Below are 56000 nucleotides of genomic sequence, written 5' to 3'. Positions count from 1 at the left end.
CGGCATTGCCCATCGCTTCGGCTGGAATGCGACCCTGCTGCGGGTGATCTACGTGCTGGTTTCGCTGGCCTCCGCCGCCTTCCCTGGCATCCTGGTCTACCTGATCCTGTGGCTCCTGATCCCCAACGAGGCCGATTGAAGACTGGAGCAACGCCCTGGCCGATCTGGCTGCGCGCGCTGCAGGTGCTGGGCGCGGTGTGGACGTTACCCAATTCCCTGCTCGGCGTGATCGGCGGCCTGGCCGGCATGCTCGGCGGCGCGACATTGCGCTGGAGCGGGCGTGACTGCGCGCTGGTGTTCGACCACTGGCCGTGGGGGCCAGGCGGGGCGATCACCCTGGGGAACGTGATCCTGCACACCGGCCATGACCTGGGCATTTCCTGCCGCACCTATGCGCATCAGGCAGGGTGGGGCGTGGAGCCGCTGATCCGGCTGGATGATCACGAACGGGCGCACGTGTACCAGTACATGGTGCTGGGCCCGCTGTACCTGCCGGTGTACCTGCTGTGCGGCGGGGTGAGTGCGCGCAATCCGTTCGAACGGGCGGCCGATCATTTCGCCCGGTTCGGGCGTGGCTGGTGGCCGTAGTTTCCAGCCAACGGCGCAGCCCCTCGTGGCTTGGTCGCGGAATGCCTGCTTCCTGGGGGCTGGCCGGGTGGGTGGGGCCGGCGGGGACGCCGTGAACCCATCCATGGGGGCTTAGCCGCGGCATCCATGCCGCGGATACCCCGCCACCCCCACCCACCCGGCCGCTGACAGTTCCCGTGCGCGCCAAGCCACGGAAGAGAATAAAGAACAGCAAAAGCGGGTCGCGCGCTGCGCTTGCTCGCGATCCGAGCATGGCTGGTCTCTACAGGAAGCAACAAATCAGCCGGCCAACCCGTTTTTGCTTTTGATCTTCTCTTTTCTTTTCCGTGGGTGAACGTGCCCGAAAAACTGTCAGGGGCCGGGCGGGGTGGGTGCGCGGGACCGTTGGCGCCATGGATGGCGCCATCGAGCCCCCAGGGACGGGTTCACGGCGTGTCCTGCGCACCCACCCCGCCCGGCCCAATCACATGAAACGCGTTACACGACCACCCACGAGGGGCTGCGCCGTTGGCGGGAATCCCCCCACGGATTCGTTAGCCGGAAGTTAAAGATCCGTAAGCATTCTGCTGCGATCCCGCAGTCATCTGCATGCAACCGATCGTCATTAGCCTTCGTGACGTTCCAGTCAGGTTCGACGCAGTAAGCTCTCCCTCGATGAGCTCGCAGCATCGTTCATCGAGTGCAGTACGCAGTAGCAATTTGGAGGAATACATCACATGGCAATCGTTCTTTATGTCGGTGGTAGCAAGGATGGCGAGAAGGGCGTGGTGCCCTACGGCTTCAGCAAATCCCGCGCCGACACCGCGCTGGGGCCGGAGTTCTACACGGAGCGGTTCATGGAACTGCAGGGTGTCGGCAAGGTCCGCCTGATGGCCCTGGAAGGCATGCGTGACGAGATCGTCATGCAGCGCGCCGCCCGCCACTACCGCTGACCTTCGCAACACGCGGCAGGGCGCGCCCACCATCGCGCGCCCGCGCCGGCATCCCAGCCCAGGGCCAGTCCGAGCCCTCTCTCCGCCAGGATGCCGGCGTCCACTCCGGCCCCGCCGCTGAACCTCGCCCCCTGTCAATGCCTTGTCCGGCTCCGTCGTGGATTGCCAGAATGGGATCTTCCCGTACCGCGGCACAGACCTGAAGCAATGCACGACGCCAAGAACGCCCAGAGCGCGCTCGCCCAGCAGATCGCCCAGACCATCGCCGACGAGATCGGTGCCCAGTCCGCCCAGGTGCGCGCCGCCGTCGGCCTGCTCGACGAGGGCGCCAGCGTTCCGTTCATCGCGCGCTACCGCAAGGAAGTGACCGGGGGCCTGGACGACACCCAGCTGCGCAGCCTGGAAGTGCGCTTGACCTACCTGCGCGAGCTGGAGGACCGCCGCGCGGCGGTGCTGGCCAGCATCGGCGAACAGGGCAAGCTCAGCGACGAACTGCGCAACGATATCCTGGCCGCCGACACCAAGAGCCGGCTGGAAGACCTGTACCTGCCGTACAAGCCCAAGCGCCGTACCCGCGCCCAGATCGCCCGCGAGGCCGGTCTCGAGCCGCTGGCCGATGGACTGCTGGCCGATCCCACGCAGGACCCGCAGGCCTTCGCGGCCGCCTTCGTCAACACCGACAAGGGCGTGGCCGACACCAAGGCCGCGCTGGAAGGTGCGCGCGCGATCCTGATGGAGCGCTGGGGCGAGGACGCCGCGCTGGTCGGCGAGCTGCGCACCTGGCTGGGAGAGAACGGCGTGATCCGTGCCCGCGTGGCCGAGGGCAAGGAAACCGAAGGCGCCAAGTACCGCGACTATTTCGAACATGCCGAATCTCTGGCGAAGATTCCTTCGCACCGGTTGCTGGCGCTGTTCCGCGCGCGCCGCGAAGAGATCCTGTTCCTGGAACTGGACCCGGGCAGCGATGCCGAGGCCGGCCACCAGTACGCCGAAGGCCGCGTGGCGCGCAGGGCCGGCATCGCCGACCGGGGCCGCGCCGCCGATCGCTGGCTGCTGGACGCCTGCCGCCTGACCTGGCGCGCCAAGCTGCACACCCATCTGCTGCTGGACCTGTTCAACCAGGCCCGCGAGAAGGCCGAGGCTGAGGCCATCGCGGTGTTCGGCGACAACCTGAAGGATCTGCTGCTGGCCGCACCGGCGGGCCCGAAGACCGTGCTTGGGCTGGACCCGGGCATCCGCACCGGCTGCAAGATCGCCGTGGTCGATGCCACAGGCAAGCTGGTGGCCACCGACACCATCTACCCGCATGAGCCACGTCGCCAGTGGGACCAGTCGGTGCAGACGATCAAGCAACTGTGCGCCAAGCACAACGTTGAACTGATCGCGATCGGCAACGGCACCGCCAGCCGCGAAACCGACAAGCTGGCCGGCGAAGCGATCAAGGCTGCCGCCAACCCGAAGCTGCAGAAGGTCGTGGTCAGCGAGGCGGGCGCCTCGGTGTACTCGGCCTCCGAGTTCGCGGCCAAGGAGTTCCCGGGGCTGGACGTGTCGCTGCGTGGCGCGGTGTCGATCGCGCGTCGCCTGCAGGACCCGCTGGCCGAACTGGTCAAGATCGAACCCAAGGCGATCGGTGTCGGCCAGTACCAGCACGATGTGGACCAGTACCGGCTGGCGCGGGCGCTGGACGCGCGCGTGGAGGACTGCGTGAACGCCGTGGGCGTGTACGTGAACACCGCATCGGCCGCGCTGCTGTCGCGGGTGTCCGGCCTGTCGGCCACGGTGGCCGAGAACATCGTGCGCCATCGTGACGAGAACGGCCCGTTCAAGCGCCGCAAGGATCTGCTGAAGGTCGCGCGCCTGGGCGAGAAGACCTTCGAACAGTGCGCCGGCTTCCTGCGCATCGCCGACGGCGACCAGCCGCTGGATGCTTCGGCGGTGCACCCCGAAGCCTATCCGGTGGTCGAGCGCATCGTGGCCAGCACCGCACGCCCGATCAAGGCGCTGATCGGTGATGGCAGCTTCCTGCGTGGCCTGAAGGCCGAGCAGTTCACCGATGACACCTTCGGCTTGCCGACCGTGCGCGACATCCTGAAGGAACTGGAGAAGCCGGGCCGCGACCCGCGTCCGGAGTTCAAGGCTGCGCGCTTCGCCGAAGGCGTGGAGGACATCAAGGACCTGCGCGAGGGCATGGTGCTGGAAGGCGTGGTGAGCAACGTGGCGGCCTTCGGTGCCTTCGTCGATATCGGCGTGCACCAGGACGGCCTGATCCACATTTCGGCGTTGTCCGATACCTTCGTGAAGGACCCGCGTGACGTGGTCAAGGCTGGCGACATCGTCAAGGTGAAGGTGCTGGAGGTGGACGTGGCGCGCAAGCGCATTGCCCTGACCCGGCGTCTGGACGATACCCCCGGGCAGGCCACCAGCCGCCCGGGCCAGCGTGATGAGCGCGGCCATGGGCAGGGTCCGCGCCGGGATGCAGGCGGCCAGAACCGCGGGCCGAACCGGGGCCAGGGCAATGGCGGCCGTCCCGCCGCGTCCGTGCCGCCGGCCAACAACGCCCTGGCCGAGGCCTTTGCCCGCGCCAAGCGTAGTTGAGGACCGTGTTCCCCGTCACGCTTGATTCGTGGCGGGGGACTTGTCGATTTTCCCCGTGATTGCGCACACTTGCGCTTGAGGGGAGGCGTCCGGCCACCCCGCTGTCGCTGGGGAGGGCCATGACGCCAGCAGGACCCGTCGTCTTCGTTGAGGTCTGCAGCGTCGCGCTGCGGCCGCTGCCTGCCTGCGCGGGCCGGGGGCAGCGGTGATGGCGGGCCAGGGCACCAACGGCAACGGGTTGCTGGAGCGCCGCCTGCAGGCGCTGGCCGAAGAGCGTCGGCGGCTGGCGATGATCATCGATGGCACCGCCGCGGGCACCTGGGAATGGAACGTGCAGAATGGCGAGATGCGGGTCAACGCGCGCTGGGCCGAGATTGTGGGTTACCGCCTGGAAGAGCTGGAGCCGGTCTGCCAGAAGACATTCCTGAAGCTGGTCCATCCCGATGACATAGCGCTGTCGGACGCGGCACTGGACGAGCATTTCGAGGGGCGCACCGACAACTACGCGTGCCTGCTGCGGATGCGCCACAAGAATGGCCAGTGGATATGGATCCAGGACCGTGGCCGCGTCTTCGAATGGGACGCGCAGGGCAAGCCATTGTGGATGGCCGGCGCGCATGCCGACGTGACCGAGCTGCAGCAGGCCCGACAGGATGCAGCCGAAACACGGCAACGCCTGCAGGCCGTGGTCGATGCCTCCGACGAGGTGGCGGTGATCGCCACCGATATCGATGGCACCATCACCCTGTTCAACACGGGCGCGCAACGCCTGCTGGGCTACAGCGCGGCGGATGTGGTCGGCCAGCGCCGGCTGGATGCCTTCCACGATCCGCAGGAACTGAATGCCTGGCTGCGACCGCTGGCCGATGCCGATGGCCAACTGCCAGATGTGTTCGAGGCACTCAGTGCGCGTGCCGATGGCCAGACCTATTCGCGGCAATGGACGCTGCTGCGCAAGGACGGCCAGCCACGCCAGGTACGCCTCTCGATCAGCCGCATGGACGGAGCCGATGGTGTACGCATCGGCTATGTCGGGATGGCCATCGACATCACCGAGATCCTGCAGGCGAGGGCCGAAGCGCGCTTGTCCGCGGAGAAGTTCGCCGGTGCGTTCACCTCGGCTGCGCTGGGCATGGCGCTGGTGTCACTGGAAGGGCGATGGCTGGACGTCAACGATGCGCTGTGCCGGATCCTCGGCTATCCGCGGGAAGAACTGCTGCAGGTGGATTTCCAGCGTCTCACCCATCCTGATGACCTGCAGACCGACCTGGCCCTGGTGCAGGACCTGCTGGCCGGGCGTCGCAGCCACTACCACCTGGAAAAGCGTTATCTCGATCGCGATGGCAAGGTCATCTGGGCCCGATTGTCGGTCTCGCTGGTGCGCAACGAGCATGGCGAGCCGTTGCATTTCGTGTCGCAGATCCAGGACATCACCGCCCAGCGCAGCAGCGAGCAGCGGCTGTTCGAGAGCGAACAGCGCAGCCGCATCACCCTGGATGCCGTGGCCGACCTGGTGCTGAGCGTCAGCCTCGATGGCCGTATCGATTACGCCAATGCCGCTGCAGTACGCACGTTGGCCGGCGATGGCGCGTTGTCGCTGGCCGGACACAAGGTGCAGGATGTGCTGGCGCTGACCACCGAATACGCGCCGGGTTCGGTGCTGGACGTGTCGGTACTGCTGGATCCGGACAGCAATGCGGTCGACCTGCATGCCGACCTGCTGCTGCGCCTGGGTGCCGCCACGGTGCCGGTGGACCTGACCCGCGCCTGGTTGCGCGATGACGAGGGCCATGTGCGAGGCGCGGTCTGGGTGCTGCGCGACGATACCCAGCAGCGTGCCCGCCAGCGCGAGGCGCGTCATCTGGCCGAGATCGACCCGCTGACCGAACTGAGCAACCGCCGTGGCTTCGAGGTGCATCTGCAGCAGGCGATCACCCGTGTCGAACGTACCGGCCAGGCCGCGTCGCTGATGTACATCGATCTGGATCGGTTCAAGCCGATCAACGATACCTGGGGCCATCTGGCTGGCGATGCGGTGCTCTGGGCGGTGGCCAGCGTTCTGCGTCACGGGGTGCGCGATTCGGATGTGGTGGCGCGGCTGGGCGGCGATGAGTTCGCGGTGATCCTGTCCGGTTGCACGCCGCGTCGTGCAGCGCGCATTGGCGGCGAGCTGCTGCATACCCTGGCGTCGCTGTCGATTCCGTGGGACCAGGACCGGTTGCGGGTAGGGGCCAGCATCGGCATCGCGCCGCTGGCCGGAGGGATGAGCGTGGACCAGGCGGTGGCCGCGGCCGATGCCCAGTGTTACCGGGCCAAGGCGATGGGCCGCAACAACGTGCAGGTGCAGGGCGAGGCCAGTGAGCTGCCGGGCGATGATTCCGAGGTCGTCGAGGGCTGATCTCAGCCTGTGAGAGGGCGGGCGCAAATACTCCGCGCACCTCCTCTCTTACAGGTGATCCCATGAATGTCTGCAACCCGATGGCGGTGCGTGCCTTCGCCCCGGCCCTGGTCGGCTGGTGCCTCGCGCTGGCCGCCTGCCTGCGTACGGAACAGCTGCGCGGCGACCTGCACGCGCAGGCCTTGCTGCCGGTGCTACAGGGCGGGGCGGTCGCCCTGCTAGTGTTCACGCTGTCCTGCATCGGTGCCGCCAGCATCGTGCTGTGGCGGGCGGGCAGGAAGGAAGTACCGCCTCATGCTTTTGATGCTCAGGCCCATGCTTCACGGGAAGGCGCAGAGATCACCTGAAGGGAAAGAGATGTTACCTGTCGATATAACGCCTGCAACACCACCCTTTGCATTGATGCCGTTGCAGTTTCCAACACCCAAGCGACGATTCTGAATGAACCGGTTGGAGCGGAATGTTGCCGTGGTACCGCCCGATGTCTCAAACACCGCCCCACCATAGTTCGCACCGCTTACAGCATTGTTTTCTGCAAGAAAGCGCTGTGAACCCTGTACGACGTCGATACCCCATTCGCCAGGGCGTTCAATCACCGAGTTCTTGATGGTGCAGTCGACGCAGTTCACCAGATAGATGGCGCTGGCGCCGGAGTCGATGACGCGGGCGCCATCAATCATGACGTTGCTCGAGTTGTAGATGGCCATCTCGCCATCGCCCCCCGGGCCATCCTTGCGGCCGGTCAGCTGCCCATAGAGGATGGTGACGTCGCGGGAATCGGTGATCCACAGATTCGGGTCTGCCACATTGTTGCCCGCTATGCCGTTGGCACGCATGAAGGTGTCCCATATATCCACACCTTTCCCGCCCACGACACCAGTGCTGATCTGGAAGCCGACGATATCGAGGCTCCAGATGATGATGCGGTCCTGATGATAGGCCAGTACACCGAAGTTTCCGCCTGTACCGGTGGACAATGTGAAGTTGTGCAGCATGGTGCCGCTGCCGAGCCCGATTGCCTTCTGTGGGGAGCCATGGGCGGAGATCACGACGTCGGCCATGCTCGCACCCAATCCCTCGATGGTCGTGCCGGAGGGTACTTCAAGTGGTGCAGGCCCAGTGACGTAGGCGCCAGGCCGCAGGCAGATTTTCTTGCCAGGTGCGGCTGTCACTGCGGCAGCAAGGTCACCACCACTGTCGAGAGTGAGATCGCATGCCGAGGCCTGCGCAGCACCGGTCAGGCCTATGGCAAAGAGTACGGCGGAAATGCGTTGTTTCATTATGGGTTCCTTCCGTGGAGTGGTTGAAGTTGCATCCAAGATACCGCAGCCGACCGGCTTGACGTCAACGCAGAACTTCATCCGCACTGACCAGCTGCACATCGTGCATCTGGTTGAGGTAAGCCTCGTAGTAGCCCTTGTGCGAGGCACCGACGATGGTCAGCATGCGGGTGCCCGGGTGCTGGCCGAGCACGTCGCGCATGTTGGCGACCATGCGCAGGTTGCGGGTTTCCCAGTAGCCCACGTAGTTGCGGCCGAAGCCTTCCGGCGAGGGTTCGACGAGCGTCGCGCCGAAATCGCTGTTGAAGGCCAGCATCGCGGCCTCGGGTGCGTTGTAGGCGCGATACATCGCGAGCAACCCATCCGGTCGAGCAAGATTGGCTTCCAGTCGTTCATCGGCCGCCCTGCGCGCTTTGACGAAGGAATTGTCCCAGGCACCGCGTATGGCGGCAGCGTAGGCCTTCTGCTGCGATTCCGGTGTAGGCGAATCCGCAGTGTGGTCGTCGACCGCCCACAGCCGCTCCAGCCCCAGGCGCGCGGCGAGGACGCCGGCCACCAGGCCGGCCTCGTTGCGGCGTGCCATGCGCGTGTCGAGGAACTGCACCAGCTCCGGTGTCAGGCTGTCCGAGGCACGTCGCTCTTCCCTGGGCAGCCGCAGCCATTGGACGACTGCCGAGCTGCTCTCGCCCGCAGCCAGGAACACTGCGGCCAATCGGCGTCGCTGGGCAGCGGTTGGCGCCTTCGGCCAATCCGCAAGCAGGCGTTCCATCTCCACGTTGGCGCTGGGCACGTCCAGGCCGGTGGCGGCCTGCGCCGGTGCCGGATCGACGCAGTAGTCCGCTACGCTCTCGGCGTAGCGGGCCGGATTGCGGCGCATGAAGTCACACTGCAGGCCGGACAGGTTCTCCACTGCGATCGCGGTGGGCCGCCAGGCTTCCAGACGCTGCAGCAGAGGTTCCAGCATCGCCGGCGTGAAGGTCTCCGGCAGGCTGGACAGGTGCGGGCTGCCCAGCACCAGCACTTCGTTCGGGCGCCCTGCGGGCGGTCCCTTCAGCTGGTCCGGGTGGAAGGCCGGTCGATAGGCGGTGTCGTTGGCCAGCGCGCTGCTGCTGCACACGGCCAGGAAGAGAAGGCTGGCAAAGCGAGGGAACATGCGATCTCCATGTCGATGAGCATCCTGCGGGACCTTCATGCTGGTCATATTCTCCTGCCGCGGAATCCCGCATTGGTCATGTAAACCTTTTTGCCTTGAGCTGCATCCTTCTGCTGAGCGATGCTGTACCCAGCGCTCAGGCAATGCAGAACATGACGTCCGACGACTGGACCATCGACAGTCCGCGGCTGCACCTCCGGCCATTCACGCCCGGTGACGCCGACGAGGCATTTGCGGGAATCACCCCCGGGCTGACCCGCTACATGTCCTTCGAGCCGCCGCCGTCGAAGGAGGCGTTTGCTGCTGTCTGGCGAACGTGGCTGCCCACCATCGCCGACGGGACCGACATCACGTTCGTGATCCGCAGGCGCGAGGATGGTGTATTCCTTGGCCTGGCAGGCCTGCATCGAGCCCGTGACGCAGAACCCGAACTGGGCATCTGGATCGCAGAAATGATGCATGGGCACGGCTATGGTCGCGAAGCCGTGGCGGCGGTGTGGTCGGCCGCCTCAGGGCGCCTGCGCTGTGCTGCGTTCCGCTATCCGGTGGCCGAGCAGAACCGGTCCAGTCGTTCCCTCGCTGAGTCCCTCGGGGGACTGCCTGTAACACGTGAGCAGGGCGTGAAGTACACGGCAATCGTCTACCGCATTCCGGCTGCAATGCACGGAGTTGCGACGGACGTCGCGGAATCCCGCTAAAGCGGCTGACGGCATCGCCGATACTCCCTCTGGATCCCGCTCCAGTCACCCGCCGCAGGACCCCAGGCTGCCCCCGATGGGCGGTCCGCGCAGTGTGTTCCGCCGCTCCCAGATGCCGATCGCACCCGCAGCAGACGTTCTTGGCAGTCGCTCGAGAGGTGCCGTTGGCACCTGTAGTCCCTGGCAACTGATGTTGCCGCCGGGCATCCCGCCCGTCGGGTCACAACCGCTTACCGGACACCGAGGATCAGACAATGCTCATTCCAGGCTTCACGGCAGGCGCGCAGGCGCCGGCCGAGCTGCACACCCGTTGGTCGCCGTGGCGTGCGCTGCTTGGCGTACTGGCGCCGCAGCAACGCACCAGCACAGAGAAGGCGATGACCGACCGCACCGAGCTGGAAGCGCAGGTGGCCGCGCTGCATCGCGTGCAGGCCGTCATCGAGTTCGCGCTCGACGGCACCATCCTGCAGGCCAATGACAATTTCCTGCAGGCGATGGGCTACCGGCTGGAGGAGATCCAGGGCAAGCATCATTCCCTGTTTGTCGACCCCGAGCTGGCGCGCAGCGCCGAATACCGCGACTTCTGGGCGCGCTTGGGGCGCGGCGAATACGACGCCGGACAGTACCGCCGCTTCGGCAAGGGCCAGCGCGAGATCTGGATCCAGGCCTCGTACAACCCGGTACTGGACCGCCAGGGGCGGCCGTACAAGGTGGTCAAGTTCGCGACCGACATCACCGCGCAGAAGCTGCAGGCGGCCGACTCGGCGGGGCAACTGGCCGCGATCGCCAAGTCGCAGGCGGTGATCGAGTTCAGCATGGATGGCCGCATCCTGTCGGCCAACGACAATTTCCTGGCCGCCACCGGCTACAGCCTGGACGAAGTGCGCGGGCAGCACCATTCGTTGTTTGTCGAGCCCGAGCATCGCAGCAGCATCGAATATCGCCAGTTCTGGGAGAAACTCGGGCGCGGCGAATATGACGCCGGCCAGTATCGGCGCCTTGGCAAAGGCGGGCGTGAGGTCTGGATCCAGGCATCCTACAACCCGATCCTGGACCTCAATGGCAAGCCGTTCAAGGTCGTCAAGTACGCCACCGACATCACCGCGCCGGTGCATGAAAACCAGGCCATGCAGCGCGCGGTGGCGCAGACCCGCGAGGTGGTGGCCGCGGCCAAGCAGGGCGATCTGACCCAGCGCGTGGCCACCGCCGACAAGAATGGCTCGATCGCCGAACTGTGCGAAGGCGTGAATTCGCTGGTGGAGGCGATGGCCGCGATCATCGGCCAGATCAAGTTCGCCGCGGACACCATCGCGGTCGGCGCGACTGAAATCGCACAGGGCAACAGCGACCTCTCGCAGCGCACCGAGCAGCAGGCGGCTTCGCTCGAGGAAACCGCGGTGTCGATGAAGGGCCTGGCCGAGACCGTGCAGCGCACCGCCACCAACGCGCGCCAGGCGAGCCAGCTGGCCGGTGGAGCCGCCGATGTCGCTGCGCGCGGCGGCAGTGTGGTGCATGAGGTGGTCGAGACGATGGCGGTGATCAATGCCTCGTCGCGGCGCATCGTCGACATCATCGGGGTGATCGACGGCATCGCCTTCCAGACCAACATTCTCGCGCTGAACGCAGCGGTGGAGGCGGCGCGTGCCGGTGAACACGGCCGTGGATTTGCCGTGGTTGCCACCGAGATCCGCGAGCTGTCGCAGCGTTCGGCCAGCGCAGCGAAGGAGATCAAGCACCTGATCGATGAGTCGGTTGCCAATGTGGGTGCCGGTACGGCGCAGGTTGAGAGCGCGGGCCGCACCATGGACGAGATCGTGACCAACGTGCGCCGGGTGAGCGACCTGATGACCGAAATCAGCACTGCCTCGCAGCAGCAGAGCGACGACATCCAGCAGATGAACCAGGCCGTCGATCTGATCGACCAGGGCACCCAGCAGAACGCGGCCTTGGTCGAGGAGGCGTCGGCGGCGGCGCGCAGCATGGAAGAGCAGTCGGCGCAGCTGCTGCAGACGGTGGCCAGCTTCCGCTTGCAGGGCGGCGCCGGGCACCGGCACGGAGCGGCGGCGCTGCATGCGGTCTAGGCGCGGCGACCGGACTGTTCTTCCTTGGTTTCGGTGTCGCCGCGTACGCAGTTGCGACCGGCATGCTTGGCGCGATACAGGGCCTGGTCGGCGCGTTCGACCAGCCCGCGCGGATCGCCGTCTTCGCCGGGTGCCTGCCAGGCCACGCCGATGCTGATGGTGACGGTGGCCACGGGGGCGGGCAGGGCTGCGGCTTCGACCGAAGCGCGCAGCCGTTCGCCCAGGCCCAGGGCGTGGGTGGCATCGGGCGAGGGCAGGGCGGCGATGAACTCTTCGCCGCCATAGCGGGCCAGCAGATCGTCGCCCCGTTGCAGGCAGCCATCGAGGATGCCGGCGACGGCACGCAGGCGCCGATCACCTTCCGGATGGCCGTAGGTGTCGTTCAGCCGTTTGAAGTGGTCGATGTCGATCATCAGTACCGCCAGGCCCTGGCCCTGGCGGCGCGCGCGGCGGTGGGCCCGATCCAGCGACTCATCGAAGCTGCGCCGGTTGCCCAGTCCGGTCAGCGGATCGCGCCGTGCCAGCGTTTCCAGTTCATCGCGCTGGCGCTGGATCTCGACCTGGCTCAGCACGCTGCGCAGCGCATAGCCGAGCAGGGAGCCGATGAAGCCGACCGTGGCCAGGGTCGGCTGCAGGCGCGCGACCAGAAGCGCCACCAGCATCAGCAGCAAGGGCAGCATCAGTGGTACGCCGGCATCGACGATGCGCCGCAGGCTGCGGGATACCTCCACTGCCGGGCAGCGACGATGGCTGCCCGCCAGGGTGGCCAGCAGCACGAACAGTCCACTGATCAGCAGGTCGCCCCAATTGCCGTCGGGCACCTGCGGCTGATAGGTATTGATGTAGAAGGCCAGCAGGAAGTAGCCCAGCGCGTAGATCGTCAGCGTCCGGAAAAAATCGCGGCGGTCCGGATCGTCCTCGGCCAGGAAACGGATCAGTGCGAAGCAGAACACCAGGCTGTTCTGCACGCCGCTCATGGTGTTCAGGCACTGCGTCCACAAGGCGGTGTTCAGCGGCGCCATGGCCCGCGCATGCAGGTAGTACGGCAGCCAAAGCAGGGCAATGATCCCGAGGTCCACCGCACGGATGTAGCGGTTCCCGCCGCCCGGGCTTGCAGCGACGTAGGTCAGGGGGATCCGGTAGAACACGTACAGGATCAGTGTTGAGGCGGTCATCTGCGCAGGGGCGAGGCCGGCCACATTGCGGTACAGCAGGTCCAGCAGCGCGAGAGAGAACAGGCCGACGGCCGCGCCGAGCAGTCGCCACTGGCAGGCCGCCTGGCTGACGCGTGCACGCCGTACGCAGGCCAGTGCAGCCAGCAGCGGGGCGGTGATCAGCATCAGGTAGGAGCCGACCGGGTCCTGCGGGCCGACAAAGGCAATGACGAGCGCGTGCGTGACGAGAAAAAACAGTGCAGCACGCAACGTCATGCAGTCCCCCACCCCCGGATCCGGCGGGATCACGATAGGCAGATGTACGTGAGGCTGGCAAGAAAAGTGTGCACTACGTCTAGCGACAACCCTGTCAGCGGTCGCAGTTTTGCGTCAGCACAGTGACACCGGAGCGGCTACATGGGCCTGCATCGCCCGAAAAGCAAAAGGCCAGGTCATGGACCTGGCCTTTGATGCTGTGGTGCCGGTGAAAGGACTCGAACCTTCATGGGGTCACCCCCGGCTGATTTTGAGTCAGCTGCGTATACCATTCCGCCACACCGGCAGGCAGCGTGTGAGTGTAACCGAGGAGGGCAGGGCTTTCATAGGGGCAAGGCAGATCGAGGCGTTTCCTGTCGGCATCGGCTCTGCGATGGCTATACTGCGCCGGCTTGAATGCCTCCAGGAGCCATAGCCGATGACAGTGTTGCAGGACCTGAGGGTGCTGGTGGTCGAGAACGACGAGATGAGCGCAGCCTTGCTGCAGATGCAGCTGGTGCATGCCGGCGCGACCGTGGTCGGGTTGGCGGCGAGCGTGGCTGAAGCATTGCGCGTGCTGGAAGACTCGGTCCCCGATGTGGCCCTGCTGGACTATCGCCTGGCCCGCAACGAGACCAGCGCGCCGGTGGCGGCAGCATTGTCGGCGCGAGGCGTACCGTTCGTGCTTGCCACCGGAATGCTGGCTGAGCAGCTGCCCGAGTCCATGCTGTCCGGAGTACTGCTGGTCAAGCCATATCTGTCGGCGGACCTGACCCGGGCGCTGAGCCGTGCGGTGGGCCGTTCCAGCGCAACGGCGTGAGAACGGCGCTTCAGCCGGCCTCCTCGTACAGGTAACGGATGTCCTCGCGGTCGTCGAGGATGCTGTACTGCCCGGCCAGGTTGTCCGGATCGGGGTTGAGCCACGCATCGAGATGCTCCCTGCGGATCGGTATCACGCCGCGATCGTGACCTGCCGCGGCGACATCGCGTGGCGGGGTGTCGGTGATCGTGGCGAATGAGAGCAGGCGTCCTTCCGGTCCCTCCCATTCCGCCCAAAGGCAGGCCAGAAGCAGGTCGCGGGGCGGGTCGGGGCGAAACTCCAGCACCACATCCTGTTCCTTTTCACTGGCGCCAAGCGCGCGCCCTGCGATCGCGTGGCGTGGTACGTGCTCATAGAACGCCCGCACCACGACAACGCCGTGGCGAAGGCCGAACGCGCCGCGCCAATAGCCTTCCAGGCTGTCGCGTCGTGCGTTGTAGGTGCCGGGGTAGAGCACGTCGTTGCGTGCCGGCTTGTCCGGCAGCCGGCATTGGTAGCGCATCGGCTTGATCACCCGTCGGCCGCTCTCGCTGACCATCACCGGCGCGTAGGTGCCGGGAAAAATGCGGTTGTCGCGCGGCAGTAGTTGTACCCGGTGCAGGTCCTCAAGCCGGGCCTGGGCGCGCTCGATGCGGTTGCCGGCCACGCGCAGGTCGTTGCGTGCCTTCTGGGTGGGGCGGGTGGCGAGCGTCGCGTGGGCGATATCGCGGCGCTCGCGTTGGCGGGCCAGCTCCGCCTCCAGAGCCTGGCGTTCCTGCGCATGCCACTGCTGGATCTTCGCGACGATGTCGCGACCCTGTTCGGTGCGCGCGCCGGCAAAGCCGTCGTCCATGGCCTTGGGGGTGTTCGGCCGCTTCTTGCCGGGATCGTGCGCGTACAGTTCGGCGAACTCCTCCAGCGACAGGATGGCACCGAACTCGCGGACCAGCTTGGCGTAGTCAGCGCGGATCAGGGCGGAATAGCACATGGGAACTCTGCAGGCCTGGGTCGCAGTCGTTGCGACGTGGATGCGGCAGGATAGCCCGACCTACAGGGAGATACCGCATGAATGATTCTGTCAGCTGCCAGTTCCGCGAGGCTGTCCCCACGGTCGAAGACTATTGCCAGCTGCGTGTGCTGGCGGGCCTCAGTGCCAAGAGCCAGGAGGCGGCGGCACGCGCGCTGCCCAATACCCTGTATGGCGTGTGCGCCTACCAGGGCAATGAGCTGGTAGCGATGGGCCGCATCGTCGGCGATGGTGGGTGCCACCTGCAGGTCTGTGATATCGCGGTGCTGCCGCGCCTGCAGGGGCAGGGCCTGGGCAAGGAAGTGATGCGTCGCCTGGATGGCTGGATGCAGGCGAACCTGCCGCCGTCTGCATACGTCAGCCTTCTGGCCGATGGTGAAGCGCACCGGTTGTACGCGCAGTTTGGTTTCGCACCCACCGCACCTGCATCGATCGGGATGTATCGCCGGTTCTGAGGTGTGTTCAGGCTGAGGCCATCCATGCGTGGCATGGATCTACTGGGCCAACCGGCCGCCGGATCCATCCCGGCTCTGCAGTAGATCCACGCCATGCGTGGACAGGGCTTTCACGGGAATCTCAGGCAAAGAAAAACCCCGGCCGAAGCCAGGGTTTTCAAGAGTTGGCGTCCCCACGGGGATTCGAACCCCGGTCGCCACCGTGAAAGGGTGATGTCCTAGGCCTCTAGACGATGGGGACGCACGAAAACTTCAAGTTGTAGATCCTTCGACGGCCTAATTTCGAAGTGGTGGAGCCAAGCGGGATCGAACCGCTGACCTCCTGCATGCCATGCAGGCGCTCTCCCAGCTGAGCTATGGCCCCATGAAACTCCGGATGATCTGCCGGGAGCAGAGTCCGTTTTGAAACTGGCGTCCCCACGGGGATTCGAACCCCGGTCGCCACCGTGAAAGGGTGATGTCCTAGGCCTCTAGACGATGGGGACGCACGAAAAACTTCAAGTTGTAGAACCTTCGACGGCCTAATGTCGAAAGTGGTGGAGCCAAGCGGGATCGAACCGCTGACCTCCTGCATGCCATGCAGGCGCTCTCCCAGCTGAGCTATGGCCCCGTGTTACCGAGCCGCCTATCATACCTGCGTGTTCACGTTTGTGGAAGTCTTTTTTTGAACTTTTTTCGTTCCGGTTCAACCGCAGCCACGAGGGCAGGGGAACCGCAACGCCACACCCTGAATGCCGGTAGGCGGTGAACAAAAAAGACCCGGTTATCGGCCGGGTCCTCGTTGTTCGTGATGAGTGGCGTCCCCACGGGGATTCGAACCCCGGTCGCCACCGTGAAAGGGTGATGTCCTAGGCCTCTAGACGATGGGGACGCAATTCTCATCAATGTTCTTTAGCGACCTTTCGACGGCCTAATGCCGAAAGATTGGTGGAGCCAAGCGGGATCGAACCGCTGACCTCCTGCATGCCATGCAGGCGCTCTCCCAGCTGAGCTATGGCCCCACGTCGCTGAGGAGCGAAATAATAGCCTTGCCCCAGGGGGTTGGCAAGCATTTGTTGCACTTTTCTTCACGCGTGTTGCGAAGCCGATGTCAGTCGCCTGCGGCCGTGGTGTCGTCGGTCAGAGCGGCCAGGATCGGGCACTGGTCCAGCGCGCCATGGCCGGGGCAGGCGTCGACCAGCTGCGACAGCGCGATGTGCATGCGCTGCAGTTCGGCCAACCGTTGTGCGATGTCCTGCAGGCGGGCCTGCGCGGTGTCACGCACGCTGCCCATGTCCTGCTGGTGGTGATCACTGAGCGCGAGCAGCTCTCCGATTTCCTCCAGGCTGAAGCCCAGTGCCTTGGCGCGGCGGATGAAGCGCAGCCGGCGCAGATCCGGCTCGCCGAAGATGCGGTAACCCCCGGCCGAGCGCGCCGCCGTCGGCAGCAGCTGCTGCCGTTCGTAATAGCGGACCGTATCGATCGGCACGCCCGCCTGACGGGCCAGTTGTCCAATGTTCATGGCAGCTTTCCTGCGGATCCTGCCGGCCATTGTGAAGCCTGGAGTCTGGTCGAGAGTCAAGGCTTCAGCTCGGTGCGCGCATTCAGCCCACTTTGCAACTTTCTTCATAGCCCCGCAGATGGGCCTGTTCCTACCCTTCGCCTGAACCGGCCGTTCGATGGCCTGCAACGAACCGAGGAGGTGGTCTGTGGAGGGGGTCAGGAACGAAGCATTCGTAGAGGTTGCGGTGGTCGAATATCCGGGAGGGGACCCCTCCGCCGCCTCTGTGCTGGCCGAAATGGCCCACGTCGCCAACCGCCTGGCCCAACAGCAGCGCCGACCCTTCAAGCGTGTGCTTGTCACCCGCTGGATCGTTCCCGCCAGCCAGACCGGCGTACACCGCATCGCGGGTGCTGAAATGCTCGACGCCGCCATTCCCGCGGTGATCGCGGTTCCCGGCCAGATCAGCCCCGGAGCCTGTCTGCGCGCCGAAGAGGTCCTGCTGGACTGGTTGCGGGCCCATTACGACGGGGGCAGCCTGCTGGCTGCTGCCAGCGACGGGGTCGGTGTACTGGCCCGTGCGGGACTGCTGGCCGGAAGAACGGTCAGCGGCCCCGATCTGGGGCGACATCCAGGGCTGCAGGCGCAGGCGGTGAGCTGGGTGCCCAGTGAGCGGGCGCTGGTCGACGATGGCGATCTGCTGACGGTTGGCGGATCGCAGGCCTGGCGTTTCCTCGGGTTGCGTTTGCTGTACCGGCTGCACGGGCAGGGCGTGGCGAGCGCGGTCGCGCAACAGCTCGGGATCGTCGTGCCCGCAGGAATCCAGCAGGATCTTGAGCGTTTCAGTGCCAACTTCGCCCACGGTGACCGCGATGTACTGAAGGCCCAGCGCTGGCTGCATACCACTGCGGCACGAGGAGCCACTCTGGCCGCAATCTGCGAGGTTTCCGGATTGGAACCGCGCACCCTGCAGCGGCGCTTCCTCCGGGCGACCGGTCTGCGGCCGATCGAATACTGCCAACGGCTGCGCATTGCCAAGGCGCAGACCCTGCTGCAGCAGGGCGCAGGCATCGAGGAGGTGGCCTGGGGGGTGGGCTACGCTGATCAGAGCGCGTTCCGGCGTCTGTTCCTCCGCATCGTGGGCATGACACCGGCCAACTATCGCCGCCACGTCAACTGCAAGCGGCGGGAGCGACCGTTGATGCCGTCGGTGGCCGGAAGTCTGCGCGGCCTGCAGGCGTCCCCCGGAATGCAGTTGGGGCGGAGTGCGGCCTGACCATGGGTGGCGGGCGAGCGCTTGCAACCTGGGCGTGACGCTTTGACCATGCAGGCAGTGGAACTTGAACAGGTGGGCTGATGTCGAGTGTTGGACCGGTACCGATGCCGGTGGTGTTGATCCTGATGTGCACATTGCTGGCCATGATCGTTGCCCGTCTTTGGCCGCGCAGGGCAGTGGGAATGCCGCTGCCGTCGGCAGCAGGCATGGTGCTGGACATGCTGCTGGTCGGCCTGCTGTGTGGTCGTGTCAGTTTTGTTGTGCTGAATTTCGCGCTCTATCGTTCGGAGCCCTGGAGCATTCTGCAGGTCACCGATGGTGGCTATCACCTGATGGTGGTGCTGGTGGCCGGGCTGTCGTGGGGATTATGGCGTCTGCGGCCGTGGCGTCAGTTGCGTGCACCGGTGCTGACGAGCGCACTGGTGGGTGCGTTGTTCTGGGTCGCTGGTGGCCAGTTGCTGTCGGCATGGCAGGAGCGGCAGATGCCGTTGCCGGCGCTGCAGGTGGCGGACCTTCAAGGCGATCGTATCGATCTGCAGCAGTTCCGCGGCAAGCCGCTGGTGCTGAATCTGTGGGCCACATGGTGCGGGCCCTGCCGCCGTGAGATGCCGGTGCTGGCGACGGCACAACAGGCACATGATGACGTGCAGTTCGTATTCCTCAACCAGGGCGAAACCCTGGATGAGGTGCAGGGTTTCCTGGCCGGCGAACGACTGATGCTGGGCAACGTGCTGCTGGATGATGACGCTGCTGCTTCCACCGTGCTCGGCGTTCAGGCATATCCTTCCACGCTCTTTTTCGACGCCGATGGGCGCCTGCGTGAACTGCACCTGGGCGAACTGACTGCGGCCGGCCTTGAACACAAACTGCGCCGGCTGCGGTAGCCTGCGCAGGCATCTCACTACGGAGTTCCCATGTTGTCGATTTCCCTGCGCACCGCCCCGGCGGTGCTCCTGCTGCCGGTCATGCTGGCATTGGCCGCCTGCAGCCAGGCACAGACGCCGCCGGGCAAGGCCGCTACGGCGTCGGCGACGACTGCTCCGGCATCTGCCGCCAAGGGCGACCGTCCAGCGGTGCTGAAGGGCATCGAGAAGCACGGCTTCGAGGTCGTTGCCGAGTTCGATGCGCCGGACGGCCTGCGCGGTTTTGCTGGCGTGGTGGGAGGGCAGCAGCCTGCAGCGGCCTATGTCACGGCCGATGGCAAGCACGTACTGGTGGGCAGCCTGTTCGATGCCGAAGGTAATGATGTGGCTGCCGAAGCGGTCGAGAAGCTGGTTGCCGCACCGATGTCGGTCAAAATGTGGACCAAGCTCGAAGCCAGCGCCTGGGTACGTGATGGCAAGGCCGACGCGCCCCGCGTGGTCTATACCTTCAGCGATGCCAACTGCCCGTATTGCCACAAGTTCTGGGAGGCGGCCCGTCCGTGGGTCGACGCCGGCAAGGTACAGCTGCGCCACATCATGGTGGGTGTGATCCGCGAGGACAGTCCGGCCAAGGCCGCAGCCATCCTCTCCGCACGTGATCCGAGCGCGGCGCTGCTGGAGAACGAACACCAGTTCGACCGTGGCGGTATCAAAGCGCTGCCGAACATCAGCCGCGAGATCGCCGGCAAGCTCGACGCCAACCAGGTGTTGATGCTGGAAATGGGGTTCCAGGGCACCCCGGGCATCCTGTTCCAGGATGCACAGGGCCAGGTGCAGCGCCGGGCCGGATTGCCGCAGGGCGACGACCTGCAGACGGTGCTTGGTCCGCGCTGATCCACGCCTGCATGATGATGTAGACCACAGGCCCGCATGGTGACATGCGGGCCTGTTGCGTTCCTGCCCCAGGCGAACACAATCGCTTGCGCATTGTCTGTTCGTCGTCACGTCTGAATCGTGACTGAGATCAAGCATCGTGCCTTGATTCCAATCAAGGTCAAAAGCGACAAACGGACTAGCCTTTGACGCATGGAATACAGCGTCAATGCGCGATGGATGCCGCGCTCGCCACGCCCTGATCAGGGTCGGCCGGCACAGCCATTCACGACACTCTCACTCTGTGCTTGTTACCCAGACCGCTGCGGTCGCCACCTCTCTGGCAGCGCGGCCTTGATGGAGTCGACATGGGTGCAGGCGGGGCAGTGTCATCGTCCTGTTGCCTGCCGTGCGCAGGCTGGCCGATGTCGTCGACGCAGTACCCGCATTTCCAGCAACGGCAACGCGAAGCCAGAGCGGCGCATGAATGCGCTCCGGAACCGTGATGCGAGTGTTCGTCAGGGGAGGATGCAATGCGTTTGGCCGTACTGAGTCTGGCATGCCTGGGGGCACTGGCGATCACGCCGGCGTACGCTCAACAGGGTGATGCAGAGGATGCGCAGGCATTGCGGAGCGAGATGGCCGCCATGCGCCAGGCGCTGGAACGCATGCAGCAACGGCTGGACCGGCTTGAGCAGCGTGATGCTGCGCCTGTGCAGGCAACAGCCGCGCCTGCAATGGCGCCGATGGCCTCTGCCGCCCCTTCCGACGTGATCCATCGCACCCAGGTGCCGGGTGTGGCGCAGCCGGTACTCCCGCAGCGCGATTCGGTCGCTGATCCGTCCACTGCGGCATCGCGACCGGACAGTGCGGCGGGCCCGACCGATCCGGATCTGAAGGGGTTCTTTGCCATACCCGGCACTGATACGGTGATCCGCATCGGCGGTTACGCCAAGCTGGATGCCATCGCCGATTCGCGCGCGGCCGGCGACGGGGATCAGTTCATTCCTTCGTCGATGCCGGTGGGCGGCAGCCACCGCGATGTCTCCAACTTCAACATCCACGCCAAGCAGACCCGCTTCAGCTTCGAGGCGCGGCGTCCAACCACGCACGGCAACCTGCGCTTCTATCTGGAGAACGACTTCTTCGGCAGCAGCGATGGCTACGAGTTCCGCCTGCGGCATGCGTATGGACAGCTCGGCAATACCTATGCCGGCTATGGCTACTCCAGCTTCATGGACCCGGACAGCCTGCCCGACACGCTGGACTTCGCCGGGCCGGGCGGCGCCGGCTATCTGCTGGTGGCCGGCATCCACCACAGCTTCACGATGGGCAAGGGCAACACGCTGACCGTGGCGGCCGAAGACCCGAAGACTGAACTTGCCGGTGCCAGTGATGAGCGGGCTGCGGTGAACCGTCTGCCGGACGTAACCGTGACCGCGCGCATGGAGCGCGACTGGGGCCACCTGCAGGTGGGCGCGGTGGCGCGCAGCCTGGCCTATGACGGCGATGGCGAGCGCGACCGGCGAATGGCCGGCGGCCTGCAGCTGAGTGGCTCGGCCTCGGTGGGCGAGCGCGACCTGCTGCTGTTCGGTGCGCTGGGAGGACGCGGCCTCAGCCGCTATACCGCCGACCTGACCGGCTCCGGGCTGGACGCGGTGGTCGGTGCCGATGGCCGCCTCGACGCGTTGGACCTGCACGGCGGCTTCGTCGGCTATACCCACTACTGGTCCGAGTTGTGGCGATCGAACCTGATCTTCGGCCAGCTGACCCTGGAGCGGAACGCCGCACTGGCGGCCGATGCCTTCCGGCAGAGCCGGTACGGCGTATTCAACCTGATCTGGAGCCCCGCGCCGTCGTGGACGATGGGCATGGAGGTGCTGTACGGCCGCCTGGAACAGCAGGGCGGCGCGCGCGGCGACACGGTCCGGGTGCAGGGCAGCCTGCAATACAACTTCATCAAATAGGCGCCAGCGGTCGTACGCCAGCGCAACCGTCCCCACGCCCGGTGCTGCCGGGCTCATGCCAGTACCGGAGATCGTCATGGCAGAAGCAAAGAAAATCGGGGTGGTCGGAGCCACCTTCCTCGTCGCCGGCAACATGATGGGCTCAGGCGTGTTCCTGTTGCCATCGAGCTTGGCCAAGATCGGTACCGCCTCGATCTGGGGCTGGTTGATCACCACCGCCGGTGCGCTGTTGCTGGCCTTCGTGTTCGCCAAGCTGGGCAAGCTGGCACCGAAGGCGGGCGGCCCGTACGCCTATGCGCGCGACTGGTTCGGGCCGTACATGGGCTTCCAGACCAACACCATCTACTGGTTCGCCAACTGGATCGGCAACGTCGCCATTCCGATCGCCGCGGTGGGCTATTTCAGCTACTTCTTCCCGATCCTGTCCGAGCCGCTGGTGCGCTGCATCGCGGTGCTGATCCTGGTATGGGCGCTGAGTTTCGCCAACGTGATCGGTCCGGCGTTCGTCAGCCGGGTGCAGACCGTCACCACCAGTTTTGCGCTGGTGCCGATCCTGGGCATCGCCATCTTCGGCTGGTTCTTCTTCGATGCCGACATCTTCAAGGGCGCCTACAATGTGTCGGGTGAATCCAACTTCGGCGCGATCTCCAGCGCCGCGGCACTGACGCTGTGGGCCTTCATTGGTGTCGAGTCGGCCTCGGTCACCGCTGGTGTGGTCGAGAACCCGGAAAAGAACGTGGCCCGTGCCACCCTGGCCGGCGTGTTCCTGGCTGCCATCGCCTATATCGCCAGCTCCTCGGTGATCATGGGCATGGTGCCCAATGGCGAACTGCAGACCTCCGATGCGCCGTTCGCACTGGCTGCCGCCAAGGCCGTCGGTGGCTGGGGCGGTGCGCTGGTCAGCCTGTGTGCCTTCATCGGCGCTGCCGGTTCGCTGGGCGGCTGGATCCTGCTGACCGCGCAGAGCGCCAAGGCGGCCTCCGATGACGGCCTGTTCCCGAGCATCTTCAGCAAGACCAACAAGGACGACGTGCCGGTCAAGGGTGTGCTGATCGTGGCCGTGCTGATGACCCTGGCGGTGCTGGTCACTTCCACCTCGGAAACCGCGTCGGCACAGTTCGACGTGATCACATCGGCGGCGGTGGTGCTGACCCTGCTGCCCTACATCTACTCGTGCGTGGCCTGCTACTTCGTGGTCGAGCGCTCGCACACCCTGGTCCACACCGGTGCGTTCTGGACCCTGACCAGCCTGACCGTCGTTTACTGCCTGTGGGCGATCTACGGCTCGTCGGGAACCATCGTGCAGTACGCGTTCCTGTTCGTGCTGTTCATCACCGTGTTCTATCCCTTCTTCAGCGAGGAGCGCCGCCAGCAGCGGCAGCGCGCCCGCGAGGCCTCGGCGATCAGCGCCGGCGCCCAGCGTTCCTGAGTTAGACAAGGAGAATCAACGTGTACTTCAAGTCCCTGGACTACCCGGTCATTGTCATCGACAACGACTACGAGTCGCCGCGCATCGGCGGCATCCTGATCCGCGCCCTGGTGGAAGAGCTGCGCAGCAACGACCAGCGCGTGCTGTGCGGCCTGAACCTGGATGATGCCCGTGCCGGTGCCCGCACCTACGTGGCGGCGTCGGCGGTGCTGATCTCGATCGATGGCAGCGAAGAGGTGGATGGCGAGTTCCAGCGCCTGACCGCCTTCCTGCGCGAGCAGAGCGCGCGCCGCGCCAACCTCCCGGTGTTCCTGTACGGCGAGCGCCGCACCATCGAGAAGGTGCCGAGCAAGCTGCTCAAGTACATTCACGGCTTCATCTTCCTGTTCGAAGACACCAAGAGCTTCATCTCGCGGCAGGTGATGCGCGCGGCCGAAGACTACATGAAGAACCTGCTGCCGCCGTTCTTCAAGGCGCTGATCCATCACGCGGCCGAGTCGAACTATTCCTGGCATACGCCTGGCCATGCGGGCGGCGTGGCGTTCACCAAATCGCCGGTCGGCCGCGCGTTCCATCAGTTCTATGGCGAGAACACGCTGCGCAGCGATCTGTCGATCTCGGTGCCGGAACTGGGTTCGCTGCTTGACCATACTGGTCCGATCAAGGACGCCGAGAACGAGGCCGCACGCAACTTCGGTGCCGACCATACCTTCTTCGTCACCAACGGCACTTCCACCGCCAACAAGATCGTCTGGCACGGCACAGTGGCCCGCGGCGACGTGGTGTTCGTCGACCGCAACTGCCACAAGTCGCTGCTGCACGCGCTGATCATGACCGGCGCGGTGCCGGTGTATTTCACCCCCAGCCGCAACGCGCATGGCATCATCGGCCCGATCAGCCTGGACCAGTTCACGCCCGAGTCGCTGCAGCAGCGTATCGCCGCCAACCCGCTGGCCAGCAAGGCCTACAAGGCCGGCTCCAAGCCGCGCATCGCAGTGGTGACCAACTCCACCTACGATGGCCTGTGCTACAACGCCGAGAAGATCGCCGACGAGATCGGCAGCGCGGTGGACTTCCTGCATTTCGACGAAGCCTGGTACGCCTACGCTGCGTTCCATCCGTTCTACGAGAACCACTACGGCATGGCCAAGGGCAAGCCGCGCGAGCAGGATGCGATCATCTTCACCACGCATTCCACGCACAAGCTGCTGGCCGCGTTCTCGCAGGCCTCGATGATCCACGTGCGCAACTCGGCGCAGCGCGACCTGGATGCCGAGCGCTTCAACGAGTCGTTCATGATGCACACCTCGACCAGCCCGCATTACGGGGTGATCGCGGCCTGTGATGTGGCCTCGAAGATGATGGAAGGCGATGCCGGCCGTTCGCTGGTACAGGAAATGCACGACGAGGCGATCGCGTTCCGCCGCGCGATGCTGCACGTCCGCGATGACCTGGGGCGCGACGACTGGTGGTTCAGCGTGTGGCAGCCGACCCAGGTCGAGCGCAGCCTGGACAAGGGCGATACGCCGGCACCGATGGTGGCCAAGCGCGAGGAGTGGTACCTGCAGCCGGATGCGCACTGGCACGGCTTCGAGAACCTGGTGGATGACTATGTTCTGATCGACCCGATCAAGGTGACCCTGCTGACCCCGGGCCTGGCGATGGACGGCAGCATGGGCAAGCTGGGCATTCCGGCGGCGGTGCTGAGCAAGTTCCTGTGGGGCCGCGGCATCACCGTGGAGAAGACCAACCTGTACTCGGTGCTGTTCCTGTTCTCAATGGGCATCACCAAGGGCAAGTGGAGCACCCTTGTCACCGAACTGATGGCGTTCAAGGAACTGTACGACCGCAATGCGCCGCTCAGCCAGGCACTGCCGACGCTGGCCGCCGACTATCCGAATGCCTACGCCGGTTGGGGCCTGCGTGACCTGTGCGACGCGCTGCATGCGTTCAACCAGGAGTTCGCGGTGGCCAAGGTGATGCGCGAGATGTACGTGGATCTGCCAACCCCGGTGATGACCCCGGCCGATGCCTACAACCACCTGGTGAAGGGCGAGATCGAGCGGGTCGACATCGAGCAGGTCAGTGGTCGCATCGCCGCGACCATGCTGGTGCCGTACCCGCCGGGCATTCCGACCATCATGCCGGGCGAGCGCTTTGGCGACAGCGATGAGCCGATCATCCAGTCGCTGCGCATCGCCCGTGAGCAGAATGCCCGCTTCCCGGGCTTCGAGTCGGACGTGCACGGGCTCATCATCGAGAACGACGGCGATGTGACCTCGTACAAGGTGGAGGTACTGAAGGCCTGACCGGCGACGGTCGGCCCTTCGGCGAACGATGGATACCGCGCGCGAGCAACGCATCCTGAAGTTCTCGATCGGGGTCACCATCGCGGTCAGCGTGGTCGGCTTCAGCGGTGGCCTGCTGGTGGGATCGCAGGCCATCCTGTTCGACGGTGTGTACAGCCTGGTCGACGTTGCCCTGACCCTGGTGTCGTTGTCGGTGCTGCGGCTGGTGGCGCGGGAACAGAGCCCGCGCTTCCAGTACGGCTACTGGCACCTGGAGCCGATGGTCGAGGCGCTGGGCGGTGTGATCCTGTCGCTGGCCTGCGTGTATGCGCTGGCCAACGCGGTGATCGGTTTGACCACGGGCGGACACGAGGTGAAATTCGGGCCCGCGCTGTGGTGGGCGGCGCTGCTGAGTGCCAGCAACCTGGCGATGGCGGCGTTCGTCGCCCAGCGGGCGCGGCGCCTGCGCTCGGCGCTGTTGTGGCTGGATGTACGAGGCTGGCTGCTGGGTGGGTTGATGAGCCTGGCGGTAGTGCTGGCCTTCGTACTGGCCCTGGTCCTGCATGGCGGTGAGTGGCACCACTGGGTGCCGTACCTGGATTCGATCGTGCTGGCATTGATCAGCCTGGCGGTACTGCCGGTACCGGCGCGCAGTGCGTGGAAGGCCATGCGCGAAGTACTCCAGGTGGCGCCGGATGATCTGGACCGGCGCGTGCAGCAGGTCATGCAGGCATTCGTGGCCGAGCGTGGCTATGCCGGTTTCACCAGCCACGTGGCGAAGATGGGGCGGATGCGCTTCATCGAGATCCATGTGCTGGCCGATCCGGCTACGCCCTTGGGCTCGGTGGGCGAGGTCGATGCGATGCGTGACGAGATCGCGGTCAGGCTGGATGCTCGGGGCAGCACGTTCTGGTTGACCATCGATTTCACCGCAGACCCGGCGTGGACGTGACCACGCTTCTGTAGAGTCGAGATTGCTCGACTGCTTTTCGTCAGCGGAAGTCGAGCAGGCTCGATTCCACGGGATCGCGTGATCGTTGCGCGTGGCAGACCGGTCTGTTGCACCGGATCCGTTTGACCTCAACCGGGGTTGAGGTCACAGACTGCCGGCAACCCCCACGAAGCGCGCGGCATGAACCTGCTGACCACACCGGACTTCAGCCATGGCCTGCTGGAGCTGTTCAATCCGCCGGGCCTCTACGATCCTTCGGCCAACGGCTACTCACACGTGGCGGTGGTGCGCCTGCCGGCACGGGTGATCCACGTGGCCGGGCAGGGCGGTGAAGACGCGCAGGGCCGTCTCTCGCCCAGCTTCGAAGACCAGGTCGGGCAGGCGCTGGACAACCTGCAGACCGCGCTGCGCTCGGCGCAGGCAAGCCTGGTTGATGTGGCGCGGTTGCGCATCCTGGTGGTCGGCCACGATGAGGACCGGCTGGGCATCATTGCCCACCAGGTACGGCGACGCTGGCCGAACCGTGCGGCGCCCACCTGCACGCTGATCCCGGTGCCGCGACTGGCGCTGGACGGCATGCTGTTCGAGATCGAGGCGGAGGCCTACGCCGCCTAGCGCAGGTAGTACTCCACCGGCACCACCAGTTCCTGTGGTGCCTTCAGTTGATCGGGAATGGGCGGTAGTGGCTGCGCGCGACGGAAGGTCTGCAGCGCAGCGTCATCGAGCATCGGCTGGCCACTGGACTGTTCCAGCCGCAGAGCCAGCAGGCGGCCTTCGCGGTCGATGCTGGCCCTGACCCAGGCAGTGCCCTGCTGCCGGCGCGAGCGTGCGGCGGCAGGGTAATAGCGGTAACGCTCCAGCCGCGCCATCAGGCGGGCTTCCCACTGGTCGCTGGCGGCGCCGGCCTGGAAGTCCGCCGGTGGCGCGTCTGGAGCGGGCGGAGCGGCCGTGATCGATGCCGGTGCGGGACTGGCATCGGTCGCGGCCGCCGGCGGGGCGACCGGCAGCGGCGTTCGACCCGTCCCGCCCGTTTCGCTGGCGGCCAACTCGCCCTCGCGCGCGGCGGTGGGTTTCGGTGGCGGCGGCGACTTTGCCGGTTGCGATGCGCGCGCCTGCTGCGCCTGGCTGGGGGTGTCGGCCTGGCGCTCCTCTACGGGCTGTGGCGGCGTGGCCGGCGCCAGCAGGCGCAGGCTGATGCGCACGTCCTGCTCCGGCGGCGGCAGCATCGGCGGCGCTGCCACCCAGTGCACCAACAGCAGCAGGGGCAGCAGGTGCAGGACGGCGGTGATCGCGATCGCCTGCCAGTGTTGGCCGCGCTCACTCATCGTCCAGCACCCACAGCAGATCGGCATCCGCCGCATCCACGGTTTCACCCGGCGAAGCCAATGCGATCACCAGCGCAGGCGTAGCCGGTGACAGGTAGCCCGGTACCCCGGTACCGCGCAGTACATGCCAGCGCCCCGCTACCAGCAGCGCCGGCGCGGGCGCATCGAGCAGCACCTGTGCCATGCGTGTGTCGCGGGCCTGTTGCACGGCCAGCATCCCTTCCAGCATCGGTGCTGCGTCTGCGTGCTGGGCCAGCACCACCGCCGACAGGCGCTGGCGGGCAGCGGCCACCGGGAACCGTACGCCCTTGGTGGACGCGAGCAGCGCGTTGACCTCGGCACGCGACAGGTTGCCGCCGAACAGCGGCGTGCCTGCATCGGCAGCATCCTGTACCAGCCCGCCATACGCGGCCCACGGCCAACGCGTATCCCAGTCCAGCAGTTCCTGCAGGCGTGCACCTTCGGCCTGGTTGCCCTTGGCCAGCCAGCGCTGCACCCGCTGCAGGCGTGGCTGGCGCTCGCTGGCGATCATTTCCAGCACCAGCGAACCCTGCGGGCGCCGCCGCTGCAGCGCCTGCAGCAGCCAGCGCTGGGCGGCGTGGTCTCCGGCGAGGTCATGGCGCTCACCCAGCATCAGCCTCTGGGCGTCCGCCGCATACGCCACGAACGCGGCTTCGTCCAGGTGCCGGCCGTTGGCCAGGTCGATCACTGAGCCAGGCATCGGCTGCGCGCTGGCCACGGTCGCCAGCGCGAGCAGGCATACGGGCAGCCAGCGACGGCTAGAACGCCACATTGACGCCCATCGAGACGGTACGGCCACGGCCGTTGCCGCGGTCCAGGATCGGGCTGAAGATGCTGTCGATCGAGGCATTGTTGTCATAGGCCTTGTTCTGCAGGTTTTCGATGTTCAGCCACAGCGTGGTGTTGGCCTGGGGCTTGAAGCTGGCGTAGAAGTCGAGCAGCACGCCGGTGCCGCCGGTCTTGCGGGTCTGGAAGAAGTCGTAGCCTTCCTCGGTCGGCCCGGAGTACTCGGCGCGCAGGCCGGCCTGCACGCGCTGCTGCCACCAGCGGCCGCCCACGTCCAGCGTCCAGTAGCGGTCGGGCAGGGCGGTGATGTCTTCCAGGTTGACGAACTCGATGGCCGGCGCACTGGTGTGCGAGCGGGTCCAGCTCAGCGTGGCGTGGTAGTGCTCGCTGGCGTAATGCGCTTCCAGTTCGATACCGCGCATGCGCACCACGCCGGGGTGGTTCATCCAGCGCGTGGTGGTGCTGAAGTCGTCCACGTCCAGCGCATCGGTCCAGGCAGTGAGCTGCGGATCGCTGTCGATCGGCACCACGAACGGTTCCACTTCCGGCGGATGCACGATCAGCAGGTACTGCGGCTTGATGTAGTCGCGGATGCGGTTGTCGAAGCGGGTGATCCGCAGCTGTGCCAGGTCACCGTCGACCAGCAGCGAGTCGGTGCTGAGGTCGGCACCGACCTGCAGGTTGCGCGAGCGCTCGCGGCGCAGGAACGGGTTGGCGCCCACGCCATCGGCATCGCTCATGCCTTCCAGCGGGATCTTCTCGAAGAACATCTCCTGCACCCGCGGCGGGCGGGAAGTACGCGAGGCTTCTGCGAACAACTGCAGCCAGTCGGTGGCCTGCCACGATACCGCCAGGCTGGGGCTGAGGGCGCGCTGGGTACGGCGCACGTCGATGCCGCCACCGTTGATCTCCGCGCACTGGCCGGGCACATCCGAGCACACCGGGATGTGGCCACGGATGCCGAAGCGGTCCTGGCGCAGGCCGGCGGTCAGCGCGTAGATGCCGTACTGCAGCTCCAGCGTGCTGAACAAGCTGTCCAGCTGGCTGCGACCTTGCGGGTTGGCACCGCGCAGGACGGGGGTATCGGCCACATAGATGTCCGACTGGTGCTTGATGCCGGTGTTCCAGCGCGCCTGCAGTGCCCCGATGTCGAAGCGGCTGGTGTTGTCAACGGTCCAGCTGCTCAGGTTGCTGTGGGTGCGGCGACCGATGTAGCTGGAATCCTCCACTGGCGGATAGAACAGCCGGGTCTTGTTGCCGGCGAAGGTTGCACGCAGGTCGATCCACGGCGAATAGGGCGTGTAGTGGTAGCTGGCGCGCTGGTTGCGCGCGGAAATCTGCCACGGATAGTTGTGGTAGAAGTCGTTTTCGTAACGCATGTGGCTCAGGTCCAGCCGGTGCTGGTCGCTGGGCTGCAGGCGTGCTTTCAACAGCCAGCTGCTGGGCTGCTGGCTGCCCGGGTCGGCGTTGTTCTTCTGCCCACGCGCGGTCGCGTATTCGCTGCTGCGGCTGCTGCTGGCAGCGGCCAGCAGGCCGAACTGGCGGTCGCCACCCTCTTCACCGTGGCGCCAGGCACCGGCGAAGGTACGGCCGCTGCCGTAGCCGTTGTTGCCGTGGCGATAGCCTGCACGCAGGCCCCAGTCACGGCCCTCACCGAGCAGATCGTCGATATCCAGCGTGCGGAAGTTGGCACTGCCGGCCAGCGTACCCGCACCATCACCACCGGCGACCGCACCGCGTTGCACGTCCACGCCGGCCAGCAGGAAAGGATCGACATAGGCGAACGGACCACCCGAGCCATGCCCGGCATTGTTGCGGAAGGTCTGGGTGACACCGTCGATCATGGTGTTGACCCGGCCAGCACCGGTCATGCCGCGGATGTTGACCTGCAGGCCCGGCTGGCTGCGCGAATGGAAGCTGTGGGTGCCAGGCATCGAGCGCAGCAGGCTGTTGCCTTCCTGGCGTTCGGGCATCGCCACGCGCTCGCTGCCGATCGAAGGCGCAAAGCCATCGCGGGTGGCTGGTACATACTGGCTGGCACCTGCACCGGGGGAATGGCCGTGCGCGGTATTGCCCTGCACCCGCAAGGGCCCGGTGCGGCGGCTGCCATCGCCGCGCTCGGCCGGCGCCGGCTCCAGAGTGGCGCGGCGCGCATCGATGAAGCGCGGGCGCAGGCCGCTGCCCGCCAGCAGGCGCGTCAGGGCCTGCGCATCGTCGAAGTCACCGCGAAGGGCCGGCGCGGCATGGCCAGCGGGAAGCGCCGCGCCGATCACCAGATCGACACCGGTCAGCCGGCTGTAGGCGTCCAGCGCGGCCGCCAGTGGCTGGGCGGGCAGATCGTAGCTTCGAGTGGCGGCCTGCGCGTGGGCGCTGTTTGGCAGCAGTGGAACGGTGCTGGCGCAGGCCAGCGACAGGGCGAGGACAAGGGGGCGGGGGCACAGCATCGGGGGCTCCAGGGGCTGACGCAGAGCGTCGTCATCCCGGGTAGACGCAGCCGCAGGCCGGATGTCAGGGTCCATCACGCCGTTCCCTGCGTGGCGGCAGCCACACCTGTATGCCGTCGCCGAGGCGCAGCACGCGCACCTGCAACTGAGTGGCCAACTGGTCGCGGTTGCTGGCTGCGCCGTCGGTACTGCCAAGCAGGGTGACCGGCTGCTGGCGCAGCTGCTCGCCGATGACCCACGTGTGCCCGCCGTGCCAGCGGTCCAGGCCCTGCGTGACGTCGGCCAGCGGGGCCGAGACCCAGTGCAGGCGCCGCTCGCGCCAGGCCAGTGTTCCGGGGGCGGTGGTTGTTGCATCGGCTGTTGACTGCCCATCGAAGCGCAGCTGCTCGCCGTCGTTGGCCAGCATGCTGGCGTTGCCGCTGTCCACGCGCACGCGATGCTCGGTAACGGTGACCACGCTGCTGTTGCCCTGCACGGCAAGATCGAATGCGGTCCCCAGTGCAGTGACGGTGCCCTGCGGGGTGTGCACCTGGAAGGGCCGGTCGGCATCGGCGGCGACCTGGAACCAGGCCTGGCCACGCTGCAACTGGAGCTGGCGGCGCTGCCCATCGATGCGCACCTTCACTTCGCTGCCGGGTGACAGCAGGACATGCGAACCATCCGGAAGGGTCTCCTCGCGGATCTCGCCAGCGGCCGTACGCAGTACCTGCGCCAGCGGCGGCGAGGCATGGCGGCTGTAGAGACCCAGCGCACACAGCAACAGAACCGCAATGCCGGCTTCGCGCAGGCGACGGCGTTGCCTGCGCTGCTGTTGCCGCTGCAGGCTGGGCAGCGTCGCGCCTGCCTGCCACAGGTGCTGCAGATACTGGTACTGCGCGGCATGGCGAGGGTCGGCCTGGTACCACTGGTCGAACGCGTTCTCGTCGCGGTCACCGTCGTGCCCGTCCAGCCACCAGCGTGCGGCTTCACGCGCGATCGCGTCCTGGCTCATGCGCCGGGCACCTGCTGGAGGGCGACGAGGGCGCGCAGCAGATGGCCGTGCGCGGTCTGCCGGCTGATGCCGAGCTGGCGCCCGATCTCAGCCAGCGCCAATTGTTCAACCCGCGCCAGCAGGAACACCTGGCGCGAGCGCGGTGGCAGCGCGGCGATGATCGCGTCGAGGTGGCGCAGCTGTTCGGCGTCGAGCAGTCGCTGCTCGGGCAGTGGTGCAGGATCGGCGATGGCCTGCAACTGCGTGTCATCCAGTACCTCTTCGCGACGGCGCTGGCGCTGCCGGTAGTGATCCGCGATCAGGTTGTGGGCGACGCGGTACAGATAGGCGCGGCCGTTGCTCAGCAGGCCGCTGGCGGCGACTTTGACGACACGCAGCCAGGTTTCCTGGACGACGTCATCGGCGTCGCTGCGTTGCGGGAGTTTGCGGCGGACATGGGCGTGCAGCGGCCGGTAATGGGCCGCGCACAGCTGCGCGACATCCGTCGGTTCGACAGGCGTGGACACGGGGCGGGCGACAACTGGGAAAGGGAACAGCCCGCGGCGGCAAGGGCAGCGGCTGCACCTTACAGCAAAAGAGAATCATTTGCATCCATGGCGCGAGGCACGGCACGCATGGGTCACCGCGGCGTCAGCGCGGACGATAGTCGCAGTGGATCTGCAGGGCTTCGGTGGCGTTGTGATGCAGCTCGAAGCCGCACTGCTGCAGGCTGCGCTTCACCTGCACGACGGCTTCGGAATGACGGGCAACGCGACGATCCTGCCAGCGCAGTGGGGTGAACACGCCCAGGGGCAGCAGCCGCAGCCGCTTGCCGTGCAGTACCAGTGAGACATCGACATGACGGCCATCGATGTCGTGGCCGTTGGCACCGAAAATGGCATCGATCTCATCGCGGCGTTGCGGGTAGCAGGTGCGGAATGCTGCGATGCCGAGCCGTCGTACCGCGCGGCGGAAGCCACCGAGACGGCTGTGGCCGGGTTCGAAGCCACGGGTGAGCAGCAGGCGCAACCCGGCAGGCAGCATCGCCTGCGCGTCGAGCAGGCGTTGCAGTACCTCTTCTTCCAGTTGGATGCGGGTGGAGGGCCAGCGCGGGGCGATGAGCAGTCCGTGGTGGTTGCCGCGTTGCAGGGTCAACATGCGTGAAGCTTCGCACGCGGGCGAACAGCCGCGGTAGTGCCGGCCGCTGGCCGGCAGATCCGGGTGCCGGCCAGCAGCCGGCACCACCATCGGGTCAGATGTCGCGGTACTGGATCTGCGAAGCCAGTACCCGCAGGCCATCGGCATTGCTGGACAGGATGCGCTCTTCGCCGACACCTTTCTGCCGTTTCAGCTGGAAGCCCTGATCGGCAGGCAGCTGTGCGGCAATGGCGTCCATGCGTTGCAGGGCATCGGGGCCGCTGCAGTCGAAGTGGCCCCAGTGGGCGCCATCGCGGTGGATCTGCAATCGGTAGTTCATTGCGGTGTCTCCGGCAGGTCCTGCAGCCAATGGTCGAACATCGCGGTGGCGGCCGCAGCCAGCGGTGCGCCATAGCGACGCGCCTGCGCACGCAGGTCGTTGGGATCGATGCCGGCCTGGGCCAGCTCCAGCGTGTGGCCGATCAGCCAGCGCTCGAACTGGCGGGCGTCCAGTTCCGGATGGCATTGCAGGGCCAGTGCGTGGCTGCCGATGGCGAAGGCCTGGTGACGGCAGGCCGGCGTGCTGGCCAGGCGGCGTGCACCGGCCGGAAGTTCGAACGCCTCACCATGCCAATGCAGTACCGGAATGCCCTGCAGGGACTGCAGCGGAGAACGCTGGCCTTCATCGGTCAGCAGCAGTGGCGCAAAGCCGATTTCCTTGCCACCACTGGGAGCGACACTGGCACCGAGTGCGCGCGCCATCAGCTGTGCACCCAGGCAGATGCCCAGGGTCGGCCGCTGCCGCTGCAGCCGGCGCTGCAGCAGGGCAATGCTGTCGTTGACGAAGGGGTAGGTCCCTGTGTCATTGGCACTGATGGGACCGCCCAGCACGACCAGCAGGTCGGCGGTTTCGGCGTCATCGAGCGCATCGACGCCGGCCTGCAGCGGCTGCAGCTGCCAGCCTTGCGCCAACAGCAGTGGCTGCAGGGTGCCGAGGTCTTCAAAGCCAACGTGCTGCAGGACAACCGCGTGCTTCATGCCGGGGCTCCGCTGTTCGGCCAGTAGAAGCTGTCCGGGGTGGCGCGGGCGCCGAAAATGGCCTGGCCGACGCGGACCACGGTGGCACCTTCCTCGATGGCCACTTCGAAATCACCGGACATGCCCATCGAGAGCTGCGACAGGTCCAGGTCGGGCGGGGCGGTGCGTTGCAGCTGGTCGCGCAGTTCGCGCAGGCGCACGAAGCAGGCGCGCACGCGTTCGACGTCGGGGGTGAAGATGGCCAGGGTCATCAGGCCGCGCACGCGCAGGCGATCGAAGGCTGGCAGCTGTTGCACGAAGGCCTCGACCGCGTCGGGTTCCAGTCCGTACTTGCTGGGTTCGGCCGAGGTGTTGACCTGCACGAACACATCCAGGGTGCGCTCTTCCAGTTGCAGGCGCTGCTGCAGGGCCTTGGCTACGCGCAGGCTGTCCAGCGCCTGGAACTCGCTGGCAAAGCGCGCCACGTAGCGCGCCTTGTTGGTCTGCAGATGGCCGATCACCGACCAGTGCACGCCCAGGTCGGCCATCGCTTCGGCCTTGCGTTGTGCCTCCTGCACCTTGTTCTCGCCAAGTTCGTGGCAGCCTGCGGCCACCGCCATGCGGATGCGGGCTTCATCGACGGTCTTGCTGACCGGCAGCAGGCGCACGCTGGCCGGGTCCCGGCCGACGCGGGCGCAGGCATCGGCGATGCGTTGGCGCACCGTGATCAGGTTGGCGGCGATCTGTTCAACGGACTGGGCGACGGGCCAGTCGGCGGCGGCAAGGGGCATGCGGGCACCTCCAATGCAGGGCGGTCAGGGTGGGATACACTGGCACAGGACAAGAGATATTTTGGCATAGGACAAAATGAAAATCACCGGGCACAGTGCCGAGTCGATCTTCGACAGCATCCGTGAGGGCATCGGCGAGGGCCGCCTGCCGGCCGGCAGCGTGCTGCCGCCGGTGCGTGAACTGGCCGAGCAGCTGGGCGTGAACCGCAACACCGTGGCCGCTGCCTACAAGCGCCTGGATGCGGCGGGCCTGGCCAGCACGGCGGGCCGCCGCGGCACGGTGGTGCGTGGCCTGCCGCCGCCGCTGGCGCGCGAGGGCAGTACGCCCGGGCTGGCGCTGCAGGACCTGGCCGGTGGCAATCCGGATCCGCGCCTGCTGCCGAACCTGCGCCTGGCCCCGGCCGCACCGCGGCTGTATGGCGTGGGCACGGTCGACCCGAGGTTGCAGGCGCTGGCGCGCGCCTCGCTGGATGCGGACTGCCCGGCGGGTTATGCGCTGGAGCTGACCCATGGCGCGGTCGATGGCATTGAACGCCTGCTGGCGGCCTGGCTGCTGCCGGGGGATCGCATCGCGGTGGAGGATCCGTGCTTCCTCGGCAGCCTCAATGTGCTCAATGCCGTGGGCCACGCGCCGTTGCCGGTGGCGGTGGACGCGCATGGCATGCAGGTCGAATCACTTCGGCAGGCGCTGGAGGCCGGTGCACGCGCGGTGCTGCTGACCCCGCGTGCGCACAACCCGACCGGGGCCAGCCTGGATGCGAAGCGGGCACGGGCGTTGCGCCAGCTGCTGGCGGCCTACCCGCAGGTGGCGGTGCTGGTCGACGATCATTACGCGCTGCTTTCGCAGCAGGCCTACCACTCGGTACTGCCGCTGGATGGCCGGCGCTGGGCGCTGTTGCGTTCGTTGTCCAAACCGCTCGGCCCCGACCTGCGCCTGGCCTGGTTGGCCTGCGATGAAGAAACCGCGATGCGGTTGCGGCTGCGATTGGCGTCCGGCACCGGCTGGGTCAGTCATCTGCTGCAGGATGCGGCGACGTCGGTGCTGGCGTCGGCAACGCAGCGGGCGAAGATCGCCTCGGCAGGTGAGCGTTACCGGCAGCGCCTGCAGTCGCTGCAGGAGTTGCTGCGCGCGCGTGGCATGCCGACGCCGCTGCCAATGGAGGGATTGAACTTGTGGCTGCCGTTGTCGGCTGACAGCCATCCTCAGGTGCTGGCACTGGCTTCGCGCGGATGGCATGTGCGGGCGGGCGAAGTGTTCGCGGTGGCGGCGCCGGGACATGGCCTGCGCATCACCTGTGCGGCGCTGGGGACGACGCAGCTGCGGCAGCTGGCCGATGACCTGGCGGCCGTGTGCGGGGTGTAGCGTCGAGCATGGCTCGACGCTACAGAAGCCGATCAGGGCGCGGCGTTGGCGCCAGGGCGCACGTAGTAGGACTGGCCGCTGTCATCGACGAACATCAGCTCCGGCTTGCCCTGCCAGGAGGTGAGCATGGCGCCGGTGTTGTTCTGGTGCTTGACCATCAGGCTGGCGCCGCGGTCCGGATTGGCGACGACCTTGAATACTTCGGTAGTGCCGGTGGCATCGTCGAGGGTGAGCAGGGCTTCGCCGCCGCGGTCGCTGGTGCCATAACCACCACGCTCGGAACCGTCGGGGCCAAGCAGGATCAGGCCAGACAGGGCGGTGGCGCGCGGCCCCTGGGTGCGGCCCTGGCTGAGCGGGTCGGGGACCGGTGCGCCGAGGATCACCCGCGGCTGGCCGCTTGCATCGTGGATGACCAGGCCGCGTGCTTCGATGATGCGCTGTGGCGATTGGCTGCGATGCAGGTTCCAGGCGGTCCAGCCGGAAACAAGCAGGGCGAGGGTGGAGACCACCAGGGTGGTCAGCAGCAGCGCACGGGGCATCGGGTGGTCCTTCCTTGGATGTGCCGACGATAGCGGATGCAAAAGGCGATGGGTAGAGTCGACTGTCAGTCGACTGCTGTTCGATCAGATCACGGAGATTCCCGCGCTGGCGCGCGCAAGTCGACTGACAGTCGACTCTACCTCTACCTGCTCGACATCACCCAGTGGCCATTACGCGGTGATTCCCGGCGTCAGTGGAAATCGCGGCTGTGGCTGCGCAGTCCCTGCAGCAGTTCATCCAGGCAGTGCATGCGTTGCACGATGACGTGCTGGACGCCATCGACGCGTTCCAGGCGACCATCGATCTGCATCAGCTGGGTATCGACCAGCACCCGGTGCTGGCGATCGGCCAGGTGCCGCCAGACCACGGCGTTGACCATGCCGGTCTCATCCTCGAGCGTGAGGAAGGTGACACCGCTGGCGGTCTGTGGACGCTGGCGCATGCGTACCAGACCGGCGATGCGCACGCGACGGCCATGGCCATGGCCCGCCAGTTGCGCGGCATCCAGGCAGCCACGGCTGCGCAGCTGCGCGCGCAGGAATGAGATCGGATGGCGGCCGAGGGTGGTGCCGGTGCTGCGGTAATCGGCCTGCATGTCCTCCCAGGCGCTGGGCAGGGGCAACGGCACGCGGGCTTCGGCGGTGGCGCGGGCCTGGTCGAACAGCGGCAGCCGGTTTTCCACGCCGGAGATATCCCAGCGTGCACGATGGCGATGGCCACTGAGCCCACGCAACGCACCGGCATCGGCCAGCAGGCCCTGCTGGCGGCGGTCCAGGGCGGTGCGCTGGCACAGGTCGCCGACATCGTCGAACGGGCGCCGCGCACGTTCGCGCATGATGGCCTGCACGGCGGGTTCATTGCAGCCATCGACCAGGCGCAGGCCGAGCCGGATCGCCGCCGGCCCCTTGCTGAAATCCAGGGTGCAGTCCCAGTCGCTGTGGCGCACGTCCACCGGCAGCACGCGGATGCCGTGCCGGCGCGCGTCCTGCAGCAGCTGGTCGGGGCTGTAGAAGCCCAGCGGCTGGCTGTTGATCAGGCTGGCGGTGAACGCGGCGGGGTGATGGCATTTCAGCCAGCAGCTGTTATAGGTCAGCAGGGCGAAGCTGGCGGCGTGGCTTTCCGGGAAACCGTAATCACCGAAGCCCTTGATCTGCTCGAACAGGTGCTCGCCGTATTCGCGGCTGAAGCCGTTCTTGAGCATGCCGGCCAGCAGCTTCTCGCGATGCGGTTCCAGGCCGCCACGGCGCTTCCATGCCGCCATCGAGCGGCGCAGGGCATCGGCCTGGCCCGGCGTGTAGCCGGCCGCTTCCACTGCCAGCTGCATCACCTGTTCCTGGAACAGCGGCACGCCCAGCGTGCGTGCGAACACGCGTTCCAGCTGCGGTGGGTAGAGCGGGTTGTCCGGGTCGTTCAACGCGTCCGGTCCCTGTTCGCGCAGGATCCGGCGCCGCTCCAGATAGGGATGCACCATGTCGCCCTGGATCGGGCCAGGGCGCACGATCGCCACCTCGATCACCAGGTCATAGAACGTGCGTGGCTGCATGCGCGGCAGCATCGCCATCTGTGCGCGCGATTCGATCTGGAACACGCCGATGGTATCGGCGGCGCAGATCATGTCGAAGGTCTTTGCATCCTTGGGCGGGATCGCATCCATGCGTCCTTCATGCAGGCCGTGCTGCTTCAACATCGCCAGGCATTTGCGGATGGCGGTAAGCATGCCCAGCGCCAGGCAGTCGACCTTCATCAGGCCGGTGGCATCCAGATCGTCCTTGTCCCACTGGATGACGGTGCGGTCGGCCATCGCCGCGTTTTCCACCGGCACCAGGGTCGACAGCGGATGCTCGGAGATGACGAAACCACCCGGATGCTGAGACAGGTGGCGCGGGAAGTCGATCAGTTCATTGGTCAGTGACAGCAGCCGCCGCATCAGCGGCGTGTCCGGGTCGAAGCCGCGCTCGCGCAGGGTTTCCGGCAGCGGGATGCTGCCACCCCAGTGGTCCATCGCCGCGCCGAGTTCGTTGACCTGGTCCATCGGCAGGCCGAGCGCACGGGCGACGTCGCGGATCGCGCTGCGGCCACGGTAGCTGATTGCTACTGCGGTCAGTGCGGCGCGCTCGCGGCCATAGCGCTTGAACACGTACTGCAGCACTTCCTCGCGGCGCTCGTGCTCGAAGTCGATGTCGATGTCCGGCGGCTCATTGCGCTCGGCGGAGATGAAGCGCTCGAACAGCAGGTTGCTGCGTGCCGGGTCGATCTCGGTTACGCCCAGCACAAAGCACACCGTCGAATTGGCCGCCGAGCCACGCCCTTGGCAGAGGATGTCCTGGCTGCGGGCGAAGCGCACGATGTCATGCACGGTAAGGAAGTAGGAGGCGTAGTTTTTCTCCCGGATCAACGCCAGCTCATGTTCGATCTGCTTGCGCTGTGCGTCCTTGATGCCTTCTGGCCAACGCCAGGGAATCTTTTCTTCGACCAGCTCGCGCAGCCAGCTGTCCGGGTCATGCCCCTCCGGCACCAGCTCGCGTGGATAGGTGTACTGCAGCTGTTCCAGGGTGAAGTGGCAGCGCTCGGCGATGCGCAGGGTCTCGGCCAGCAGTTCGGGCGGATACAGCTGGGCCAGCGCGGTACGCGGGCGCAGGTGGCGCTCGCCGTTGGGGAACAGGCGCCAGCCGGCCTCGGCCACGCTGCAACGATGGCGGATCGCGGTCAGCGTGTCCTGCAGGGCGCGGCGGCGTCGCACGTGCATGTGCACATCGCCACTGGCGACCAGCGTCAGGCGGTGACGTTCGCCGAAGGCCTGCAGCTGCTGCAGGCGGCGTGCGTCGTCGTGCTCGTGGTGCAGTTCCACCGCCAGCCACAGCCGATCATTGAAGCCGGCGCGCAGCAGTTCCAGGTCGGTGGCGGCCGGTTGCCGGTCCAGCCACAGGCACAGCAGGCCGTCGGGCAGGCCGAGCAGGTCCTCGCGCAGGCAACGGTACTCGCCCTTGGCCGCGCGCCGCCGGCAGGTAGTTATCAACTGGCACAGCCCGGCATAGGCGGCCTGGTCGGTGCACAGCAGGGCCAGCTTGGGTCCGTCCTCGACCTGGAATTCGGCGCCGACGATCAGCGCCACGCCATGCGCCTTCGCCGCCTGCCAGGCACGCACGATGCCGGCCAGCGAGCATTCGTCGGTGATCGCCAACGCGCGGTAGCCCTGGCCGGCGGCGCGCGCGAACAGCTCTTCGGCGATCGAAGCACCACGCTGGAAACTGAAGGCCGACAGGCAGTGCAGTTCGGCGTAGCCGGGCAGTTCGCTGTGCATGGCGGCTCAGCCGAACCAGCCGTGCAGCATCCACGGCGCATGCGGATCGTTGCGCTCACGGAAAGCCCAGCCGCGCTGGCCGTGTGCGGTTTCCACCACGTAGTAGTCGCGGCGCGCGTCGGCCTGGTCCCACCAGCCCGATTCGATCCGCTCCGGCCCGGTGACGATGCGCAGCCGCGGATCACGCAGCGGTTGCGGAGTGTCCAGCAACCAGCCAGGGCGCAGCGGCCAGTACGACGGAGGCTTGGCCGCAGGCTGGCTGCCACTGGCGCGTTCGGGGCGATGGTCGGCCTGCACCGCCAGCGGCTGCACGGCGTCATCGCCCAACCGCGCGCGCAGGCGCTCGCGCAGCTGGTTCCAGGGCATCGCCTGTGCCGGGCGGGTATCGAACAGGTCGCGCGCGGCGGGCACGAACGGTGGCAGCTGTTCGGCCTGCAGGCGCAGTGCGCGGCTGCCGGCCGGCAGGGCGAACGCTTCCATGCGGTTGCGCGCGATCTCGAACAGCAACGCGGGATCGCGTTCCGGTGCCAGCAGGCCGATGGTCAGCACGCTGGCCGGCAGCAGGTCGTGCTCGAAATGCAGGTCGAAGCGCTGCACGCCGCCATCGCGCGAACACAGGAACGCGGCCAGGTCCAGCAGCAGGCGACGCAGCGGGAACAACAGGGCCTGGCTGGATTCGATCTCGTACTCGAATTCGATGCGTGCATCGAAACGGTCCGGTGGCTGGTAGTAGCGCAGTGGCGCGGTGGGTAGCCCACGCAGTGCATCCAGCTGCTGCAGGACCTCGGGGGCAAAGCGCCGGGCCAGGCTGTCGCGCGGCAGCTCGAGCACTGCGCCCAGCGTGCGCAGGCCGGAGCGGCCGAGCACCGTCACCGCCTCGTTGGGCAGGCCGCAGCGCGGCAGGGGCAACTGCGCCAGCGCCGCCGGCAGTTGCTGTGCATCGATGCCGAGGCCATCGTGGACATTGGCTAGCACGCGCGCGGCATGTGGGGTAGGTGCGGCCACCAGACGGTGACGGAAGCCGAGTTCGTGCAGTTCGTTGCGCAGCCGCTGCTGGATCGTCAGCCAGTCACCGAACAGGGCGCGGCTGGCGCCGATCTCCAGCACCAGTGCATGCGGGAAATCGAGGCTGACCTGGGAGCTGTAGGCGTAGGCCCAGCTGGCCAGCAGCTGCCGGGTGTGCTGTTCGGCGTTGGGATCGTAATCGTGCAGGTGCATGTCCTGCACCAGCACCTGCGCAGCCGACAGCAGCATGCCCGGGCGCAGCCCCGCTGCGCGTGCCGACGGGCTGACCGCACGCAGTACGCGACGCTGTGCCGGCCCCTGCAGCAGCACCAGTGGGCGCTGCGGATCCGGCTGCAGGCGCAGCACGCTGTCCAACGCCAGCTGCGGCAACAACAGGCAGGCCCAGTGCATGGCGCGGCCTCAGTGGGCGATGGCCAGCGGCAACGGCTGCGCCGGCGGCAGGCCGCCTCGGCACTTCAGCACCCGCACCTGGCCGTGGTCGAGCTGCAGGCGCAGGCTGGCCGGAGAGGGATTGCGCGCCGCCTGCGCCTCGCGGAACACGAAGCCCAGGCACTGGCCGCTGTCGGCGGCGACCTGCAGCCGGCGCAGGGCGCGATCGTCGGCCTGGTGTGGCCAGCACAGCACCGCCGCGCAGGCGGCAGAGCGCAGGCACTGCTCGGTGGCCCAGAGCGCCTGTTTCGGCGCTGCGTGGATGATCTGCAGCTGGGCCAGGTCCAGCCCGGCTGCCGCCCAGGCCGGGGCATGCGGGCGATAGGGCGGGGCGACCAGCACGATCGGGCGGTCACGCAGGCTCAGCTTGGCCAGCGCCGGCCAGACCAGCGCCAGCTCACCCACCCCGGGCGCCGCCTGCAGTACCTCGCACAGCCCGCTGGTGGGCCAGCCACCGCCGGGCAGGCGTGCGTCCAATGCCGGGTGCCCGCTGGCCAGGTGGTCGCTGGCCGGCCCCTGGCGGGCCGGGCCGCGCCACAGCTGGCGCCCGTCCAGCAGCCGGTCGAGGGCGACGACGGCACCCATCAGCCGGCCCTCCAGGGAAGGCGCCGGGCGGGCTGGAAACGGCAGGAACGGGCGGAAACAGCGGGCATGGCGCGAGTATCGACGGGCCGGTATCAGGGGCTGAGACCAGACATGCTACTCGCCTTGTGAGTAGAATTACTAATAAAATCGGAGGGTCCGGTTTCAGGTTGCTGAAGGGGGGAAAGGAGTGCCGACCAAGGTCGGCACCCACAGGCCCTGGTTACGGGCGCACCGGCAGCGCCACCGGGCGCAGCGGCGCGGCATCGCCGCCGCGGATCTTCAGCGGGCCGCCGATGAAGGCGAACTCGTAGACCTTGTCGCGGGCCAGTTCGTCCAGCGCCACCAGCTCGATGATCGGCGCGCCCTGCTGGGCCAGCAGGTAGGTGTGCAGCGGCACGTAGTCGTCGGACACCTCCGAGGGGAAGGTCTCGAAGCTGAGGTTGTCGGCACCGACGATCATCGCGCCGCTGTCCTCGACCAGGAAGCGCGCCGCGTCCAGGCCCATGCCCGGCGGGTTGGCCATGTAGGCCCTGGGCTGCTCGAACAGGTGCATGCGGCCGGTGCGGATCAGCACCACGTCGCCCTGCTGCAGTTTCACCTTCTGGCGTGCCAGCGCATCCTTCAGGTCCTGGCGGGTGACGCGGTAGCTGTCAGGCAGCATGTCCACGCCCTTGGCGGCGGCCACGTCGATCAGCACGCCACGCGCGATCAGCGGCGGGAACTTCTCGATGCCGGTGACATTCCAGCCACGGTCGCCGAGGTGCTTGTCGGCCTCGAAGCCGTTCCAGATCTTCCCGTGGATGCCGAAGTGGTTCAGCGCATCGATGTGGGTGCCGGTGTGGCTGTACATCGAGAATGCGGTGCCGGTGTAGCTGCGGGTGAGGTTCATGGTCTCGCCCACGCCCATCGGGTCGTCCATCACCGTGCCGCGCGGGGTGTGGGTCATCCAGAACTGGTAGTGCGGGTCGCCGGCATCCTGCCAGCTGGGCATGCCGACGTAGTATTCGGTGGCCAGGTCATAGGCTTTGCCGCCGCTGACCCGTGACAGGATCGCCGCACGCGAGGCTTCGGTGATCAGGTTGAGGCGGCCGATCTCGTCCTTCGGCCCCCAGGGGCTGGTGCCGACCTGCTGGCCGGAGGGAACGCGTTCGTGTGCGGACACGGTGGTGGACGCGGCGGTGCCGGCCAGCAGCAGGGCCAGCGCGGTGGCCAGGGTATGTGGGGTCATGGGGAATCTCCTTGCAGGGTGGGGGAGGGTGCGGCTCAGGCCGCGACCAAAGGCGCCAGGGCCTGGCGCAGGTGTGGCAGCGGCAGGGTCTGCAGGCGCAGGCCGTTGCCGCCGATCACGGTGGGTATGGAACGGATGCCGAGGGCAGCGGCTTCGGCACGATCGGCCTGCACGCGCTGGCGTACTGCGTCGCTGCGCATGTGGTCAGCGAAGGCGCCACGTGGATGGCCCAGCGATTCGGCGATATCCAGCAGGACTTCGGCATCGCCGATGTTGCGGTGCTGGTGCAGGTGCGCCCACTGCACGGCATCGAACATCGCGCCATGGGCGTCGTTGCCACCGAGCATGCCGGCGGCCTGGCAGGCCAGTGCGCCGAGCCAGCCGGACGGATACTCGAAGTCCTGTGCGCGCATGCCTTCGATATCGATGCGCGCGGTGTCTTCATGCGCGGCGCAGTCGGTCCAGTGGCGCAGGATGATCGCCTTGGCGCGCTCCATCGAGCCGAACACCTCGACCATCTGCGCGCGTGAGTCCTGCAGCACGAAGCTGCGGTGGCGCACCTGGATGCCGAGTTCGGCCGAGACCTGCTGCAGGCGCGGGGCCAGCACGAAGCACCAGCCGCAGACCACGTCGTGGAAGAAATCGACCACCGGCGCGGCGGTGGCGGGGGAAGGAACGGAAGACATCTGCCTGCCATCGGTGAGAGGGGAGGCGGCAGATTAGGCAGCGCGGCGTAGCCGAAACAGCACGCCGCGGGCAGCTCAGTTTTCGCTGGCGGTTACGAATCCAGGCCGGCGCAGCCGGGCAGCTCGGCGTGCAGGAAATCGATGAAGGCACGCACCTTGGGCTGCAGGTGGCGCGAGGTCGGGTAGACCGCATGCACGAAGCGCGGCGGATAGTGGTGGTCGGGCAGCACCTGCTGCAGTTCGCCACGGGCCAGTGCGGGTGCGGCCAGGAACGAGGGCAGGGCGCCGATGCCCATGCCGGCCACCAGCAGGTCGCGCAGCAGCAGGCTGTTGTTGACGGTGACGCGCGCTGGCAGGGTGATCGTCACCTGGCCATCGGGGCCGAGCAGCGGCCAGCTGCCCGGTGAGTCGGACAGGCTGTAGGCCAGCACGCTGTGCGCCTGCAGATCGTCCACCGCCTGCGGTGCCGGATGCTGCCGCAGGTAGGACGGGGCCGCGCACAGCACCTGCTGCAGCGACGCCAGCCGGCGCGCCACCAGGCGTGAATCATCCAGCTCGGCACGCAGCCGCAGCGACACATCGAAACCCTCACCGACCGCGTCGAGCAGGCGATCTTCCATCACCAGGTCCAGCGACAGCTGTGGATGCTGCTGCAGGAAGCGCGGCAGCAGCGGCGACAGCGTGCTCAGTGCGAACGACTGCGGCGCATTGACGCGCAGGCGCCCGGCTACGTCGCCGCGCTGTTCGGCGATGCCACGTTCCAATGCGTCCAGCTCGTCGAGCAGGCGGCAGCATTCACGGTAATAAGCGTGGCCGGTTTCGGTCAGGCTCATGCGCCGCGTGGTCCGCTGCAGCAGTACCACGCCCAGATGCGCTTCCAGCGTGCGCAGCTGCTTGCTCAGGCCGGCGGGCGACATGCCCAGGTCTTCGGCAGCGCGGGCCAGCCCGCCGCGTTCGACGATGCGGCGGAAGGCACGCATCAGGTTGAAGGAATCCATGCCGGCCCCGGGCGCGATGAGGGCGTCATTGTAGAGCCGCGCCATGCGTGGATGTGGGAAACGCGGCGCCGACCAAGGTCGGCGTCTACCCGGAGTGGGCGGGTTGCGCCGTTTGTTCAAGCCAGCACCCCATACGCGGCGCCAACATGCAGGCCCCTCACTTTCCGGGTTGCCCATGAAGCACTGGATGCTCCGCCTGTATGCCCCGCTGTTCCTGCTGGGCTTCGTTGCCACTGCCGTCGTCTGGGTCGGCCATTGCCACGGTGATCCGTTGTGGCTGCTGGCCTTGCTGGCGGCCGCCATCGCGGTCTCGTTCGCCGCCGAGCGTGCCTGGCCGTACGACCCCGCGTTCAACCACGACCACGGCGACAGCCTGCGTGACAGCCTGCATGCACTGGTCAACGAAAGCCTGAACCTGCTGTCGATCGCGGCGGTGCCGCTGCTGGCGGCAATCATTCCGTGGCAGTTGTGGCCGGTGCAGTGGCCATTCGCGCTGCAGGTGCTGCTGGCCATCGTCTGCGCTGATCTCGGCATCACCCTGGTGCACTACGCCAGCCATCGCATCGGCTGGTTGTGGCGGCTGCATGCGGTGCATCACAGCGTCACCCGCATGTACGGCTTCAACGGGCTGATGAAACACCCGCTGCATCAGGCGGCCGAAGCGGTGGGCGGCGTGCTGCCGCTGCTGCTGTTGGGCCTGCCGATGCCGGTGGCTGCGGTGCTGGCTTTCGCCATTGCCATCCAGCTGCTGCTGCAGCACTCCAACGTGGACATGCGTCCCGGCGTGCTCGGCCGGGTGATGGCCTGGGCGCCGCTGCACCGCTTCCACCACGTGCGTTACGGCACCGCGGGCGACGTCAACTTCGGCCTGTTCCTGACCGCCTGGGACCATCTGCTGGGGACCGCCTTCGATGCGCCGGGTTATCGGCTGCAGCAACGCGACCTTGGCATCGGCAGCCAGCCGGACTATCCGCGCGATTATCCCGGGCAGCTGCTGGCGCCGTTCCGCGAACTGCCGCATGGCGAGGTGCCGGAGTTGCCGGAAGGCCTGCGCAGGCGCGAATGATTGAACATGTCAGGCCGCGTGCAGCTGCAGGCCCTGCAGCTGCGCGGCACCGATGCCGAACATGCGGCGCAGGCTGCGCGAGAGATGGGCCAGATCGGCGAATCCAGCGGCATGCGCACTGTCGGTCAGGTTGTGTCCGCTCAGATGATGCATCAGCGCGCGGCGCAACCGTTGCCACAGCACCCAGCCGCGCAGGGTCACTGCCAGCTCGGACTGGAAACGCCGGTGCAGTTGGCTGGTCGAGAGGTGCGCCGCCTCGGCGATATCGCCGGCCGGCACCGGGCCGGGCAGGTGCTGGGCAATACGGGCCAACGCCGCCTGCACGCGGCGGTCCAGCGGCTGTGGGCGGCTCAACCGTGGCAGCCAGTCGTGCAGTTCCATCGCAGTGCCCGGCAGCGCGTGCAGGTGCTGCTGGATCTGTTCGAGGTCGGCATGCGCCGGCTCAAGGAACACCGTACAGCCCGCTTCCGGTGCCGACAGGATTGCGTGCGTCTGGAAGGACGGCAGCCACAGCCGTTGGCCCTGCTGCCGTACGCCATCGACTTCGATCTGCCAGGGCGTACCGTCGCTCAACAGCAGTTGATGGGCGTAGTGCGCATGCGAGGCGCTGCCACCGGCATGGCCCTGCAGCACGGCCACGTGAGCATTCAGCTGCAACGTGCCATTCCAGGGTAGGGCGGGGGAGGACATGGAGGGATTGTAGATCCACGCCATGCGTGGATGAATCTCCATCGAAATCAAATATTTCGACAATGAAACGAAGAGCATCCACGCATGGCGTGGATCTACTGCAGGTCGCGAAAGACTGTCGAAGGCGGGGTGGGTCCGGTTGCGGGGGCGTGAGCGCCATGGATGGCGCGACCGAGCTTACATGGACGTACTTGCAGCGCCCCCGCAGCCGGACCCACCCCGCCATCCCACAGGAAGCCCGCTTTTGCTTCGGCTGTTGCTTCTGAGGTTGCCGGCCAGCGGCCGGCACTACCTCGGGTGCTGGGCGCAGCCTGGCCGTTCGCCCCCTCAGCGCCCCTGCGGATCCGGCCGGTGATGCACGTACTCGACCACCGTGCCATCGGGATGCACCGCGTTGAACGCCGCCCCGGTGGGTACCACCTGCAACGGGAAGATGATCTCGGCGCCAGCCGCGACCAGCTTGTCGTGATAGGGCCGAACATCGTCGACCAGCAGCGTTCCCGTGGTCGAAGTGAACGGCGCCAGCGCCGTCTCGCTGCCCTCGATCAACAGGAACGCACCGACCATCGCCAGACGCAGCCCGGCTTCCGGAAACGGGAACCCCGCATCGGCCACCACACCCTGCAGCTGCTCGTAGAACGCCACGCTGCGCTCCAGCTCACCCGGGGCCACGAACACCCGGATCAACACGCGCGGCGCGCGCTGGCTGGAGGTGTCACAGCGGTCGCGCCAGAGATGGTCGAAGTCGCGATGGACGGTCATGGGCTCGGTTCGTGGCCAGGGACCCTCATTATCGGCAGCCTCGCGCGGCGCGCTGATGACCGCCGGTGATGGCCTGATAACCGCTGGCCGGGTTGCCCCTGTGACTTAGGTCCTGTTGACAGGTGTGAACGCCCTCGCACAATCTTCACAGGATTGGGTCGCCCTGCGCGGCCCGGGCAGGCAGGTTGTCACGCCGGGAGGAGGGTCCCGCGCGCAGACCGGCCCGTCCATCGGCCTGCGGGACGTTGCCTGGCAACCCCTGCGCGGCATGAACGCTGCACCCTTCGGCGGCACTTTCCCTGGACCGATTGCCTTGGCAACGGAATTACGCCTGCCGATGAAAACGTTTACAAAGCCGCTTGCACTGTCCCTGGCCCTGTCTGCCGCACTGGCCGCCCCGGCCTGGGCCGACCCTGCCGCGTTCACTGTGCTGACCCTGGAACAGGCCCCGACCGCCGAGGCGATGCCGGCCCTGGCCGCCCAGTTGAAGACCCTGCAGGTGGACGCGGTGAGCGTGCGCCAGGTGCAGCGCGGCATCGGCCAGGTCGATCCGCTGCAGGTGCTGGCCGATGGCCTGGGCTACGCGTACCGCTTCATTGCTGCCGGCAAGGATGATGGCCAGACCCAGCGCGGCCAGGCCGTGCTGACCCGGTTGCCGATCGCCGCTGAATCCGGCCCCGACCAGCCGGGCCTGAACTACCTGCGCCTGGACGACGGCCGCCACACCGTGGCGGTCTATACCGATGCCGGTGCAGGTGCGGCGCAGCTGCCGGCGCTGGTCACCCGTTCGCGGCTGGGTGCACCGGCGGTGCTGCTCGGCGCGGTGGCCGGTGAATCGGCCAAGGCCGCAGGCTTCGATCCGGCGCGTGTCGCGCTGGAAGCCGATGCCAGCTATTTCAGCGATGGCTTCCAGGCCGCCAGCAGTGCGCCGTTCAAGGTGGAAGGCAGTACCCTGCGCGCCACCCTGCTGACCCTGGCCTACGCCGCCGACACGCATGGCGACAGGCCGTGGATGGACACCACCCTCAACGCCGACGCGCGCGCTGCGCTGCTGCTGAAGGCGATGACCGAGGATGAGAAGTTCCAGATGCTGCACAGCTACTTCGGGCTGGGCAAGGACGGTGGCCCGCTGCCGGAAGGCGCAGTCGGTTCGGCTGGTTTCGTGCCGGGCGTGGCGCGGCTGGGCATTCCGTCGCAGCAGTCGGCCGATGCCGGCGTTGGCGTGACCAATCCGGGTGGCATCCGCCCGGGCGATTTCGCCACGGCGATGCCGTCGGGCCCGTCCACCGCATCGAGCTGGAACCGTGAAGTCGCCTTCGCCGGTGGCGCCACGATGGGCCGCGAGGCATGGCAGCAGCGCTTCAATATCCTGCTGTCGGGCAGCGTCAACCTGCAGCGCGACCCGCGCAACGGCCGCAACTTCGAATATGCCGGTGAAGATCCGCTGCTGGCCGGCTCGATGGTTGGCGCGCTGATCCAGGGCGTGCAGAGCCAGCACGTGATCTCCTCGATGAAGCACTTCGCGCTGAACGACATGGAGACCCGCCGCAACTTCCACGACGTGCGTATCGGCGAACAGGCCATGCACGAGTCGGACCTGCTGGCCTTCGAGATCGCGCTGGAAGCCGGTCGCCCGGGCGTGGCGATGTGCTCGTACAACAAGATCAACGGCACCTACGGCTGCGAGAACGGCTACCTGATGAACCAGGTGCTGAAGCAGGAATGGAAGTTCCCCGGTTTCGTGATGTCCGACTGGGGTGGCGTGCACAGTGGCTCGAAGGCGGCGCTGGCCGGCCTCGATCAGCAGTCGGCCGGTGAAGTGTTCGACGCGGCGGTGTTCTTCGACGAACCGCTGCGCTTGGCCGTGCACGGTGGCGTGGTGCCGCAGGCGCGCCTGAACGACATGGTGGCGCGCATCCTGCGCACGATGTTCCTGCATGGCAACTTCGACAACCCGCCGCAGCACCAGAAGGTCGATGCCGAGGCCGGTTTCGCCGTTGCCCAGCGCACGGTGGAAGAGGGCAGCGTGCTGCTGCGCAATGAGGGCAACCTGCTGCCGCTGGCCGACAGCGTGAAGCGCATCGTCATCATCGGCGGCCATGCCGACAAGGGCGTGATCGGCGGCGGTGGTTCGTCGATGGTGGGCGTGACCGCAAAGGGCACCAATGCGGTGCCGGGCGTGATGCCGACCACCTGGCCGGGCCCGGTGATCTTCCACCCGTCCTCGCCGCTGGAATCGCTGCGCGCCGCGCGCCCGGACGCGACCATCGAGTATGTGGACGGGACCAATGCCGCCGCTGCGGCCAAGGCCGCCGCGCAGGCTGACGTGGCCATCGTGTTCGCCACCCAGTGGGCCGCCGAATCGGTGGATCTGCCGGACATGCAGCTGCCGGACAACCAGGATGCCCTGATCTCGGCAGTGGCCAAGGCCAACCCGAAGACCGTGCTGGTGCTGGAAACCAATGGCCCGGTGCGCACGCCGTGGCTGGCGCAGGTGCCGGCGATGCTGCAGGCCTGGTACCCGGGCATCCGTGGTGGCGAAGGCATCGCCGCGCTGCTGACCGGCCAGGTCAATCCGTCCGGCCGCCTGCCGGTGACCTGGGTGGTGGATGAATCGCAGCTGCCACGCCCGCATATCGACGGCCTCGGCTTCAAGCCGGCCAAGCCGTTTGGTGATGTGTTCGATTTCGATATCGAAGGCGCCAACGTCGGCTACAAGTGGATGGCGGCCAAGGGCCTGACCCCGACCTTCGCCTTCGGCCACGGGCTGTCCTACACCTCGTTCACCTATGAAAATCTGAAGGTGAGCGTGGAGGGCTCGCGCATGGTCGCCAGCGTCGACATCCGCAACACCGGCAAGCGTGCCGGTGCCGACGTGGCCCAGCTGTACCTGAAGCTTCCGGCTGGCAGCACCACGCCGATCCGCCTGATCGGCTATGACAAGGTGAACCTGCAGCCGGGCGAACAGCGCCGCATCCGCATCGAAGCCGAGCCGAAGACCCTGGCCCACTACGATGCACAGGCGCGCCAGTGGAAGATCGACGGCGGCACCTACCAGGTGCAGCTGTCGCGCAATGCGGCCGAGCCGCTGCAGAGCGTGGACGTGCAGCTGGTGGAGCAGGTGCTGCGCTGATGCCTGAAGACACGGCCTGCACAGGGCCGTGTCTGAAAAAGGGGACGGAGGGGATTAAGTCGTTTATGCACAAACGACTTAATCCCCTCCGTCCCCTTTTTTCATTTGCCAAACCACCCGCGCAGGAAATCGATCAGCTGCCGCACCTTCGGTGAGGGCTGCGTGCTGTGCGGGTAGACCGCGTATACGCTCTGCTGCGGGAAGCGGTGCTGGCGCAGCACCGGGCGCAGGCGGTCCTGGGCCAGGTCGTCCTCGATCAGCCAACGTGGCAGCACGGTGACCCCGGCGCCGGCCACGGCGAAGGCGCGCAGGCTGCTGGCACCATCCACGCGCACCACTGCATTGCCCGGGTTGGTGGCAAACAGGGCGTCGCTGCCGTCGGGCGCGACCACCGGCACGTCGGCCAGGCGCGGGTAGCCGAGGCGGGGCAGGGTGCCCAGCTGGGCCGGGTCATCGGCCGCATCGGCAGAGGGCAGGCGTGCCAGCAGGGACGGAGCCGCCACCGCGCATAGCGGGTGCCGTTCCAGTTCGCTGGCATGCAGCCCTGAATCCGGTAGGCGGCCGAGGCGGATCGCCAGGTCGAAGCGCTCGGGAATCAGGTCGGCCGGTGCCGGTGAGGTCGACAGGTGCAGCTGCAGCGCCGGGTGCCGCGCACGGAAGGCCTCCAACGCAGGAATCAAGCGTAGCTGGGCGTACTCCGGCGTGGTGGTCAGGCGCAGCAGGCCCTGCAGCTGATGCTGGTCGCGGCGCGCGGCATCGATCGCTGCCTGTGCGGCGTCCAACGCCTGCACGCAGTGCTGCAGGAACTGTTCGCCGGCCTCGGTCAGGGCCAGGTGGCGGGTACTGCGCAACAGCAGGGTCACGCCCAGCTCCTGCTCCAGCCGCTTCAGGTTGAAGCTGACCACCGCGCGGCTGAGGCCGAGCCGATCGGCTGCTGCGGTCAGGCTGCCGGCCTCGACCACGGCGCGGAAGATATCGAAGCGATCAAGGCTGACCATGGCAATTCATTGTCAAAGTGGATTTGACAGTGTTGCAGTTGCTGTCGTGTTTTTCCAACAAGGCCCGCACGGCATGCTGGCCGCTTCCCTGCTGGAGCGCCGCCGATGCCGTCCCCCCGCCTGCGCCATGAGGCGATCTTCCTGCTGGTGTTCGCCCTGGATCTGGTCAACATGTTCATCGCCACGGTGGCCTATCCAGCACTGGCAGCGGAACTGCACGCCGATATCAGCACCCTGGCCTGGGTGGGCACCGCCTACATGCTGGGCCTGAGCGTGGTGATTCCGCTGGCACCCTGGTTGGCCGCGCGCTGTGGTGAGCGTCGCCTGCTGCTGGTGGCGTTGCTGTTGTTCGCGGTTGCCGCTGTGCTGGCCGGCGCAGCACCGGGTATCGGCTGGCTGCTGGGCTGGCGCCTGCTGCAGGGGCTGGCCGGTGGCCTGCTGATTCCGGTGGCACAGGCGGCAGCGTACCGACAATGCACGTCCGACCAGCGTGGCGCGCTGACCCGCCGCATCCTGCTGGTGGCGCTGCTGGTGCCGGCACTGGCGCCCGCGCTCGGTGGGCTGCTGGTGCAGTGGTTGTCCTGGCGCGGCGTGCTCTGGGCCAGCCTGCCGTTGGCGGTGGTGGCGATCAGCCTGGTGCTGGCCTGGATGCCGGCCGATGGCGCGCGCAGTGCGCCGCGCCTGCAGGCCTATGCGCTGTCCACCGCGATGCTGGCGCTGGGCGCGCTGCTGCTGGCGTTGACCTGGCTGGGTGAACCCGGCCATCAGGCCGCCGGTGCCGTACTGCTGTTGATCGCAATGCTGTTGGCGGCGGCCCACCTGCGGCATGCACGGCAGCAGACGCAGCCCCTGCTGCGCTGGTCGCTGCTGTCCCATCGGGGCCTGCGCCTGGCGATGCTGGTCTATCTGGGAGTGCCCGGTGTGTTCATCGGCAGCCAGCTGGTCAGTACCCTGCAGCTGCACCAGGCCGGTTACAGCGCGGCACGCATCGGCGGGTTGATGCTGCCCTGGGCGCTGGCCTCGGCCATTGCGATCACGGCCAGCAAGCGCCTGCTGGCGCGCTTCGGCCCGGCCACGGTACTGCGTGCGGGTATGCTCCTGCAGGCCAGCGGCCTGCTGTTGATGGCGCTGCTGCCGCAGCCCGCCTTCGCATCGGCCGCGCTGTTGTTCGCGCTGATGGGCGCTGGCGGCAGCCTGTGCAGCAGTACCGCGCAGACGCTGGCTTTCCACGGCGTGGAGGGTGAAGCGCTGGGCGATGCCAGTGCCCTCTGGAACCTCAACCGTCAGCTCAGTTTCTGCCTTGGTACTGCCGCCATTGCGCTGCTGCTGGCATTGGCCATGCAATGGCTGCCGGCCCACGCCACCGGCATGGCGCTGGGTCTGGCCGCGGTACTGACCCTGCTGCCCCTGGCGCTGTTGCGTCGGCCGCAGAGGATCACCCTTTCGCAACCGGAGAACACTTGATGGCTACCACCGCAGAACATGAAATCCACCACCTGCACGACAAACTGCAGGCCTGGTTCCGGGCCGAGGTGGCTGCGGATGCGCTGGAGGATCTGGTGGCGCATTTCTGTGCAGACTTCAGCATGGTCGGCATCGCGGGTCGCAGGCTGGACCGGAAGGCCGTGCAGGCACTGTTCGCGGGCGGTCATGGCGCGCGTCCAGGACTGCAGATTTCCATCGACGCCGTGCAGGCGGTGGAAGCGCCATCACCGCTGGCGGTGCTGCGCTATCGCGAAGGGCATTCGCTCGATGGCGGCCAGCCCACATGGCGAGAGTCGCTGGCGGTGCTGCGCCAGGAGCAGGGGCGTTGGCGTTGGCTTGCGTTGCACGAAGTGCCGATGGCCTGACCGGTAGTGCCGGCCGCTGGCCGGCAACCGCGTAACGCGCCCCAGGATCATGAAGTTGCCGGCCAGCGGCCGGCACTACCGGTCGTTGGCGAGCGCGGCGGCACTGCGGGCACATGTGCCATCAGTCCTGCCTGCATCCGCCGCAGAATGCAAAGCCCGCCCACACCTCACGGCTCAAGGCAGGAGTAGGCTTGAGGCTTTCCTGCCGGGAGGGGTTGTCCATGCGTGTGCGTGCCGTCGCTGTAGCCATTGCCCTTTGCCTGTCCAGCACCGTGCTGGCCGCCGATACCCCGCCGATGACCCCGGACATCAGCGGCAAGCCCTTCGTTGCCCCCGATGTCGGTCGTGACTACGACAAGCGCGTGGTGATGGTGCCGATGCGCGATGGCACCAAGCTGTATACGGTGATCGTGGTGCCCAAGGGCGCCCGCAATGCCCCGATCCTGCTGACCCGCACGCCCTACGATGCCGCTGGCCGCGCCAGCCGCAGTGATTCGCCGCGCATGCGCGACCTGCTGCCGCAGGGCGACGAGGTGTTCGTCGACGGCGGTTACATCCGCGTGTTCCAGGACATCCGTGGCAAGTACGGCTCCGAAGGCGATTACGTGATGACCCGGCCGTTGCGCGGGCCGTTGAACAACACCAAAGTCGACCACTCCACCGACGCCTGGGACACCATCGACTGGCTGGTGAAGAACGTGCCGGAGAGCAATGGCAAGGTCGGCATGCTCGGCTCGTCGTACGAGGGCTTCACCGTGGTGATGGCGCTGACCGACCCGCATCCGGCGCTGAAGGTGGCCGCACCGCAGAGCCCGATGGTCGATGGCTGGATGGGCGACGACTGGCTCAACTACGGTGCGTTCCGCCAGGTCAACTTCAACTATTTCGCGATGCAGACCGAGAAGCGCGGCAAGGGTACGCCGCTGCCCAGCCTCGGCTATGACGACTACAGCACTTTCCTGCGGATCGGTTCGGCTGGCGACTACGCGCGCTTCACCGGCGTGGACCAGCTGACCTGGTGGAAGAAGCTGGTCGAGCACCCGGCCTATGACGGCTTCTGGCAGGGTCAGGCGCTGGACGCGGTGATGGCGAAAACACCGTTGAAGGTGCCGACCATGTGGCTGCAGGGCCTGTGGGACCAGGAGGACATGTGGGGCGCCAACCACGCCTACCAGGCAATGGAAGGGCGCGACAGCGGCAACAACCGCAATTACCTTGTGATGGGGCCGTGGCGGCACAGCCAGGTGAACTACAGCGGCAGTGAGCTGGGCGCGCTGAAGTTCGACGGCGATACCGCGCTGCAGTTCCGCCGTGATGTACTCAAGCCGTTCTTCGACCAGTACCTGGTGGACGGTGCGCCGAAGGCGGACACGCCGCCGGTGCTGATCTACAACACCGGCGAAAACCACTGGGATCGCCTGAAGGGCTGGCCGCGCAGCTGCGACAAGGGCTGTGCCGCCAGCAGCAAGCCGCTGTACCTGCGGGCCGGCGGCAAGCTGGCATTCCAGGCGCCGGCGGCGGGCGAGGGTGACTTCGAGGAGTACGTGTCCGACCCGGCCAAGCCGGTGCCGTTCGTGCCGCGTCCGGTCCGCTTCGGTGACCGCGACATGTGGACCACCTGGCTGGTCAAGGACCAGCGCTTTGTCGATGGTCGCCCGGACGTGCTGACCTTCATCACCGAACCGCTGACCGCGCCGCTGCGCATCGGCGGCGCGCCGGTAGTGCACCTGCAGGCCTCGACCAGTGGCACCGACAGTGACTGGGTGGTGAAGCTGATCGACGTGTATCCGGACCAGGAAGCGTCGACGCCGGAGATGGGTGGTTACGAGCTGCCGGTGTCGCTGGCGATCTTCCGTGGCCGCTACCGCGAAAGCTTCAGCGATCCGAAGCCGCTGGCGGCGAACCAGGTGCTGCCGTACCGCTTCGACCTGCCCAACGCCAACCACACGTTCCAGAAGGGCCACCGGGTGATGGTGCAGGTGCAGTCCAGCCTGTTCCCGCTGTACGACCGCAACCCGCAGACCTACGTGCCGAACATGTACCTGGCCAAGCCCGGCGATTACCAGAAGGCCACGCAGCGGGTCTGGCACAGCGCGGCGCAGGCGAGCTACATCGATCTGCCGGTGTATTGAGGCGGAGAGGATGACGCCGGGCATAGCCCGGCAGCACGCGGTAGTGCCGGCCGCTGGCCGGCATCCGCGATGGCGCGGGAGCGTGTCGACCAAGGTCGACACCCACCAGAGCGGAGCCATGGCAGGTCGATTCAGGCGGGTGTGGTAGTGCCGGCCGCTGGCCGGCATTCGCGATGGCG

48 protein-coding genes and 7 tRNA genes (1 of these 55 running past the window's edge) are annotated in these 56000 nt (G+C 67.0%); 24 read left to right on the top strand and 31 right to left on the bottom strand.

Going from position 1 to position 56000, the window contains the following annotated elements; translation table 11 throughout:
- The 6 genes from AC5P9P_RS19250 to AC5P9P_RS19225 form a co-directional block, all read left to right on the top strand.
- On the top strand, positions 1-139 hold the 3' portion of the coding sequence (locus AC5P9P_RS19250) for a PspC domain-containing protein (RefSeq protein WP_005410087.1). It extends 65 nt beyond the left edge of the window; 139 of the gene's 204 nt are visible here — the last part of the coding sequence; its start codon lies off the left edge, out of view; its stop codon occupies positions 137-139.
- On the top strand, positions 136-588 hold the full coding sequence (locus AC5P9P_RS19245; protein WP_049402533.1) for a hypothetical protein: 453 nt from the start codon (positions 136-138) through the stop codon (positions 586-588). The genes AC5P9P_RS19250 and AC5P9P_RS19245 overlap by 4 nt, the downstream gene beginning before the upstream one ends.
- A 716-nt stretch (positions 589-1304) precedes the next feature.
- Positions 1305-1520, top strand: coding sequence for a hypothetical protein (locus AC5P9P_RS19240; RefSeq protein ID WP_005410085.1), 216 nt, complete (start codon positions 1305-1307; stop codon positions 1518-1520).
- A gap of 207 nt (positions 1521-1727) precedes the next feature.
- Positions 1728-4115 (top strand): Tex family protein, encoded by a 2388-nt coding sequence (locus AC5P9P_RS19235; protein ID WP_495233035.1) that lies wholly within the window; start codon positions 1728-1730, stop codon positions 4113-4115.
- 208 nt (positions 4116-4323) lie between these two features.
- Complete coding sequence (locus tag AC5P9P_RS19230; protein WP_111173426.1) at positions 4324-6513, top strand: PAS domain S-box protein; 2190 nt, start codon at positions 4324-4326, stop codon at positions 6511-6513.
- 62 nt (positions 6514-6575) lie between these two features.
- Positions 6576-6860 (top strand): hypothetical protein, encoded by a 285-nt coding sequence (locus AC5P9P_RS19225; protein ID WP_049453095.1) that lies wholly within the window; start codon positions 6576-6578, stop codon positions 6858-6860.
- Here AC5P9P_RS19225 and AC5P9P_RS19220 read toward each other — a convergent pair.
- Entirely contained in the window at positions 6834-7793 is a 960-nt protein-coding gene (locus tag AC5P9P_RS19220) for a right-handed parallel beta-helix repeat-containing protein (RefSeq protein WP_164124353.1), read from the bottom strand. The two genes, AC5P9P_RS19225 and AC5P9P_RS19220, sit on opposite strands and share 27 nt — an antisense overlap.
- Before the next feature lie 64 nt (positions 7794-7857).
- On the bottom strand, positions 7858-8946 hold the full coding sequence (locus AC5P9P_RS19215) for a DUF5694 domain-containing protein (protein ID WP_495233034.1): 1089 nt from the start codon (positions 8944-8946) through the stop codon (positions 7858-7860).
- A 152-nt stretch (positions 8947-9098) separates the two neighbouring features.
- On the opposite strand from AC5P9P_RS19215, the gene AC5P9P_RS19210 reads away from it, so the two are divergent.
- Positions 9099-9644, top strand: coding sequence for a GNAT family N-acetyltransferase (locus AC5P9P_RS19210; RefSeq protein ID WP_181453473.1), 546 nt, complete (start codon positions 9099-9101; stop codon positions 9642-9644).
- Between the two features lie 254 nt (positions 9645-9898).
- Positions 9899-11725, top strand: coding sequence for a methyl-accepting chemotaxis protein (locus tag AC5P9P_RS19205; protein ID WP_495233033.1), 1827 nt, complete (start codon positions 9899-9901; stop codon positions 11723-11725).
- Here the strand turns inward: AC5P9P_RS19205 and AC5P9P_RS19200 are convergent.
- On the bottom strand, positions 11722-13155 hold the full coding sequence (locus AC5P9P_RS19200) for a GGDEF domain-containing protein (protein WP_495233032.1): 1434 nt from the start codon (positions 13153-13155) through the stop codon (positions 11722-11724). The two genes, AC5P9P_RS19205 and AC5P9P_RS19200, sit on opposite strands and share 4 nt — an antisense overlap.
- Before the next feature lie 200 nt (positions 13156-13355).
- A tRNA-Leu gene (locus AC5P9P_RS19195) sits at positions 13356-13441 on the bottom strand.
- Positions 13442-13573: 132 nt separating this feature from the next.
- Here AC5P9P_RS19195 and AC5P9P_RS19190 point away from each other — a divergent pair.
- On the top strand, positions 13574-13954 hold the full coding sequence (locus AC5P9P_RS19190; protein WP_495233031.1) for a response regulator: 381 nt from the start codon (positions 13574-13576) through the stop codon (positions 13952-13954).
- A 10-nt stretch (positions 13955-13964) separates the two neighbouring features.
- Here the strand turns inward: AC5P9P_RS19190 and AC5P9P_RS19185 are convergent, their stop codons facing one another.
- Complete coding sequence (locus AC5P9P_RS19185; protein ID WP_111108548.1) at positions 13965-14921, bottom strand: SOS response-associated peptidase family protein; 957 nt, start codon at positions 14919-14921, stop codon at positions 13965-13967.
- 77 nt (positions 14922-14998) lie between these two features.
- On the opposite strand from AC5P9P_RS19185, the gene AC5P9P_RS19180 reads away from it, so the two are divergent.
- Positions 14999-15415: a GNAT family N-acetyltransferase gene (locus AC5P9P_RS19180; protein WP_005410074.1), complete on the top strand. Its 417-nt coding sequence runs from the start codon at positions 14999-15001 to the stop codon at positions 15413-15415.
- 165 nt (positions 15416-15580) lie between these two features.
- Here the strand turns inward: AC5P9P_RS19180 and AC5P9P_RS19175 are convergent.
- The 7 genes from AC5P9P_RS19175 to AC5P9P_RS19145 form a co-directional block, all read right to left on the bottom strand.
- Positions 15581-15656, bottom strand: a tRNA-Glu gene (locus AC5P9P_RS19175).
- Between the two features lie 47 nt (positions 15657-15703).
- Positions 15704-15779: transfer RNA gene (locus AC5P9P_RS19170), tRNA-Ala, on the bottom strand.
- A 45-nt stretch (positions 15780-15824) separates the two neighbouring features.
- A tRNA-Glu gene (locus AC5P9P_RS19165) sits at positions 15825-15900 on the bottom strand.
- Between the two features lie 49 nt (positions 15901-15949).
- A tRNA-Ala gene (locus AC5P9P_RS19160) sits at positions 15950-16025 on the bottom strand.
- A gap of 185 nt (positions 16026-16210) precedes the next feature.
- Positions 16211-16286 (bottom strand) — tRNA-Glu (locus tag AC5P9P_RS19155).
- A 54-nt stretch (positions 16287-16340) separates the two neighbouring features.
- Positions 16341-16416: transfer RNA gene (locus AC5P9P_RS19150), tRNA-Ala, on the bottom strand.
- An 89-nt stretch (positions 16417-16505) separates the two neighbouring features.
- Entirely contained in the window at positions 16506-16916 is a 411-nt protein-coding gene (locus AC5P9P_RS19145; RefSeq protein WP_033833933.1) for a heavy metal-responsive transcriptional regulator, read from the bottom strand.
- A gap of 187 nt (positions 16917-17103) precedes the next feature.
- Here AC5P9P_RS19145 and AC5P9P_RS19140 point away from each other — a divergent pair, with 187 nt between their 5' ends.
- The 8 genes from AC5P9P_RS19140 (at position 17104) to AC5P9P_RS19105 (ending at position 27158) form a co-directional block, all read left to right on the top strand.
- Positions 17104-18171 carry a GlxA family transcriptional regulator gene (locus AC5P9P_RS19140; protein WP_005410072.1) on the top strand — a complete coding sequence of 356 codons (1068 nt, stop codon included), beginning with the start codon at positions 17104-17106 and terminating at the stop codon, positions 18169-18171.
- A gap of 80 nt (positions 18172-18251) precedes the next feature.
- Complete coding sequence (locus AC5P9P_RS19135) at positions 18252-19055, top strand: TlpA disulfide reductase family protein (protein WP_033833932.1); 804 nt, start codon at positions 18252-18254, stop codon at positions 19053-19055.
- Between the two features lie 30 nt (positions 19056-19085).
- A complete protein-coding gene (gene dsbG / locus AC5P9P_RS19130; RefSeq protein ID WP_033833931.1) occupies positions 19086-19928 on the top strand; it encodes a thiol:disulfide interchange protein DsbG in 843 nt (280 codons plus the stop codon).
- 512 nt (positions 19929-20440) lie between these two features.
- On the top strand, positions 20441-21874 hold the full coding sequence (locus AC5P9P_RS19125) for a DcaP family trimeric outer membrane transporter (RefSeq protein WP_111187885.1): 1434 nt from the start codon (positions 20441-20443) through the stop codon (positions 21872-21874).
- A 76-nt stretch (positions 21875-21950) separates the two neighbouring features.
- Positions 21951-23303, top strand: coding sequence for an arginine/agmatine antiporter (gene adiC, locus AC5P9P_RS19120; RefSeq protein ID WP_005410068.1), 1353 nt, complete (start codon positions 21951-21953; stop codon positions 23301-23303).
- A gap of 20 nt (positions 23304-23323) precedes the next feature.
- Positions 23324-25612, top strand: a complete 2289-nt coding sequence (locus tag AC5P9P_RS19115) for an Orn/Lys/Arg family decarboxylase (RefSeq protein ID WP_033833929.1) — start codon at positions 23324-23326, stop codon at positions 25610-25612.
- A 28-nt stretch (positions 25613-25640) separates the two neighbouring features.
- Positions 25641-26543, top strand: coding sequence for a cation diffusion facilitator family transporter (locus AC5P9P_RS19110; RefSeq protein WP_005413800.1), 903 nt, complete (start codon positions 25641-25643; stop codon positions 26541-26543).
- A 180-nt stretch (positions 26544-26723) separates the two neighbouring features.
- A complete protein-coding gene (locus AC5P9P_RS19105) occupies positions 26724-27158 on the top strand; it encodes a RidA family protein (RefSeq protein WP_005410065.1) in 435 nt (144 codons plus the stop codon).
- Here the strand turns inward: AC5P9P_RS19105 and AC5P9P_RS19100 are convergent.
- The 9 genes from AC5P9P_RS19100 to AC5P9P_RS19060 form a co-directional block, all read right to left on the bottom strand.
- Positions 27155-27868, bottom strand: a complete 714-nt coding sequence (locus AC5P9P_RS19100; RefSeq protein ID WP_049402503.1) for an energy transducer TonB family protein — start codon at positions 27866-27868, stop codon at positions 27155-27157. The two genes, AC5P9P_RS19105 and AC5P9P_RS19100, sit on opposite strands and share 4 nt — an antisense overlap.
- Positions 27861-28661 (bottom strand): ChaN family lipoprotein, encoded by an 801-nt coding sequence (locus tag AC5P9P_RS19095; protein WP_033833927.1) that lies wholly within the window; start codon positions 28659-28661, stop codon positions 27861-27863. The genes AC5P9P_RS19100 and AC5P9P_RS19095 overlap by 8 nt, the downstream gene beginning before the upstream one ends.
- Positions 28648-31119: a TonB-dependent receptor gene (locus AC5P9P_RS19090; protein WP_495233030.1), complete on the bottom strand. Its 2472-nt coding sequence runs from the start codon at positions 31117-31119 to the stop codon at positions 28648-28650. The genes AC5P9P_RS19095 and AC5P9P_RS19090 overlap by 14 nt, the downstream gene beginning before the upstream one ends.
- A 64-nt stretch (positions 31120-31183) precedes the next feature.
- Complete coding sequence (locus tag AC5P9P_RS19085) at positions 31184-32110, bottom strand: FecR family protein (protein WP_495233029.1); 927 nt, start codon at positions 32108-32110, stop codon at positions 31184-31186.
- A complete protein-coding gene (locus AC5P9P_RS19080; RefSeq protein WP_033833924.1) occupies positions 32107-32616 on the bottom strand; it encodes an RNA polymerase sigma factor in 510 nt (169 codons plus the stop codon). The genes AC5P9P_RS19085 and AC5P9P_RS19080 overlap by 4 nt, the downstream gene beginning before the upstream one ends.
- A gap of 124 nt (positions 32617-32740) precedes the next feature.
- Entirely contained in the window at positions 32741-33247 is a 507-nt protein-coding gene (locus AC5P9P_RS19075; RefSeq protein ID WP_033833941.1) for a hypothetical protein, read from the bottom strand.
- Between the two features lie 94 nt (positions 33248-33341).
- Positions 33342-33566, bottom strand: coding sequence for a hypothetical protein (locus tag AC5P9P_RS19070; RefSeq protein ID WP_005410058.1), 225 nt, complete (start codon positions 33564-33566; stop codon positions 33342-33344).
- Positions 33563-34264, bottom strand: coding sequence for a glutamine amidotransferase (locus AC5P9P_RS19065; protein WP_033833923.1), 702 nt, complete (start codon positions 34262-34264; stop codon positions 33563-33565). Before AC5P9P_RS19065 ends, AC5P9P_RS19070 begins: the two co-directional genes overlap by 4 nt.
- The gene (locus tag AC5P9P_RS19060; protein ID WP_033833922.1) at positions 34261-35034 is read right to left on the bottom strand and encodes a YggS family pyridoxal phosphate-dependent enzyme; all 774 of its coding nucleotides are present in this window, start codon (positions 35032-35034) and stop codon (positions 34261-34263) included. Before AC5P9P_RS19060 ends, AC5P9P_RS19065 begins: the two co-directional genes overlap by 4 nt.
- A 76-nt stretch (positions 35035-35110) precedes the next feature.
- Here AC5P9P_RS19060 and ptsJ point away from each other — a divergent pair, with 76 nt between their 5' ends.
- On the top strand, positions 35111-36397 hold the full coding sequence (ptsJ, locus tag AC5P9P_RS19055; protein WP_033833921.1) for a MocR-like B6 salvage transcription factor PtsJ: 1287 nt from the start codon (positions 35111-35113) through the stop codon (positions 36395-36397).
- 32 nt (positions 36398-36429) lie between these two features.
- Here ptsJ and AC5P9P_RS19050 read toward each other — a convergent pair whose 3' ends face one another.
- From AC5P9P_RS19050 to AC5P9P_RS19020, 7 genes are all read right to left on the bottom strand, one after another.
- The gene (locus AC5P9P_RS19050) at positions 36430-36936 is read right to left on the bottom strand and encodes a hypothetical protein (protein WP_005410054.1); all 507 of its coding nucleotides are present in this window, start codon (positions 36934-36936) and stop codon (positions 36430-36432) included.
- Between the two features lie 191 nt (positions 36937-37127).
- Positions 37128-40238 (bottom strand): error-prone DNA polymerase, encoded by a 3111-nt coding sequence (locus AC5P9P_RS19045; RefSeq protein WP_495233028.1) that lies wholly within the window; start codon positions 40236-40238, stop codon positions 37128-37130.
- A 6-nt stretch (positions 40239-40244) separates the two neighbouring features.
- A complete protein-coding gene (locus AC5P9P_RS19040; RefSeq protein ID WP_005413788.1) occupies positions 40245-41654 on the bottom strand; it encodes a Y-family DNA polymerase in 1410 nt (469 codons plus the stop codon).
- A gap of 9 nt (positions 41655-41663) precedes the next feature.
- The gene (imuA, locus tag AC5P9P_RS19035; RefSeq protein ID WP_005413787.1) at positions 41664-42278 is read right to left on the bottom strand and encodes a translesion DNA synthesis-associated protein ImuA; all 615 of its coding nucleotides are present in this window, start codon (positions 42276-42278) and stop codon (positions 41664-41666) included.
- Positions 42279-42498: 220 nt separating this feature from the next.
- Positions 42499-43506 (bottom strand): cyclase family protein, encoded by a 1008-nt coding sequence (locus AC5P9P_RS19030; protein ID WP_322535304.1) that lies wholly within the window; start codon positions 43504-43506, stop codon positions 42499-42501.
- A gap of 35 nt (positions 43507-43541) precedes the next feature.
- Positions 43542-44192: a DsbA family oxidoreductase gene (locus AC5P9P_RS19025; RefSeq protein WP_012480588.1), complete on the bottom strand. Its 651-nt coding sequence runs from the start codon at positions 44190-44192 to the stop codon at positions 43542-43544.
- A 92-nt stretch (positions 44193-44284) separates the two neighbouring features.
- Positions 44285-45235, bottom strand: a complete 951-nt coding sequence (locus AC5P9P_RS19020) for a LysR family transcriptional regulator (RefSeq protein ID WP_197572852.1) — start codon at positions 45233-45235, stop codon at positions 44285-44287.
- A 142-nt stretch (positions 45236-45377) separates the two neighbouring features.
- On the opposite strand from AC5P9P_RS19020, the gene AC5P9P_RS19015 reads away from it, so the two are divergent.
- Entirely contained in the window at positions 45378-46256 is an 879-nt protein-coding gene (locus AC5P9P_RS19015; protein WP_495233027.1) for a sterol desaturase family protein, read from the top strand.
- Between the two features lie 9 nt (positions 46257-46265).
- On the opposite strand, the gene AC5P9P_RS19010 is transcribed toward AC5P9P_RS19015, so the two are convergent.
- Together AC5P9P_RS19010 and AC5P9P_RS19005 are read right to left on the bottom strand one after the other, a co-directional pair.
- Positions 46266-46970, bottom strand: a complete 705-nt coding sequence (locus AC5P9P_RS19010) for a helix-turn-helix domain-containing protein (protein ID WP_495233026.1) — start codon at positions 46968-46970, stop codon at positions 46266-46268.
- A gap of 303 nt (positions 46971-47273) precedes the next feature.
- Positions 47274-47708 (bottom strand): VOC family protein, encoded by a 435-nt coding sequence (locus AC5P9P_RS19005; protein ID WP_033833914.1) that lies wholly within the window; start codon positions 47706-47708, stop codon positions 47274-47276.
- Positions 47709-48045: 337 nt separating this feature from the next.
- Between AC5P9P_RS19005 and AC5P9P_RS19000 the strand changes: the two genes are divergently transcribed.
- On the top strand, positions 48046-50841 hold the full coding sequence (locus AC5P9P_RS19000; protein WP_080354672.1) for a beta-glucosidase family protein: 2796 nt from the start codon (positions 48046-48048) through the stop codon (positions 50839-50841).
- Positions 50842-50942: 101 nt separating this feature from the next.
- Here AC5P9P_RS19000 and AC5P9P_RS18995 read toward each other — a convergent pair whose 3' ends face one another.
- Complete coding sequence (locus AC5P9P_RS18995) at positions 50943-51839, bottom strand: LysR family transcriptional regulator (RefSeq protein WP_033833909.1); 897 nt, start codon at positions 51837-51839, stop codon at positions 50943-50945.
- 105 nt (positions 51840-51944) lie between these two features.
- On the opposite strand from AC5P9P_RS18995, the gene AC5P9P_RS18990 reads away from it, so the two are divergent.
- From AC5P9P_RS18990 to AC5P9P_RS18980, 3 genes are all read left to right on the top strand, one after another.
- A complete protein-coding gene (locus AC5P9P_RS18990) occupies positions 51945-53303 on the top strand; it encodes an MFS transporter (RefSeq protein WP_495233025.1) in 1359 nt (452 codons plus the stop codon).
- Positions 53303-53689, top strand: a complete 387-nt coding sequence (locus AC5P9P_RS18985) for a DUF4440 domain-containing protein (RefSeq protein ID WP_033833907.1) — start codon at positions 53303-53305, stop codon at positions 53687-53689. The genes AC5P9P_RS18990 and AC5P9P_RS18985 overlap by 1 nt, the downstream gene beginning before the upstream one ends.
- Positions 53690-53910: 221 nt before the next feature.
- A complete protein-coding gene (locus AC5P9P_RS18980; RefSeq protein ID WP_049433092.1) occupies positions 53911-55821 on the top strand; it encodes a CocE/NonD family hydrolase in 1911 nt (636 codons plus the stop codon).
- Positions 55822-56000: the final 179 nt, after the last annotated feature.

The organism is Stenotrophomonas sp. YJH_SMC_14-1 (genome assembly GCF_059372275.1).
This window is presented reverse-complemented; position numbering and strand designations above follow the sequence as displayed.

Coding starts and splice junctions, on each gene's coding strand:
- AC5P9P_RS18985 (WP_033833907.1), top strand. CDS start 53,303: ATGGCTACCACCGCAGAACATGAAATCCACCACCTGCACGACAAACTG.
- AC5P9P_RS19000 (WP_080354672.1), top strand. CDS start 48,046: ATGAAAACGTTTACAAAGCCGCTTGCACTGTCCCTGGCCCTGTCTGCC.
- AC5P9P_RS19025 (WP_012480588.1), bottom strand. CDS start 44,192: ATGTCTTCCGTTCCTTCCCCCGCCACCGCCGCGCCGGTGGTCGATTTC.
- AC5P9P_RS19015 (WP_495233027.1), top strand. CDS start 45,378: ATGCTCCGCCTGTATGCCCCGCTGTTCCTGCTGGGCTTCGTTGCCACT.
- AC5P9P_RS19225 (WP_049453095.1), top strand. CDS start 6,576: ATGAATGTCTGCAACCCGATGGCGGTGCGTGCCTTCGCCCCGGCCCTG.
- adiC (WP_005410068.1), top strand. CDS start 21,951: ATGGCAGAAGCAAAGAAAATCGGGGTGGTCGGAGCCACCTTCCTCGTC.
- AC5P9P_RS19005 (WP_033833914.1), bottom strand. CDS start 47,708: ATGACCGTCCATCGCGACTTCGACCATCTCTGGCGCGACCGCTGTGAC.
- AC5P9P_RS19045 (WP_495233028.1), bottom strand. CDS start 40,238: ATGCACAGCGAACTGCCCGGCTACGCCGAACTGCACTGCCTGTCGGCC.
- AC5P9P_RS19095 (WP_033833927.1), bottom strand. CDS start 28,661: ATGTGGCGTTCTAGCCGTCGCTGGCTGCCCGTATGCCTGCTCGCGCTG.
- AC5P9P_RS18990 (WP_495233025.1), top strand. CDS start 51,945: ATGCCGTCCCCCCGCCTGCGCCATGAGGCGATCTTCCTGCTGGTGTTC.
- AC5P9P_RS19040 (WP_005413788.1), bottom strand. CDS start 41,654: ATGCACTGGGCCTGCCTGTTGTTGCCGCAGCTGGCGTTGGACAGCGTG.
- AC5P9P_RS19190 (WP_495233031.1), top strand. CDS start 13,574: ATGACAGTGTTGCAGGACCTGAGGGTGCTGGTGGTCGAGAACGACGAG.
- AC5P9P_RS19215 (WP_495233034.1), bottom strand. CDS start 8,946: ATGTTCCCTCGCTTTGCCAGCCTTCTCTTCCTGGCCGTGTGCAGCAGC.
- AC5P9P_RS19110 (WP_005413800.1), top strand. CDS start 25,641: ATGGATACCGCGCGCGAGCAACGCATCCTGAAGTTCTCGATCGGGGTC.
- AC5P9P_RS19050 (WP_005410054.1), bottom strand. CDS start 36,936: ATGCCCCGTGCGCTGCTGCTGACCACCCTGGTGGTCTCCACCCTCGCC.
- AC5P9P_RS19090 (WP_495233030.1), bottom strand. CDS start 31,119: ATGCTGTGCCCCCGCCCCCTTGTCCTCGCCCTGTCGCTGGCCTGCGCC.
- AC5P9P_RS19085 (WP_495233029.1), bottom strand. CDS start 32,110: ATGAGCCAGGACGCGATCGCGCGTGAAGCCGCACGCTGGTGGCTGGAC.
- AC5P9P_RS19235 (WP_495233035.1), top strand. CDS start 1,728: ATGCACGACGCCAAGAACGCCCAGAGCGCGCTCGCCCAGCAGATCGCC.
- imuA (WP_005413787.1), bottom strand. CDS start 42,278: ATGGGTGCCGTCGTCGCCCTCGACCGGCTGCTGGACGGGCGCCAGCTG.
- AC5P9P_RS19220 (WP_164124353.1), bottom strand. CDS start 7,793: ATGAAACAACGCATTTCCGCCGTACTCTTTGCCATAGGCCTGACCGGT.
- AC5P9P_RS19230 (WP_111173426.1), top strand. CDS start 4,324: ATGGCGGGCCAGGGCACCAACGGCAACGGGTTGCTGGAGCGCCGCCTG.
- ptsJ (WP_033833921.1), top strand. CDS start 35,111: ATGAAAATCACCGGGCACAGTGCCGAGTCGATCTTCGACAGCATCCGT.
- AC5P9P_RS19060 (WP_033833922.1), bottom strand. CDS start 35,034: ATGCCCCTTGCCGCCGCCGACTGGCCCGTCGCCCAGTCCGTTGAACAG.
- AC5P9P_RS19210 (WP_181453473.1), top strand. CDS start 9,099: ATGACGTCCGACGACTGGACCATCGACAGTCCGCGGCTGCACCTCCGG.
- AC5P9P_RS19105 (WP_005410065.1), top strand. CDS start 26,724: ATGAACCTGCTGACCACACCGGACTTCAGCCATGGCCTGCTGGAGCTG.
- AC5P9P_RS19010 (WP_495233026.1), bottom strand. CDS start 46,970: ATGGCGTGGATCTACAATCCCTCCATGTCCTCCCCCGCCCTACCCTGG.
- AC5P9P_RS18995 (WP_033833909.1), bottom strand. CDS start 51,839: ATGGTCAGCCTTGATCGCTTCGATATCTTCCGCGCCGTGGTCGAGGCC.
- AC5P9P_RS19020 (WP_197572852.1), bottom strand. CDS start 45,235: ATGGCGCGGCTCTACAATGACGCCCTCATCGCGCCCGGGGCCGGCATG.
- AC5P9P_RS19070 (WP_005410058.1), bottom strand. CDS start 33,566: ATGAACTACCGATTGCAGATCCACCGCGATGGCGCCCACTGGGGCCAC.
- AC5P9P_RS19145 (WP_033833933.1), bottom strand. CDS start 16,916: ATGAACATTGGACAACTGGCCCGTCAGGCGGGCGTGCCGATCGATACG.
- AC5P9P_RS19030 (WP_322535304.1), bottom strand. CDS start 43,506: ATGACCCCACATACCCTGGCCACCGCGCTGGCCCTGCTGCTGGCCGGC.
- AC5P9P_RS19185 (WP_111108548.1), bottom strand. CDS start 14,921: ATGTGCTATTCCGCCCTGATCCGCGCTGACTACGCCAAGCTGGTCCGC.
- AC5P9P_RS18980 (WP_049433092.1), top strand. CDS start 53,911: ATGCGTGTGCGTGCCGTCGCTGTAGCCATTGCCCTTTGCCTGTCCAGC.
- AC5P9P_RS19240 (WP_005410085.1), top strand. CDS start 1,305: ATGGCAATCGTTCTTTATGTCGGTGGTAGCAAGGATGGCGAGAAGGGC.
- AC5P9P_RS19125 (WP_111187885.1), top strand. CDS start 20,441: ATGCGTTTGGCCGTACTGAGTCTGGCATGCCTGGGGGCACTGGCGATC.
- AC5P9P_RS19075 (WP_033833941.1), bottom strand. CDS start 33,247: ATGTTGACCCTGCAACGCGGCAACCACCACGGACTGCTCATCGCCCCG.
- AC5P9P_RS19200 (WP_495233032.1), bottom strand. CDS start 13,155: ATGACGTTGCGTGCTGCACTGTTTTTTCTCGTCACGCACGCGCTCGTC.
- AC5P9P_RS19205 (WP_495233033.1), top strand. CDS start 9,899: ATGCTCATTCCAGGCTTCACGGCAGGCGCGCAGGCGCCGGCCGAGCTG.
- dsbG (WP_033833931.1), top strand. CDS start 19,086: ATGTTGTCGATTTCCCTGCGCACCGCCCCGGCGGTGCTCCTGCTGCCG.
- AC5P9P_RS19180 (WP_005410074.1), top strand. CDS start 14,999: ATGAATGATTCTGTCAGCTGCCAGTTCCGCGAGGCTGTCCCCACGGTC.
- AC5P9P_RS19065 (WP_033833923.1), bottom strand. CDS start 34,264: ATGAAGCACGCGGTTGTCCTGCAGCACGTTGGCTTTGAAGACCTCGGC.
- AC5P9P_RS19100 (WP_049402503.1), bottom strand. CDS start 27,868: ATGAGTGAGCGCGGCCAACACTGGCAGGCGATCGCGATCACCGCCGTC.
- AC5P9P_RS19135 (WP_033833932.1), top strand. CDS start 18,252: ATGTCGAGTGTTGGACCGGTACCGATGCCGGTGGTGTTGATCCTGATG.